Origin of the sequence: Gilliamella sp. CG25, assembly GCF_046635705.1 — a bacterium.
Taxonomy (GTDB): domain Bacteria; phylum Pseudomonadota; class Gammaproteobacteria; order Enterobacterales; family Orbaceae; genus Gilliamella; species Gilliamella apicola_I.
The window spans coordinates 115,343-173,013 of the sequence record NZ_JBIDFJ010000005.1 but is presented as its reverse complement, the minus strand read 5'-3'; the positions used below and the strand labels follow the sequence as shown (position 1 = coordinate 173,013).

Here is a 57,671-nt window from a genome sequence, read left to right as displayed (position 1 = left end):
AAAAATTTCAACTATTCGCCCCATTGGTAAGCCACCAATGCCTAATGCAATATCAAGTCCTAAAGAACCAGTTGAGACGGCATCAACATCTAACGTTTGGGTATCCCCTAAACGCATAATAGAACCTTTACCAAATTGTTTTTCGATTTGACTTAATGCTGCTGAAAGTGCACGTTGTTTGTTTTCGTTCATATAATAAAATTCCACTGAGTTAGCATATTGGGTGGTATTATACTGTATTGTTATACAGTATCAAGTTTTTTTTGCTTTAAATAAAATAGATAATAACTGATACATAATAAAATGTTTTTTTTCATGATGTCGACTAAATTCATGCGCTAATTTAGACTTAAGTGAGGGACTAAAAATAGAGATAGTTTAGTTCAATTCGAGATAAGTGTTAGCCAGCAATACATTGGGACAAATAAAAACCAATGAACTTGTTTATCAAAAAAATAATTGAAAAAATAGAAAGTAAATAAGGTAAAAATTGGATATTACTTGCTCGTTTTTCCTGCAAAATGGTATTTGTTACTGTGAGTTTAATGCGATTAATAAGTCATATACGGATTAAGTTAATCTTATTGAAGTCAATTTTTTGTCGATCAAATTGTTTAAAGCTTTAGACTTAAATGTTATGCTAAACTTAACTTTTTTTACATATCTCATTAGCGCTTACATAAAGGGAAATAATGACCATTGATAAACAATGTAATGAATATGAATTGTGCCCAAATTGCGATTTGGTTGTAGAGCTATCTGATATTCTTTTGAAACATAAGGCGGTATGTCCTCGTTGTAATACAACCTTAGCTAAAAATAATGCAGATATGAAGTTTAAAGCGATGATCTACGCCATATGTGCATTGATAATGGTTATCGCAGCAAGTCATTTTATATTTATTGATATTCGTCTGGTCGGTAATTTTAATGGCGTGAGTGTTATTGATATACCTAAAACACTATTTGATGATAATTACAGTTATATTTCGGCGCTTTTTGTCGTGTTTGTATTGCTTTTTCCCGTTATTAATTTAGCAATTATTGCGCTACTTTGCTCTAAAATAGAGCTTTCAAAATATCGCAAAAGAGATCTGTTAGTTGTATACGAAAGATTTCAACACTGGTGCATGCCAGAAATATTTCTAACAGGGGTACTGGTTAGCTTTGTTAAGTTGATGAGTTACGGTAATATCGGCGTAACCAGTTCATTTTGGGCTTTTTGTTTATTCGCCTTTTTTTATATAAAAGCGTTAGTTATTTTTTCTCCGGATGCAATTTGGAATGAGATTAAAACAAATAATTTTGCTAAAGGCGAATTAAAAACAGGTAAAACGGCAATCAGTCAAAAATTAAAGTTATGTAGCTGTTGTCAGGCTATTGTTCCTTTTGAGTATGCTAAATGTCCTCGATGTAAACAGAAAAGTCAGATTCGAAACCGTAATAAAATACAATGGACGATTGCATTACTAACAACTTCATTACTAATTTATATTCCAGCAAATTTATATGGCATTATGATAACGGTTGTATTTGGTTCATCATCGACTTCAACCATTATGGATGGGGTCATCTATATGTGGCAAGCGGGTGATGTTCCTGTTGCGTTAATTATTTTTACAGCGAGTGTTGTTATTCCAATTTTGAAAATTATTTCACTTAGCTGGCTTTGTTATTTTGCCTTAGCGGTTAAGCGAAAAAATAAACAAAATTGTTTGAGAATGAAAAAATTATATAGTGCTGTCGAATTTATCGGTAAATGGTCAATGATTGATATCTTTGTGGTTTCTGTCGTGTGTTCATTAGTTAGAAATCAACAAATGATGGGGGTATATCCAGATATTGGTGTTGTATTTTTTGCCACCGTCGTAATTGTGACAATGATTGCATCGCAAAAATTTGATCCTCGATTAATTTGGGATCGTAGACCAATTAGAAATTAGCGTTATAGGAAACATATGACAAATTCAAATAGATTAGCAAAAATTATCAAAATCAGAGCTATCTCAGCAATATGGATTATCCCTATTGTTACTGTAATTGTTGGGCTTTGGATAATTTACTCTCATTTTGCTGATAGAGGTACATCCTTCACTTTGCTGGCAAAAGATGCTAGTGGTATTGTTGCTGGAAAAACGGTGATTAAAAATCGTAGTGTTGATGTAGGCATAATAGATCAAGTGACGTTATCGGATGATTATAATCAAGTTGTCATCAAAGGACGAATCTATAAAAATATGGAGCCTTTGCTTAAAAATGACTCCATATTTTGGGTGGTTAAACCAGAAATAGGGCGTGATGGAGTTACGGGATTAGGTACGATTTTATCGGGTGTTTATATTGAATTAGTCGCAGGAAATGATAAACATAGCTTTAAAAACGATCCGTTTGAATTGTCCGATTCGCCACCCATATCCGATCCAAGTATTAAGGGCATTCGGTTAAATTTAGAAAGTGATCAAAGCGGAATGATACCGCGTGGTGCTTCAGTGATGTTTAGAGGCTATCGGGTAGGGAATGTAGAAACCTCGTTGTTTGATGTTGAAGCGCGTAAAATGAAATATCAAATTTTCATCAAAGAGCCTTATGATGCGCTAGTGACACAAAATGTTAGATTTTGGAAAGAAGGTGGAATTAATTTAACACTTTCTTCTATGGGTGCAAGTTTGAATTTTCCTTCTTTAGATGTTCTGTTATCTGGGGGAATCAGTTTTGATTTACCGGATGGATCTAAATTGGGGGCTCCAGCACAGCAGTATGCATTATATCAATTATACGATGATAAAAAGTCGATACAAGAATCTCAATACACTCAATATAAAGAGTTCCTGATCATGATTTCAGATTCCATATCGGGGCTAAATGTTGGCGCACCGGTTGAGTATCATGGAATAAGACTCGGTACGGTTAGCAAAGTGCCATTTTATACCATAGACATGTTAAATGAATCGTCAATACTGAATCAAAAAGTACCGGTCTTAATTAAGATTGAACCTGATCGTTTATCCGACTTAGTGGATGAAAAAATCGATATTGCAAAGCAGATCATGGAAGAACAAAAAAATGGTTTAAGAGCTTCGCTTAAAACATCAAATTTATTTACGGGTGCGCTGTATATTGATTTGGATTTTTACCCTGATTTAAAAAATGAATACAATGAAAAAACAGCTGTGCAATATGGTTATGATACCATCGACACTACTTCAACAGGCATAGCACAAATACAAGCTAAAATTTTACAATTATTAGATAACTTCAATAATTTACCACTGAATAAAACAATGGATCAGTTTAATCAATCATTGGCATCGAGTGAGCGTTTAATGAATTCGTTGAATAAGATCATGGCAAGCAAAGAGATGCAAACGATGCCAAAAGATCTGCAAAAAGCGTTACGCTCATTGAACGATACAATGAAAGAATTACAACCTGGTTCAGAAATGAATAATCAAATAAAAGAGAGTTTGCAAAAAATTCAACAAATGATGGATGAGTTGACGCCATTGTTAAGCACATTGAATGATAAAAGCAATGCTTTAATATTCTCTGCACCTGTTAAACAAGATTTGGAACCCAAAGCAAAAGGTAAAAAATAATGAAAAGCATAATAAATCGCATTTTTACAATTGGGATTATGGCATTATTAACGACATTAGTTGGCTGTTCTTCAGGAACCGCTGAAAAACATTACTTTCAATTAGAGAGTCATTTACAAAATCAACGTTCACAAACCTTGAATTCAGCGCATGGTTTTATATGGATTGAATCCATAGATGTAGCTAGTTTTTTAAACAAACAAGGGATTGTCTTGCAAACGGATAATATTCAGTTTGTTACGGCCTCAAACAATTTATGGGGATCATCGCTTTCACAACAACTTGGTGATCGTTTAGAACAAGATTTAGCGATTTTTTTACCTCATTATTTAGTTTCAACCAAAGCAATTACTACCCCAACAATGACCGTCAAACTATTTATTGATGGATTTCATGGCAGTTACACCGGCGATGCGATAATAAAAGGGCGTTGGGTTGTTAAAGATAGTAAAGATAATATTGAAACAAAATTTTTTGAACATCGTATAGCGTTAAAAAATAATGGCTATGCCGCATTAGTCAATGCATTATCGAAAGGTTGGCAGGATGAAGAGCGTGACTTTGTCACCTCGATAACACGTTAAGAGATTCGATAACATTTCGCCATTGAGTTGGCGAAATCGTTACCTTTATATCATTGCGTTTTTTAATTGTTGTTTGAAGTGGTTAAAAACTTTATCATCAATTTCCACCCATTTGCGAACACTATTAATGAATGCAATTTTTTCAGCGTATAATACATCTTTTTTAGTCAGTGTTTTTTCAACTAATTGTTTTGATTCCAAATAAAATTGCCGCATTGTCCCTGCCAGTAAACCAGAGGTGATTTTGGGGGTTACCCATTGATTATCAACCAATAACGCGATATTACCATTAACAAACTCTGTGATTTCGTCATGTTGATTAAAGTTAATATACTCTTTTGCAGGGAGTAGAGCCGGAAAATGATGCCGAATTGATGTTTTGTGGTATAAAAAGAGATTCTGGTTATTAACACAATTTGGAGCAAACCCAATTTCGGCGATTTGCAAAGGCGTGATAATACTATCATGATTAATCTCAAACTGCCCATTTTCTCTAAGTAAAATCCGTATTTTATACAAATTTTTAGAATAGGTGTTTGCCAGATTCATTAGGGCTAACTTAATGATACGGATATTGCACTTAAAATTAAAATAACTTGCAGAATCAGTTAATCTTGTTAAATGCTGATCCAATAAAAAAAACTGACCATTTTCAAGTAACAGTGATTCAATAATGTATTCTGGTATGGTAATTGTACGATTTAAAATTGCTGATTTAATTAAAATTTCGTTATATTCATCTTGCGAAGTGGAATCCCAGGTAATCCCTCCACCCACACCATAATGCATATATTGCTGATTTATCGTTAATGTGCGAATTGGCACGTTAAATACCATTTTATGCCCAAATGGTTCAATATATCCAATCGTGCCGCAATAGACCCCTCGAGCAGTGTTCTCAATTTGAGCGATAATTTGCATCGTACTAATTTTTGGCGCACCGGTGATTGAACCGCATGGAAATAATGCTCGAAAAATGTCGAATAAATGAATATCTTCAATTAATTGCCCCTCAATAGTTGAGGTTAATTGCCACACGGTTGGATATTTTTCAGCAGAAAAGAGCGTTGGTACAACAACCGTGCCTGGTTTGGAAATTTGACTTAAATCATTGCGAAGTAAATCAACAATCATCATATTTTCTGCTAGATTTTTTTCTGACATCAGCAAAAGGCGTTGTTGATTATCTTGTTGTGTAGTCAAACCTCGTCCTACCGTGCCTTTCATCGGTTTGGTGGTAATCGTTTTATTTTCAATCCTAAAAAATAACTCGGGTGAAATCGATAAAATATGATAATCATCATGTTCAAAATAAGCGCAATAATCTGCCTGATTATTTTTTTGAAGAAAATAGTAATAATCAATCGGATTTCCGTCAAAAGGCGCTTTAAATTGAATGGTATAATTGGTTTGATAAGTATTTCCTAATTCAATTTGAGAACGGATAAAATCAATTTTTTGATTATATTCTTCAATAGTTGTATCACAGCTTAATACTAATGGTTCTGCCTGATAATGAGGTATTGATTTAGGAGGGTGAGATGTGTATTTATCATAAATACCAAATAATAGTAGAGGTAAATCGGTATCTTGAGGCGGATTGGATTGGGTTTGATTAGCCTGATTAAAGCCCATTGCACTCTCATAGGCTAAATATCCTACTGCATAAAATCCTTGTGCAATAAATGATTCAATCTCTTCTAAGCATTTTTTTATGCATGACACTTTAGTTGTTGCTAATATTTTTATGGGATCGCAAAAATATTTATGTTGACCTTCAAAATCGATATGAACTTTCATGTAAATCCTATTGATGAACAAAATTTTTGATGATTTGCAAACCACAATCTGTTTTGATTGCTTCAGGATGAAATTGTACCGACTCAATAGGTAAATATTTATGGCGTAATCCCATAATCAATCCTTGTTTATTTCGTGCGGTGACAATGAGTGGTGATGATGTAGGTAATAAATTATCCCTTACCATTAAAGAGTGATAACGCACTACCGTCAGTGGATTGTCAATTCCAGTAAAGATTCCTTGACCATCATGATTAATATTATCGAGTTTACCGTGCATTGGTTGCGGAGATTTGACAATCTCATATCCAAAATACTGTGCTATTGCTTGATGTCCTAAACAGATCCCGAATATTGGGCAGCTACGATTGAATTCAGCTAGAACGGAAAGAGTTATTCCTGCATTGCTAGGACTCCCCGGTCCTGGTGAGAGAACAATTTTAGAAAAGTTTAATTTTTTCAATTGGTCAATTGTCATCTCATTATTTTTAATCACTTTAACTTTGGCTTTAGCTCGACAAAGATAATCATAAATATTAAACGTAAAAGAATCATAATTATCAATTAGTATAATCAAAATATTGCCTGCGAGATTTCAAACGATTTATTTCAAATTTTCATGCTGATATATCCTAATATATTTTCTTTTATTTAGAAAAGATTTTAACGATTGAACTGATTATTTTTAACGCATGTCTATTTTTTTATGGACTAAATTCGATTATCGAATTAACATTAGCGCAAACTAAAATACAATAATAGGAAAAATGATGAAAATCAGAGTATTGTTAATTGTAGTAATAAGTTTTATCTTTTCAAATAACGTATTTGCTGAGCAGTTACCGACAGCACAAGAACGAAAGATCAGTGATCAGCAGCTGATCTACCAACAAGAAAGACAAAAAGCAACAGAAGAGGCATTGTCAACTAAAACACCTAATGTAAGTTTAATGTCACCTTTACAAAAAATTCAGACGATCAATTTTCCTGAAGAGGAATTTTGTTTTCCGATTCAACATGTTGAATTGTTAGAACGTGATGCCTTTCCAATTACCATACCGTTAAATACGTTAGCCAAACAAGCGGAAGGTCGTTGTTTGGGTGGCAAAGGTTTAAATTTACTGATGACGGAATTACAAAATCAGCTTATTAGTTATGGCTATATCACAACACGGGTTTTGGCGCCTCAACAAGATCTTAATTCAGGAACATTTACTTTATTGTTGCTGAAAGGAACGGTAAGAAATATTTTTTATTCATCAGATAGTGACACCAGAGCCAATTTAACAAGTAATATGCCATTAAAAAAAGGGGATTTACTTAACTTACGCGCTATCGAACAAGGACTTGAAAATTTTCAGCGAATCCCAACTGCCAGTGCTCAAATCCAATTATTACCAGGAGAAGAGGCCGGTGAAACAGATATTGTTATCCAACGTCAACAATCGAAATATTGGCGAATAGGATTATCGTTAGATAATTCGGGATCAAAAAGTACGGGTCGCTATCAAGGTGGGCTCACACTTTATTTGGATAATCCACTTGGTCTTAGTGACAGTTTTTATGTTTCTGGTGGACATAATTTAGAGGGCGTGGACGATTATGGCTCAAAAAATTATCTATTCGCCTATTCTGTCCCATTTGGTTATTGGCTTTTTGATGCCTCGATGTATGCAAATACCTATAATCAAAAAATTTCGGATGTGGTCGATTATCAATATAAAGGACGGAGTAAATATTATAATTTTCAAATAAGCCGAGTATTGCACCGTAATGAAGCGCAAAAAACAATATTAAGTTATGGCATCAATTTAAGAGAGTCTCACAATTTCATCAATGATACCGAAATCGAAATTCAGCGGCGCAAAACAAGCAATTGGCGAATTGGCTTACAGCATAGTCACTACTTCGATAATATCGTTGTTTATGCAGGTGCATCTTATCAAAAAGGCGTACGTTGGTTTGGCGCACAAAAAGCATTTGAAGAAAAATCTGAAATCGGTAGTGCTCTAACCGATATCATTAATGCTAATTTTTCGGTTTATGTGCCTTTTAAACTCGGTAATCAAAATTTTGGATACAGCCTTGATTCACAAGGACAATACACTCGACGTAATAAATTAACTGCACCGGATCGATTTTCGATTGGTAGTCGTTGGACGGTACGAGGATTTGATGGTGAAGAGATGTTAAGTGCCGATAATGGCTGGTTTATTCGCAATGATTTAATATGGTATACGCCACTAAACCAGCAATTATATTTAGGATTAGATGCCGGTGGTGTATTTGGGGGAAATTCCGAAAATCTGACGGGTAAAAAATTAGTCGGTTCGGCTATCGGAATTAGAGGACGTCACTTTGGTCTTTATTATGATATGTTTGCTGGCGTGCCCCTACATAAACCTGACAAATTTAATACTAATCATTTAACACTCGGATTCTATTTAAATTGGACTTATTAGTGTTACCTATCATTTAGCCAACAATAAATTAGTACTTATTATTGTTTTCAATAAACAATAATAAGTACTAAATAAAATCAATTAAATAACTCCATAATAATTAATGCATTAGTTAATGAAGAAAAATTAAAAAAATTTTTTGTAAAGCTAATGAAGATATTTTAAATAAACCTTTGACTGAAAGTTTATTTAAAGATTATTATATATAAGTTATCTTATCTAAACCGCATAATCATGGGTTTTATCATTACTTTGTAAACTGATGATAAAACGATCAAATATTAATAAATTGATTACAGTTTTTTTAAGTGTTTATTAATCGCGGAAAAGTCTTAACTCTTACCACCAAGATAAGATACATAACATTAAAAAGGTCACTATTTTTGTTGATTGTAAGCATTCAGTCAGCCATAAAAGAATAGCCATCTAATTTCGCTATACAGGTTGTTAGATTCTATTAAATTTCCTTTTTATAACTTGAATTAACCTTATTTGAATAGTCCTATTTTATGAAAGTTAACTATCGATAACTTATATAAAACGATGACTAATGGATATGAGCTTAATTTCACATTACATTTTGCAGTAAAAAGTTATATTAACTATTGATATTAATTGGATTTGATTCAATTCAATTAACAGATTGTTAATTACACTGTAGTCATTTTTTCATTGTAGTAACTAATTGATATTAGTCATTTTGTAAACCAGTAATCTTAATTTATGCCTTGATTATAGAATAAATTGATTTTTATAAAATGACTGGTTTTTAAGAAAATTCCGATTCTTTTTGAGTAAAAAAGAGTAGATCTATGAAAGGTGAGACATACTATGAATAAAAATTTTTATCGCATTGTTTTTAATAAAACTCGTGGATTGTTCGTTGTGGTATCTGAAATTGTAAAATCACATCAGGCGATATCACGTTGCAGCCGAAAAGCTAAAAAAACGGATATTAAACAGAATTCAAATAACGATACAAAATATTGCACATTAAAACCACTTGCATTTTTATCCTATATTGCATTAGGTATGGTAAGTATTGTTGGTACAACTTATGCAAAAGGTATTGTGGTTGATCCCTTAGCCAATCAAAATCAACGTCCTGTCGTTAAGGAATTACAAAATGGTACAACACAAATCAATATTGTTGCACCGAGTAGAAACGGTGTGTCTCATAATAAATATACTCAATTTGATGTGTCAAAAAAGGGTGTGATTCTTAATAATGCTACTGGTGGCACGAATACACAACTAGCAGGAAATATCAATGGTAATCCACTATTACAAAACAGCGCAAAAGTCATTTTAAATGAAGTTAATTCTAACAATATCAGCCAATTAAATGGTTATATTGAAGTCGCCGGACAAAAAGCACAGGTGATAATCGCTAATCCAGCTGGGATTACCTGTGATAATTGTGGCTTTATCAATGCAGATAGAGCCACGTTAACAACCGGTAAACCGATAGTAACAAATGGTAACCTAGAAGGCTATTTGGTCGAAAAAGGTCATATTCAAATTACAGGTAATGGTCTAAATGATACCGGACAAGATTATAGTGATCTGATCGCTCGAAGTGTCAATATCAATGCTAAATTATGGGCAAATAAAGAAATCAATGTCATAACGGGTAAAGCAAAAGTTAGCGCGGATTTAAAACATATTGATACACAAGGCTTTGATAATCACGTTGGACAACCCGAGTTTGGCATAGATGTCTCAAGATTAGGGGGCATGTATGCGGATAAAATTAGAATGGTTGGGACAGAACATGGCGTTGGTGTACGAAATAATGGGACGTTATTGGCAAATGCAGGAACATTAACTGTAACCAACGATGGCAAAGTAATTAATGCTGGTTATATCAGTTCAGCGCAAAACCTTGAATTCAAAACGACTTATGGTGGAATTGAAAACCATTCAACAATTGAAAGTTCAAAAAACATTGTATTATCCAGTAAAGCAGAAATAAAAAATGTTGATAGATTAAATGCGCAAGGTGATATCACGCTTAATGCAGAAAGTTGGGTTGGTAACCAAGGATTAATATCTTCGGGTAAACAGATTACAACAACGAGTAAAGAGTTTGATAATAGTTATTCAGCAAATATAAAAGCGCAAAATCTAAAAATTAATGCGAATATGGCAAAAAATACAGGCAATATTAACGTAAATGACACAATTAATCTGCTCGCAAATCAGTTTGAAAATAATAAAAAATTAGCTGCTAAAAAAGAAGTCACTATAAACAGTAGAAAATTCAAAAATGATTGGAAAGGCAAAATTGAATCAAATAATATCAAAATTTTTGGTGACGAATTTGTCAATTATGGTCAACTTGTTGCCGACAATAGATTAACTATGAATGTTAAAAGTATCACGAATCTTAATGAATTAGTGGGAAGAAACGAAATCAGGATTAATAGTATAGAATTTTCTAACAAAAAAGACGGAATAATAAACGCTTATGATGCGGAAGTTATAACACAAAATTTCGATTCTGATGGTACAATTTTAACTGGCGCATTGGATATATCTGCTGAAATAAACTATAACAATGGCATCAATGGCAAAATAATAGCTGATTATTTCAAGTTAATAAATCCACATAAAAGTGTTAACGAAGGTCTTATCGATGTAGGCTATTTTTATGAAGTGGGTAGTGACTTTATTAATACCGCTTTTGGCAAAATAAAAGTCGGTGAATTATATGCCAATAATGATTATTTTGAAAATAAAGGTTCGGTATACTCATCCAGTAAAATAATCGTTGAAAGTAATGATTTTTACAATAATGGTCAATTTGATGCAATAAAAACTCTAAAAGTAAATCAGAATAAGAATTTTAAAAATGATTGGCAAGGAACAATCAACGCTAATTTAATTGAATTCGACCAACAGATCGTCAATGAAAGTTTTTCTAACTTTGGTTCGATACAGTCAAAAGATCAAATTAAAATTAAATCTAAGGATTTTTATAACCAAGGGAAGATATTGGCGAAACATGAATTAAGCATTCAGGGTGACAAACTAAAAAATGAGATGAATGCTTCAATAAGCGCTGACAAAATTGATCTATCCGGTACAACATTAGAAAATAAAGGTTTGATAACTGCTCAAGATTCCCTAAAAATCGATGTTAAACAGTTATATAACAAATTTAAGTTATTATCTGATGAAAATTTAGATATTAATACCTCATATTTTTCAAATGAAGGAAATGAAAGTCTTGTTAAAGCTGATTTAGTGACAATATTTGCTAATAAACTGGACAATCATAGTACCTTTAATGCGACTAATGATCTACAAATCATTGTTAACAACATCTACAATCAAGGTCGGTTCACATCTAATAATCATATTGGTATATATAGTGCAGACTTTAAAAATGATTGGGCAGGTCATGTTGATGCCGATAAACTGGATATCGCCGGTGGAAAAATGAACAACATGAACGAAATAAAAGCTAATCGATATATAACTATCAACGTTAATGATTTCTACAATAACAAGACTTTATTTACATTTGGAGATCTAGAAATAGGCGGCACCAATTTTAAAAATGATTGGTATGGTTTGATTAAAGCTGAAAACCTAGATATTCTTTCGACTCAGTTATCGAATTATGGAAAATTTGAAACAAGTAATTTAATGAATATTGTGACAAAGAATTTTTATAATTACGGACGAGTTGATTCTGATATGCACATCTGGTTATATGCTGATTATTTTAGAAATGATTGGAAAGCTGTGATGAATGCAAAATACATTAAAACGAAAGTGAATCACATTGAGAATTATGGATTAATAACAGGAATTATAAATGATGAAAATCAACTATAACTTATGGATTGCTAATGTTTTTTAACTTGAACAGTTGTTTATAACTTAAGATTCTGGTTTTCTATGTATAAAAAATTAGAAAACCAGGGTCTATTTTTCGAAATTTAAATAATCATATACTGAAAATAGAAACCGATTTAACCTGCTCTTTAATGTTAGCTATCTTAAAAAAATTGTGACCAAATGGAATTCTTCTTTTCTCTAACATTGCTGTTTTTAGATGCTGTTCATATAAATTTTTACCCCTAAAACCACCACTATTCTTTAAAAAGCAATAAATGTCGAAAAAACGTAGTAAAGTAAAAATAATGGTTAATTAGAAACTAATTTTTTCATCTTATTAAAAAAATAAACATTAAAATCGCAAAACATTGATATAAAAATTTACTAAAGTTAAATTTTTTTGATTTAAATTAAAATTGAATTAAATTCTTTCAATAATATATAAAATAATTTAATAAAGTCTTTGACCGAACCTCAAATAAATGTTTATATAGTACACTTTATTTATCCAATGAATGCCTTGTGGTATAGGCACAATTTCACATCAATCAATAAAAGACACACCATTGTGAAATCAATCAGTTCCAGTATTATTTGTTTTTTTGATATTTATTAGTCATGTTAAATAAGATTAACTTACATTTATATATCAAATAAAAACAATATTTAACTAATAGCTATTTGTTAATAAGATCCAATGAGTGATTTGAAATACTGTTCTTTTTTTCGTCAATTTTTAAATATTGAGTCAGTGGTCAAACTATTCATGTTAACGACATGAAATTGATGATAATCAAAACTAATTAATCTTCTGTTGGTTAATAGAAAATCCCCATAAATACCCGAATGACAGAATTTGTATATTTTTTTCAAGTTGTAGTAACCCATTAATATCTTTGCTTGTTAATAAAAGGATATTAATTTTTTTTATAAATTTAATTAATTTTTAATAACTTAATATGCTTTTGTTTTCAGACATCAGCATTAGATACAAGGTGAAAAATACTATGAATAAAAATTTTTATCGCATCGTTTTTAATAAAGTTCGTGGATTATTTGTTGTGGTTTCTGAAATAGTTAAATCTCATCAAGTCATGGCTAGTCATAATCAAACCACAAAAAAAATGGAAGGGTATTGTAAGCAAAAAGATCAATCCTGTACGTTAAAACCCTTAGTATTTTTATCCTATATTGCATTTGGTATGGTTAGTATTGTTGAATCTAGTTACGCAAATAATATCGCTGTTGATCAAAATGTCAGCCAAGAACAACGTCCAACCGTTCAAGGTTTACCAAACGGTGTAACACAAATTGATATCGCAGCACCAAGCAATAATGGCGTATCCCATAATAAATATACCCAATTTGACGTATCAAAAAATGGTGTCATTTTAAATAACTCTCGTGATGGTAGCCAAACACAATTAGCTGGTAATATTAATGGTAATGCATCACTACAAAATAGCGCCAAGGTAATATTAAACGAAGTGAATTCGCAAAATATCAGCCAATTAAATGGTTATATCGAGGTGGCTGGACAAAAAGCCCAAGTGATTATCGCTAATCCGGCCGGCATAACCTGTAATGGTTGTGGTTTTATTAATGCAGACCGGGCAACCTTAACCACCGGTAAACCGATAATGAATGATGGAAAATTGATTGGTTATCAAGTGGAAAAAGGTGAGATAGCCATTACAGGGGATGGGTTAAAAAATTCAGGGCAAGATTATACTGATTTAATCGCACGCAGTGTTAATGTCAATGCCAAGTTATGGGCTAATAAAGAAATCAATATTGTGACAGGTAAAGCGAAGGTGAGTACAGACCTGACAAAGATTGAAAAAGTCGCCTCAGCCACCAATACTGAACAACCTGAATTTGCGCTGGATGTTTCAGCCTTAGGTGGAATGTATGCCGGAAAAATTAAGATGGTCGGTACTGAAGCAGGGGTAGGTGTTCGTAATAATGGGATACTTATGGCCAGTGCGGGAACGATAGATATATCAACAAATGGCAAAATTTTAAATACCGTAAGTGGTAATCTTAATTCTGCGACAGACACCTTATTGAAGAGTGACAATATTGAAAATCATGGCACAATCATTAGTCAGAAAAATGTCATTTTAACGGGAAAAACAGAAGTAAAAAATTATGGTATTGTTAATGCTAAAGAAGACATTAATCTAAAAGCTGAAAAATTGGTTGCCAACGAAAATAGATTATTAGCAGGCAATAATCTTAGTGCAGAAAGTGAGGAATTTCTGAGTACCTGGACAGGGAATGTGAGTGCTAATAATATTACATTAAACGCAGCGCAAACCAAAAATGTGGGGAAAATTAATGCGGCTGAAAGTGTGAAAATTAAAGCATCAAGTGTTGAAAATGCTGGGAATTTATCAGCAGGAGAAAGTATTACTGTATCAAGTGAAAAAATCAAAAATGATTGGTTTGGTGTGATTCAGTCAAAACATATTGAACTTGTAGGAAAAAATCTAGAAAATTATAAAGAAATTAACGCAACTGACAACTTGATCATTGACGTTGTAGATATAAATAATATTAATACGTTAACCTCAGATAATAAATTAATGCTAGCAAGTCAGAACATTCAAAATCATTCAACAGGTCTGATTCGATCGCAAAAAGAATTATCCATAAATTCCAAAATGTTATCCAATAACGGTGTGTTAGCATCAATAGAAAATATGAATGTTATTAGTGATGATGTCTTTAATCATTGGAATGGTACAATGCAATCGAAAATCGTTGATTTAAAAGGCAATAACTTTAGAAATTATGGTGCTGTTAATGGTGTACAATCCATCGATATCGCCGTAAAAGGAATACTTTATAATCAAGGAATTTTATCATCAATTTCACCCGAACCTTCACCACATTCTGAAAGTTCAGAAACACCAAGTTTCAAAATTAATCTATCTTTTGATTCATTTAAAAATGATTGGAACGGTAAAGTTAATGCTGATCAAATAAATCTTGTGAACATTAAAACCAACAATGATCAAGTTAACGAAACGGGTGAATTTATTAATTATAACGAAATGAATGCCAATGACTTACTCAATATTGATGTTAAGAATGTTTACAATCAAGGTAAATTATTGGCAAAAAATGATTTATCTATAACGAGTGACAACTTCAAAAATGATTGGAAAGGCGAAGTACAAGCTAATAATATTACGTTGGTAGGTGCAAAATTTGACAATTACAATCAAGTTTTTGCTAATTCTGAGCTGAATGTCAATGTCGAAAACGCTTACAATCAAGCTAAGCTCTTAACTGAAGGCAAGTTATTAATTAATAGCAATAATTTCAAAAATGATTGGCTTGGTGAAATAAATTCAAATAACATTGAAATCACAGGTAATAGATTTGATAACCGTAATAAATTAATAGCGAATGATACAATGAATATTAACCTGAATGATTTTAATAACAATGGTGAATTATTGGCTAACCAACAAGTAAAAGTAGTCAGTCACAACCTAAAAAATGATTGGTTTGGTTCAATTAAAGCTGAAAATATTGATCTGAATGTTATAACAAATATGGAAAACTTTGGTGAGGTTGAAGCTGGTGATCAGTTAACTATTAATTCTAATTATACATACAACCAAGGCAATGTGATTTCGAAAAGAGAGATTAAATTAGCGGGTAATCATTTTCTCAATGATTGGCATGGTGTGATTAATGCTGAAATTATTACTGACAATTTATCTGATAAAATCGTTAATCGTGGTCTAATTAATGGAAAGTCCACTAATGCAAAAGATGAATAGATTAATTTGATCAATTAATTCTTTTTTGTTGTAAAGATAAGATCCTAGTTTACTGAAATATATCATCAATAGGTAAGCTAGGATCTTAAAAATTAATTTTTTCAATCTTTGTCAACTTATGAGCTTTCTACTCATTCACTTTAATCCCCAAAAAACATAAAAAATTTCTATAACTTACCTAATTAATATCAATAAAATTACTGGTAATAGAAATATCTAGACCGAATAAAATTAAAACATCATCAAGTGCCCAAATATTAAAACCGATTTGATCACACCAACTATCTGCTTAATAGAAATACTTTTTAAACAAAACAGAAAATAAATTAAGTGATAAATTAATAAATTAGAAAAATCTTGTTATCAAAAGTCTTAGCTAACCCTAAAAATTGTTTGGATTAACAAAGAAATGTAAATTACGGATGCACAAATAAAACTTTGACTAAATATAAATTTAATGTTTATTATACATGAATCAAATTATCTAAATGATGTTAATTTGGTGTGTCTGTTTCTTTCTGTTCTACCAAGGATGATGGTTAATTAGTGGATAACTAGCTAATGTTAACGTAATTTATCATCCTATCGATTTCCTTTTGTTGCATTAAATTCAAAATATTATTTGTATTGCCGTATTTAACTATTTTTGTAGATTTATTGAAATAATCATTTGTTTAATATGATGATTTTATTTTTTACGTTTTAACAAAATAATAGGTGAAAGGTGTAAATACTATGAATAAGAATTTTTATCGCATTATTTTCAATAAAGTCCGTGGATTGTTTGTTGTGGTATCTGAAATGACTAAATCGCATCAAGTCGTAACCAATAATGCTAAACAAATCAAAACAGTTCATGTTAACCCTAATCCAATCCAGCATGTTCAGTTTTGCAGATTAAAACCTTTAGTCTTTATGTCATATATTGCATTGGGTTTGGTTAGTGTGGTTAATGTCAGTTATGCCAATAATATCGTTGTCGATCCAACGGCTAACCAAGCACAACGCCCTAATGTGCACAACTTGCAAAATGGCGTAACACAAATTGATATTGCAGCGCCAAGTAATAGTGGTGTCTCTCACAACAAATATAACCAATTTGATGTATCCAAAAATGGTGTCGTACTCAATAATGCGACAGGAAGAACTAATACCCAATTAGCTGGCGACATTAATGGTAATAGATTATTACAAAATCGTGCAAAAGTGATTTTAAATGAAGTTAACTCTCCAAATATTAGTCAGTTAAATGGTTATGTTGAAGTTGCAGGTCAAGAAGCGCAGGTCATTATCGCCAATCCTGCCGGTATAACTTGTAATGGTTGCGGTTTTATTAATGCTGATAGAGTCACGTTAACGACGGGTAAACCCATTATGGATAATGGTAAATTGCAAAGTTACCAAGTTGATGGCGGACGTATTGAAATTAATGGCTATGGTTTAAAAAACTCAGGTCAAGACTACACCGATTTAATTGCACGTAGTGTCCATGTTAATGCGGAATTATGGGCAAATAATGAAATTAATGTTATCACAGGACAAGCTAAAGTAAGTGCTGATTTGAATACCATTGAAAAGCAAGGATTTAATAATCAAGTTGATCAGCCTGAGTTTGGATTGGACGTTTCTGCGCTAGGCGGAATGTATGCAGGTAAAATTAAAATGGTCGGTACCGAAAATGGTGTAGGGGTACGAAATGAAGGAAAACTGATGGCGAGTGCCGGTTCATTGAATCTTTCTGCTGATGGCAAAATTATTAATAAAGGAACGATGCAATCCTCTGAAGGAACTGTCTTAAAAAGTCAATCTGAAATTAAAAATTTAGGCACAATCACAGCCAAAAATGACCTTAAACTTCAATCCCATACGTTAATTACCAATGAAGGAAAACTGTCTGCAAAAAATTCTCTTTCAATAACCAGTGATGATTTTATTAGTATTTGGTCAGGGGATGTAAAAGCGAATAACATTGTGATTAATGCTAAGCAAGCTAAAAATGTGGGTAAAATGAAAGCCTATGAAACTGTCACCATTAATGCTTCAACTGCAGAAAATAATGGGAACTTAACGGCAGGAAAACAAATTACCCTAACAAGCGACAATATCAAAAATGATTGGCAAGGGATTATTAACGCTAAAAATATTAACTTGAATGGGAAAAATTTTGAAAATTATGGCGAAGTTAATTCTGCTGAAAACTTAGTGATATCGATAGAAAATATAAATAATATCAATAAATTAATATCAGATGAGCAATTATTGTTAAAAGGAACCAACATTACAAATAGCGATACAGGATTGATCAAAGCTGAGGACAAAGTTTCAATAGTTGCAAATAACATCATCAATGATGGCACAATCAATAGTGACTCAGTATTTTTAGGGGAAGGAGAGGTTGGGAAAATTGTGAATACTTGGCGAGCAAAAATCAATGCTAAGCAATTATTTGATATTCATGCTAATCAATTTGAGAATTCTGGACAGATAAATGCGGATAATGGATCAATGGAATTACAAGATTATATGTATAACCAAGGTCAAATTACGCTAAATAACAATTTGAATTTATACATTAAAGATTTTAAAAATGATTGGAATGGCAAATTAGCCAGTAATTATATGCATATCAACAAAACGAAATCGGATGCTACTATCACTAATTATGGCGTCATCAATGCTGATAATTTAAATATTTTGAATAATAATGTTTATAATTATGGTCAACTTTTAGTTAATCATACTTTATCTGTAGTAAACAATGCATTTGTAAATAGTTGGCAAGGTATTATCAAATCTGATGAGGTGGATATAAATACGCGTAATTTTGAAAATCATAATGAACTCAAGGCGGGTCAATTACTGTCAATTAATGGGGGTAACCAGTTTTATAATCAAGGAAAATTATTTGCCAATAAACAAATCATTTTAAAAGGCAATGAAGTTAAAAATGACTGGAAAGGTGAAATCAAAGCCGATTTAATTACAATGGATACCAATAAGTTGGATAATTATAATGAAATTAGTGCATTAAATTCATCGGTGATCAAAGTGAAAGACGGCTATAACCAAGGGAAGATTTTTGCATCCGATAAATTGGCAATAAAAACTGATAACTTTAAAAATGATTGGAAAGGCGAAATCAATGCTAACCAAATCGAAATCAAAGGCGGAAATTTTGATAACCGAAATTTTGCAAAAGCCAATGATGATTTCAAATTAAACGTAAGTAGTTTATACAATAATGGTCAGTTACTAGCTAAAAATAAAATACAGTTACACGGTAGAAATTTTCATAATGATTGGTTTGGTTGGATAGCATCAGACACTATTGATTTAGATATTGACTATAATTTTAATAATTATGGAACGCTATCTGTCAATAAATCAATTAGTATACTCGCTAACCTCATCTATAACGAAGGAAAAATAACTTCAGATGATTATATTAAATTAACAGCTAGGACATTGACCAACGACAGCCATGGAATAATTAATGCAAAATATATTGAATCTAAAATAGCCTATATTAACAACATTGGCGTGATCAATGGTATTTTCGTTAATCAATAAAATGCATGACAGTAAGTTATAATTGATAAAATTACTCACCTGGTTTACCAAACGTTATTTCTCGTTTGCTAAATCAGGTTATTAAGATTCTATTATGTTAAATGTTATCTACAGTTATCTCTCACCTTTAATCATTATAAAAAAAAGATATCAATACAAGTCTTCGTTTTTAACCATTTTGAAATTTGAAAATAAAATTTGCTTACAATTCATTAGGTAAAATTCTTTGACTAAATGAAAATTTAAAGTTTAATATATAAACATTAAGTTATCTAAACAATATAAAAATTTTGTTTGCACCGTTAGCTTAATAAAAGTCATTAAGTGTTCTGTAAGTCATTTGCGTGCTTTTTAAAGCATTAATCATAACGCAGCCGTTATAGTTGAATTCGTATTAAATTTTTTAATAGTCTTATCTGATTCTGAAGTCATTTTAGAAAATTTGCTGTCCATAATTTAATATTAATATGATTTATTACGGCTATTAACAAAAAGATGAAAGGTAAAATATTATGAATAAACGTTTTTATCGTATTGTTTTTAATCGGATTCGTGGATTATTTGTTGTTGTGTCTGATATTGCACAATCACATCACGTTGTGGTTAGTAAGGGTCAGCAAGGCAAGCGTATTCACGTCAACAATAACTCGATCGATAATCCCCGATCTTATTTATTAAAGCCGTTAGTTTTTTTATCCTATGTTGCGTTAGGACTGGTCAGTATGACTGGCGTCAGTTACGCAAATAATATCGTTGTCGATCAAAGTGCCAATCAAGCGCAACGCCCAACGATTCAAGGTTTACCAAACGGTGTAACGCAAATTGATATCACAGCACCAAACAATGATGGCGTATCCCATAATAAATATACCCAATTTGACGTATCAAAAAATGGTGTCATTTTAAATAACTCTTCAAACGGTAGTAAAACGCAATTAGCCGGTAATATCAATGGTAATGCATCACTACAAAATAGCGCCAAGGTAATATTGAACGAAGTAAATTCGCAAAATATCAGTCAATTAAATGGTTATATCGAGGTAGCCGGTCAAAAAGCCCAAGTAGTTATCGCCAATCCGGCAGGCATAACCTGTAACGGTTGTGGTTTTATTAATGCAGACAGGGCAACTTTAACCACCGGTAAACCGCTAATGGAAAATGGAAAATTGGCGGGTTATCACGTGGAACAGGGGCAAATAGCCATAACAGGGGATGGATTAAAAAATTCAGGGCAAGATTATACCGATTTAATTGCACGTAGTGTAAAGGTTAATGCGGAATTGTGGGCGAATAAAGAAATCATTATTCTGACAGGTCAAAACAAAGTGAGTGCAGATCTGGCAACAATTAAAAATGTGGTATCAGACACGAATACTGTAAAACCTGAGTTTGCTCTAGATGTATCAGCGTTAGGCGGAATGTATGCCGGAAAAATTCAGATGGTGGGTACTGACGCAGGGGTAGGTGTTCGTAATAATGGGACACTCATGGCAAGTGCGGGAATGTTGAATCTATTGGTTAGTGGTAAAATTTTAAATAATGTGGGGGGTAATATTAAGGCAACACAAGATATCTTGCTAGACAGTCAACAATTAGAAAATCATGGCACAATTGCCAGTCAAAAAAATGTCGACGTGTTGGGTAGAACAGAGATAAAAAATTATGGGATTATTGAAGCGAAAGAAGATATCAAAATCAAAACTAATACATTGATTGCCAACGAAAATAGATTGTCTGCAGGCAATAATCTTAGCGCAGAAAGTGAGGGCTTTCTTAGTACATGGACAGGGAATGTGAGCGCTAACACAATTGTATTAAAATCAGGGCACACTAAAAATGTGGGCAAAATGAATGCGGTTGAAAAGGTGGAAATTAAAGCATCATATGCCGAAAATGCGGGTGATTTATCAGCAGGAGAAAGCGTTACTGTATCGAGTGATAAAATCAAAAATGATTGGTTTGGTGTAATTCAGTCGAAAAATATTACCTTAGAAGGGAAAGATTTTGAGAATTATAGCGAAGTAAATGCCAAGGCTAAATTAAGCATTGTTGCTGATGTTATGAACGTAAATAAACTAACATCTGGAAAGGAAATATCGGTCGTTAGTGAAAAAAATATTATCAATAAAGATACAGGTTTAATTCAAGCTGGAGAAGTTGTTTCATTATCTGGAACAAATATAGTTAATGAAGGTAATATTAAAAGTTCATTTGTAGTTTTAAGTGCCGGACATGTTGGAACCGTGGTTAATACTTGGCGTGGAAAAATAGAAGCCGATAAAGCTGTTTCCATAACGATGAAACATTTTGATAATTGGGGATTGGTAAGTGGTGATGCTGGAGATATTGAATCGATGGGAAAAGTGTATAATCAAGGTCAAATTGCGATAAAATCAAATTTACATTTTAACTATCATGAATTTAAAAATGATTGGAACGGTAAACTATCTTCCAATTACGCTATGATTGAGCCTAGTTCTGTTAATTTTGATAATGATATTACCAACTATGGTCTAATAGAGGTTGGTTCGATGAATGTGATTACTAATAATTTATATAATTATGGGAAAATTTTAGCGACTTATTTTTATTTATCAGGCAGTAATTTTGTAAATAATTGGCAAAGCCTAATAAAGGCTAATGAAATATTTACTCAGTTTGAAAATTTTAGAAATTACAATGAAATCACTGCTGCTAAAAAGTTAACGATTAAAGTTACAGATGGCTATAACCAAGGAAAAATTCATTCATCAAAAGAATTAGATATAGTCAGTAACAACTTTAAAAATGATTGGCAAGGTGAAATCAGTGCCAACACGATTAAAATAGAAGGACAAATAAATGAAGAAGGAATAATTGAAGGACGATTTGATAATCGAAAATCAATCCGTGCTAATGATACATTGAAGATTAACGTAACAGAGTTTTACAATAATGGAGAGTTATTTGCCCAAAATAAAATAGACGGTGTCAGTAAACATTTCAAAAATGATTGGTTTGGCGTTATCGATACTAATCTTCTTGTATTAAAAGTTGAAAATGGGATAGAAAATTTTGGACAGATAAATGCAAAAGAATTACAAGAAATCAGTGATTAGTATTTATCCAACATTTAAAAGTTTTAATCATGATAAATAAAATTTTATCTCGGTAAAATATCATATTGGTTTATCAGTTGTGTTTAAATGACTGATAAGCCAATAATGCCACATTTCGTTCCTTTGATAATCCTTTCGTTCAATTTCCTTCCCTCTATTGACAGATTATTTTGAAATAAAATTTTGTTTTTCATCGATAATTTTGTGATGAAGGTTTATTAACAACATTGATCATTTAACTGTTCAAAAAACATCAATGATTTGTTAATCGGATTAATAAAAGCATCTGATTTGACCTGAACTCCTTAATACGTGGACTATTAAACCAAATATTAAAATTTTATTGTGTGGCATAAACTTCAAAAGAATTAAAGTCTAACTTAGTTAAACTCGAAAATTGACAAAAAAATAAATAAAATCTTTGACTAAATATGAAGTTAAAGTTTATTATAAAAAAATTAAGTTATCTAAATCATATAAAATTTTCCGTTGCTATTAGCCTGTTTATTTTAGGGGCAATCAAATTGTGGTAATGGTTCCAAATATATAAATCTTATCGTTGTCATTTTTAGTTGTATCAATTTCAATAATTATTTGTTTGGTTAATTATAAAAAAAATATGGATTTATTGAGCATGACCCATTGTTTAATAGATAAATATGATTTGTCTTAGCATGTTAGAAAATAGATGAAAGGTGAGAAATACTATGAACAAGAATTTTTTTCGTATTGTTTTTAATAAGACTCGTGGATTGTATGTTGTGGTATCCGAAATGGTTAGTTCCCATCAAGTCATGACAAGTCATAATCAGACTACAAAAAAAATTGAAGTGATTTCTAAAAATAAAAATCAATCCTTTATGTTAAAACCCTTAGTATTTTTATCCTATATCGCATTAGGTATGGTTGGCATTGTTGAATCTAGTTACGCAAATAATATCGTTGTCGATCAAAATGCCAATCAAGCGCAACGTCCAGCCATTCAAGGCTTACCAAACGGCGTAACACAAATTGATATCGCAACGCCAACAAAAGGGGGCGTTTCACATAATAAATATACGCAATTTGATGTTTCAAAAAATGGCGTCATTTTAAATAACTCTCGTGACGGTAGTAAAACACAATTAGCCGGTGATATTAATGGTAATGCATCACTGCAAAATAGCGCCAAAGTCATACTAAACGAAGTGAATTCGCAAAATATCAGCCAATTAAATGGTTATATCGAGGTGGCCGGTCAAAAAGCCCAAGTGATCATCGCCAATCCGGCCGGTATAACCTGTAATGGTTGTGGTTTTATTAATGCAGATAGGACAACCTTGACGACCGGTAAAGCATTAATGAAAGATGGACAATTGATTGGTTATCATGTTGAAAAAGGGCAAATAGCCATTACAGGGGATGGATTAAAAAATTCAGGACAAGATTACACCGATTTAATCGCACGTAGTGTGAATGTCAATGCCAAGTTATGGGCAAATAAAGAAATCACTATTGTGACCGGTCAAGGCAAAGTGAAAGCAGATCTGACAAAGATTGAAAAAATTGTATCAGACACCAATACTGCACAACCAGAATTTGCGCTGGATGTTTCAGCGTTAGGTGGAATGTATGCTGGAAAAATTAAGATGATAGGTACCGAAACAGGGGTAGGTGTACGTAATAATGGAATACTTATGGCTAATGCGGGGACGTTAAATTTATCGGTGGATGGTAAAATTTTAAATAATGTCGGTGGTAATCTTAAAGCAACAAAAGACATCTTATTAAACAGTCAACAAATAGAAAATCATGGCACAATTGCCGCTCAAAAAAATGTCAGTTTAATGGCAAAAACAGAAGTAAAAAATTATGGAACCGTTGAAGCGAAAGAAGATATCAATCTAAAAGCATCTAAATTGGTTGCGAATGAGGGTAAATTGTCAGCAGGAAAAAATATTACTTCATTTAGTCAAGAATTTATTAGTACATGGACAGGTAATATAAATGCTGTAGCTATTACAATAACAGCCAAACGTACCAAAAATGTTGGAAGATTAAGAGCACAAATGATAAAAATTTCTGCTAATTATACTGAAAATGCGGGAAATGTATCAACCACCGATAAAATTAGTGTATCGGGTGATAATATAAAAAATGATTGGGAAGGGAAAATTGAATCAGCAGATGTAGATTTAGAGGGGAAAAACGTTGAAAATTACGGTGAAGTTGAAGCTAAGGATAAATTAAACATAGTTGCAGATGACGTGACAAATGAGAACAAATTAACCTCAGAAAAAGATTTAATCGTACATAGTGATAATATCACCAATAAGGATAAAGGCTCAATTCAAGCTGGAGAAAATGTTTCATTAGAAGGAAATAATATCGTTAATGAAGGTGAAGTAAAATCACCAACGGTAAACTTAGGAAACACATCTGAATCGAAAATAACCAATACATCGCAAGGTAAAATCATTGCAGAGGATCGAATCAATGTAAACGGTATGCAATTTGATAACCATGGTTGGATTACCGGTAATTGGGCTAATATAAGATTAACTAACGGAATGTACAATAATGGTAATATCGCTTTTAAAGATAAGATGGAATTAAATATTAAAAATTTAAAAAATGATTGGCAAGGTATTTTAAAAAGTTCAAAAATACGTATCAAAAATGATGACTCAGGGACAGATTTAACTAACTTTGGTGTTATTGATGCAGATAACATGAATTTACAACTTGAAGAAGTATCCAACTTTGGTCAATTGTTAGCAAAGGAGTCGCTATCTTTAAACGCTAGCAAATTGGAAAATGGTAGGGAAGGCATCATAAAATCGAATAAAGTTAAATTATCTTCATCAAAAATCTATAATTACAATCAAATTATTGCTAAAGAACAACTTGAAATCAATTCTACTGAAATATTATATAATCAAGGAAAATTATTGGCTCAGGATAAAATAGCAATATCCAGTAATTATTTTAAAAATGATCGGTTAGGAGAGGTAAATGCCGATGAAATAAGTCTAAATGGTATTACTGTTAATGATTTGGTTTCATTTGAAGATAGTAGGTTTGATAACTACAATAAAGTTACTGCCAATAAAAATTTAAAACTTGATACAGCTGATATTTATAATCAAGCGAAATTAATAGCAGTTGAGCGATTAACGACTAAAAGCACTAATTTTAAAAACGATTGGCAAGCGGAAATCAGCGCTAATAAAATTGAAATAAACAGTGAAAATTTTGACAATCGAAAAATCGTAAACGCAAAGGATAAACTCGTTATTAAAGCTGGACAAATTTATAATAATGGCGAGATATTTGCCAAAAATGAGATATATACAGAAACTAAGCAATTTAAGAATGATTGGTTAGGAATTATCAAAACTAATAATATCAATGTAGCAGGTGGAAATAATATCAACAATTTAGGTACAATTAATGTTGATAAATTAGATAACACTCAACATAATCAGCGATATAAAATCGAAAATTCGGCTTCAGAGATATTTTTCACTTTAGATAATAATACTTTTTCCAATGACAAACAAAATACAATAAAAACGGAAACTATCATATCTAATATTACGGATATGATTATTTTCCATATAATGCATCGCGATTATAACAATCAGAAAAATCAATAAAATCTTATCTTTATACTAAGGTTTGATGAGGTATCCTATTGTTATTATTCAATAAAAAAATCGATATCACAGGGAATTTATCATAATTCCCTCAATGAGTTGTAATTAACTTAAATTGTTTCGCTGATCCTCCTTATCTAATTTAAATGTTCTTGATGTAACATTAGACTAAAAAAATTAATAGATCTTATTGATGATATTAATAAACGATAAAACTTCTTAAGTTTTAATTACTGTGTCAAATTTTTTCAATGTTCACTGAACTTTTATTTATCTAAAAATTAGCTGTATATAACTTAATGCATTAACAATTGATGAAAGGTGGAAATAATATGAATAGAAATTTATATCGAATTATTTTTAATAAAGCTCGAAATGTATTTATTGTTGTATCCGAACTGGTTAAATCGCATCAAATGGTGGCAAGTAATAAAAATAAAGTTGGAATAATTCATCAAAAACACGGCTCAATTTACCCAGCAAAATCCTTCAAAATAAAACCTTTAATATTTATATCGTATATCGCATTGGGAATGGTTAGTCTGATTGATAGCTGTTATGCTACCAATATTGTCGCAGACAAAACAGCCGATCGTAGTCAACGCCCCGATATTTATCAACATTCTGACGGCATCAAAATAATTAATATTACTAATCCATCGAGTAGTGGGGTTTCACATAATAAATATACTCAATTTGATGTATCCAAAAAAGGAGTGATATTAAATAATGGAACAGATCGATATGCAACGCAATTAGTGGAGTTTGTTAACGGTAATATATCACTCACACAAAGCGCTAAAGTCATTTTGAATGAAGTCAATTCACCTAATATTAGTCAGTTGAATGGATACATTGAAGTGGCCGGTCCAAAAGCACAAGTGATCATTGCCAACCCAGCGGGTATAACCTGTAATGGATGTGGTTTTATCAATGCTGACCGAGCAACTTTAACAACCGGTAAACCGCTAGTAGAAAACGGAAAATTGACTGGGTATCAAGTTGAACGTGGACATATTTATGTTACGGGTCAAGGCTTAAAAAATACCGGGCAAGATTATACGGATATCATTGCTCGAAGTGTGAAAATTAATGCTGAATTATGGGCTAATAAAGAAATTAATGTGATAGCAGGTCAAAATAATGTCGGTACAGATTTAAGCTTTACTGAGAATAAAAAAGATGAAATCTATCAAGATAGATTTAATTATGGTATTGATGTATCTGCTTTAGGTGGCATGTACGCAGGTAAAATTACATTGAGTGCAAATGAACAAGGTGTCGGTGTGCGTAATTCAGGAACGTTGGGCGTAAGTGCTGGAGACCTTAACATCAATGCCAATGGTATCATTATTAATAACAATTATATGATGGCAAAGGACTCAATCAATTTTAATAGTTCTGAAATAAGAAACAATACGACTATAGAAAGTGGAAAAAATCTTAATATACAAAGTCAATATGTAGAAAATTTCGGTAAGATTTCCGCTGGAGAACAATTTACTGCTGATAGCGGTTATATATTAAATACAAATGATATCAAATCAAAAAATGTTCAACTTAAAGCTCAATATGTTAAAAATTATGGTGTTATTGAAGCAAGTAATGATATAACTATGAAAGCTAACAACACGTATAATGCAAACAAAATATTGGCGGAAAATAATATTGCCCTATCTGGTTACACTATTTTTAACGACAAACAAAGTTTGATTCAATCACAGAACCAAAACATCCAACTAAATTCTAGTATTTTTGAAAATCAAGGCACGATAAAATCATATCATCTTTATGTAAATAGTGATGACTTTATAAATAACAGCACTGGAAATATTGAAATTGGTAAATATATTAATATAAAGGGGTCGTCATTTAAAAATTATGGTTTAGTTAAGTCTTCAGTTGATTTAGATAGTTCGGTAATTCATTTGAATAACTATGGAAAACTTTTATCCGATCGCATTAATATAAACGCTTTTTACTTTATAAATGCAGGGAAAGGTGAGTTAACAGCTAATTCAATATCTTTAACTGGTTCAAATTTAGAAAACTACAATGTAATATATGGAGGTGAAAATTTATCTATTTCTGAAAAAGAATATCTTTACAATCAAGGAGAACTGAATTCAAAAGGGGATCTGTCCATTTACGGCAAAATTTTCAAAAATGACTGGAATGGTAGGATTACTTCTTACAATATATCACTATCAAGTGAAAAACTTGAAAATCATAATTTAATTGAAGGGTATAATAACTTAACAATTAACGCTACTGATTTATATAACCAAGGCGAATTATCATCTTTTAAATCAGCGTTGATAAGTCAAGGCTATTTCAAAAATGATTGGAATGGATTCGTTAAAGGTAGCAATATCACGATTACTGGAAAAAATTTTGAAAACCATAACCAAGTTACTGCAGAAAAGTTATTAAGTATAGATTCAACAAAAGTTTATAATCAAGGAACATTAGCTTCTGAACAAACCTTAAATACCAATTCAGATTATTTAATAAATGATTGGAAAGGTCAAATGCAAGGATATGATATCAATATTTCAGGAGAAAAGTTTGAAAATAATAATATTGTTGATGTATACAAAACAATGTCTATAAAATCTAAGGATGTTTATAATCAAGGAAAACTTATTTCTGAACATACGATAGATTTAACACCAACTAAACTGTTCAATGATTGGAACGGTGTAATTATTGCTGGATTAGGATTATCAATATCAGGTAACGAATTTGAAAATCACAATCTAGTTAGATCTAACACTGTACAGAAAATTGATGTTGATAAAGTTTATAATCAAGGTCAACTAATTGGGGATAAAGAGCTTTATATAAAAGCAAAAAAAGTTAATAATGATTGGCACGGTAAAATTTATGGTATTAATATTTATGTTGATGTTCCTGAACTAATCAATAATGGATTGATTATTGGAGATATCAAAAGTAAAGAGTTATAAGTAAATTATTGAACTGCTTTTTTACAAGAAACAATAACGATCCTAGTTTATTGATGGAAAAAACTGGGATCGTAATTAACTATTTATATAAATTATAAATAGTTTTTAAATTTATATTCTCTTAATAATGATTAATTTAACATTAATTTTTACGCAGATAGCCTAAAACCCGAAATGAATCAATCTTCCATAGACCGTCTTTATAAATTAAAGGAATCGTTTCACGAGAGCTAGCATTAGGACCAGGGTTTTGCTGGACAATTTCTATCTCATTATCGCTGACTTTACTGATAATAGCGACATGACCATATCTGCTCCATCCCATGACAATGATATCCTCAACTTGAGGTTTTGACCCTAAACCATTGTGATATTGCAGTAGATTACGTTTGGGATTGATTTTTCCGTCGGCGATAGAATCATCAAAAAAATCTTTCGCATGACCATAACTATCTGGCATCTTATGATCAAAGCGCTCATAGTAATAACGCTTAATAAATTCGACGCATTGGTATTTCAAACCGAGATTATATCCATCTTTAGACGTATTGCGTCCACTCACATTACCTACATGACCATTATAGTAAACTTTGACACCATTAAATTCATCGACAACAACGCCTACTTTATCTGTATCAACCAGAAAATACGCATAAATTTGTTGACAAAAAAGGTAGCTACTTAATGACAAAATCAACATAATTAAAAACAAACTTTTTTTATATTTGAAGAGTCGTTTCATTGTTATTCCTTATTTAATCATTTGAGTATTTAGGTTTTGTTTTTTATTCATCATAGCTTTTTATCAATAAAAGTAAAATATATAAAATATGAATATATTGATTCAAATATCAATATAACTTCATTATTATGGACTAAGAAAATAGTCGTATAAGGTTGTGACATGATAAGACTAATTAAAATTATAGTAAGTGGTTCGGTGCAAGGTGTCGGTTTTCGTTTTTTTACTTATCAACAAGCAGTAAAAATAGGCTTAGTGGGTTATGTTAAGAATTTAGAAAATGGTGCCGTTGAAATAATTGCACAAGGTAATAATCAACAGATTTCACAGCTAATACTGTGGTTAGAGCATGGTGGACCGCGATCTGCTCGCATTACCCAAATTAATATGAGTGAATTACCACTCCAAGAAAATTTAACTTCTTTTAATGTCAGATATTAATTTAATGAAAAATGCAGTAAAATATCTTAAATTTCTGGCTTAATTAAATAATATTTTTTCCTAACTTGTGATTAACTTTATGAGCGTAATTGACTTCTGTTATGAATAAAAAAAACTTAATCTGTATTTTACTTCTCATTATTGTGATTGGCGTTTACTATAATTATCAGAAAGATAATGATGTTGTCACTCAACCTATTACAGATTTATCTAATACGCCTATTTATCAAAGTGATGAAATGATAACTAAAATTTATGATTTATCAGGAGAAATTATTTATAAAATTGAATCAGCACATGTCCGTTATTTTGATGATACGGATAATACCGAATTTGATTTACCTAATTTTACCCTTTATGATGCCGATCATGTTGCCACTTGGCATATTAAAGCAAAAAAAGCAACCTTGACTGATGATAAATTGATTTATCTTTATCAGGATGTTCAGTTAGATAATCTTGTGCCAGATGCTCAATTGCAACAAGTAAAAACGGATAAAGCGGTGGTTGATTTAAATACACAACATGTCACATCTAAAGACCCTGTAATACTCAAAGGCATTGGATTTTACTCTACAGGCATTGGGTTAGATGGTGATTTACAAGCCAAAACGGCTAATATCCTTGAAAATATAAAAACGTATTATAATACTGAGGCAAAATAAAAAATGAGTTCGCAAAAAAAAGTTATTCTTCCATTATTTTTACTATTATCTGTGTCATTTTGTTGTTTTGCGGATCAATCCAATATTCAAATTTCAAATGAAAATCAAGAACAAACGCCAAAAACAACAATTAACAATAAACCGATTGCTATTGATGCCGATAATCAACAAATTGATATTGAAAAAAATACCATTACTTTTAGTGGTAATGTGAATATTGTTCAAGATGAATTAACTATTATTGCAGATAAAGTTGTTATTACAGATATGCAAGATTCATCAAAACAAAAAATCACTGCTTATGGCAAACCAGTAAAGTTTAAGCAAATCTTACCTGAAAAAAATAAAATTGTAACAGGTCACGCTTCACAAGTAATCTACAGCGTTAAAGACAATAAGGTAACATTGCAAGGTAATGCCCACATGTATCAACAAGATAATCATGTTAGCAGTGAACTCATTACTTATGATGTCAAAAAACAATACATTACTGCACATTCAAATAATAACGCACGAGTTAAGAGCACTATCTTACCTAATCAAGTTAAAGAGATGAATAAATAAAATGTCAATATTAAAGGCAGAAAATTTAGCCAAAGTTTATAAAAAACGGCGCGTTGTGGAAGATGTGAGCTTAACAGTCAATTCGGGCGAAATAGTCGGATTGCTAGGGCCTAATGGCGCAGGTAAAACAACCACATTTTATATGGTCGTTGGTATAGTGGCGTTAGATGCGGGTAAAATCTATCTGGATGACGATGATATTAGTATTTTACCATTACATGAACGTGCTCAAAAAGGAATAGGTTACTTACCTCAAGAAGCCTCAATTTTCAGAAAACTATCTGTTATTGATAATATCATGTCGATTTTAGAAACTCGCCGAGACATAGATAAAAATGAAAAATTAGAAAGAGCAGAAGAACTGCTTGAAGAATTTCATATTACGCATATTCGGGATAGTATTGGTCAATCTTTATCGGGTGGTGAACGGCGACGAGTTGAAATTGCCAGAGCTTTAGCGGCTAATCCAAAATTTATTTTGTTGGATGAACCTTTTGCTGGCGTTGACCCGATTTCAGTAATTGATATTAAAAATATAATAAAACATCTACGTGATCGTGGACTTGGTGTTTTAATCACTGATCACAATGTACGTGAAACTTTAGATGTCTGCGAAAGAGCTTATATCGTCAATAAAGGTCATTTGATTGCCGATGGAACACCAAGTAGTATCTTAAGTAACGAATATGTCAAACGCGTTTACTTAGGAAATGAATTTAGACTATGATAAAACCTAGTTTTCAGCTGAAAGTATCCCAACAATTATCGATGACGCCACAATTACAACTTGCTATTCGATTACTTCAGTTGTCAACTTTGGAATTACAACAAGAAATTCAAACCGCACTTGAAAATAATCCTTTATTAGAAATTGCTGAACACTATGACGAAATTAACGTTGACGAAAGTGCGGTGACTGAAAATTTAGATACCCGTGACGCATTAGATAGCCCAGAAATACCTGAGGATATACCATTAGATGCATCCTTAGATGATATTTATTCAGCTGGGACGCCGTCTGGTACTTATTCGGATTATTGTAACGATGAATTACCTATCTATCAGGGTGAAACTCATGAAACGCTATACGATTATTTGAAATGGCAACTTGATCTTACCCCTTTTAGCGAGACTGATCGCGCCATTGCAATTTCAATCATTCAAGCCATTGATGATCGCGGTTATTTAACGGCGACAACTCAAGAACTGCTTGAAGCGCAAGGTAATGCTGAAATAGAGCTTGATGAAATTGAGGCTGTTTTAAAGCGGATTTGGCATTTTGACCCAATTGGCGTGGGAGCCAGAACGCTACAAGAGTGTCTGTCAATTCAAATTCAATATTTAGATGCCCCAAAATTAGTTAAACAGATAATTGATAATCATTTGGAATTATTGGCAAGCCGTGATTATCGAACATTGAAAAAATTACTCAATGTGAGTGAGGAACAACTTAAAGCATCGATTGAATTTATCAAGCATTTACATCCTTATCCTGGTGACCTGCTGAATACGACGCAACCTGATTATGTTGTTCCCGATGTACTAGTTAAAAAAGTGGCTGGTAAATGGCAGGTTGAGTTGAATACTGATACCATACCCAACCTACGCATTAATCAACACTATGCGAAAATGGCAAAATCGGCTAATGATAGCGATAGTCAATATATTCGTGCAAATTTGCAAGAAGCGAATTGGTTTATAAAAAGTATTGAAAGTCGCAATGAAACTTTATTCAAAGTGAGTCAATTTATTGTTGAACATCAACAAGCTTTTTTTGAGCATGGAACAGAGCAGATGAAACCGTTGATTTTATCTGATGTTGCCACGGCAATTGATATGCATGAATCCACTGTTTCGAGAGTAACATCGCAAAAATATTTGCAATGTCCGAGGGGAATATTTGAACTCAAGTTCTTTTTCTCCAGCCATGTTAATACGGAATCAGGTGGTGAAGCCTCATCTACTGCAATTCGAGCTTTAATCAAAAAATATATTTCAGCAGAAGACCGAAAAAAACCGTTAAGTGATAGTAAGTTAGTCTCAATATTTGAAGATCAGGGTATTATTATTGCACGCCGTACCGTCGCCAAATATCGAGAAGCGTTATCTATTCCACCGTCAAATCAACGCAAACAACTTTAGTTATACCGTTAATTTTATTCAATCATCATTTATGGGTGATAACTTTACTGACTGGTGATGAAGCACAATCTATCAACCATTGAAAATGATCGCTAGATTGTTTAATTGAATTCACTCATCTTGATGATTTATTGTCGTATTCTTTGTTACTTTTTATTCCTTATGAACAATTTATAGTCATAATTTTCTGATGTAAAAATAAGTTGCGGAAGTATATATTATATTGGTCATCTAAGTGAAATGTTCTTGGGTAACTTATTTTAAAAAAAGGTGATATATCATCGCTTAAATAGTAATAAGCGATGATATCTTCATTAAGAGTTTATGCTAAAAAAGAAGGGATTTTATGTTCAAATGCACTGATTGCATCTTCATGTTGTAGCGTTAAACCAATATTATCTAATCCATTTAATAAACAATGGCGTTTAAAAGCATCAATTTTAAAAGGATATTGCTTATCGCCTGCAATCACGACTTCGTTAACCAGATCGATAGTAAATTCGATTCCTTCATTGGCTTCAACAATTTTGAAAAGTTCATCAATGTCTTCTTCTGACAGATTCACTAACAATAGTTGATTGTTAAACGAGTTGTTATAAAAAATATCGGCAAAACTCGAACCGATAATCGTTTTAAACCCATAATCTGCTAATGCCCATGGTGCATGCTCACGGGATGAACCGCAGCCAAAATTTTCACGTGTTAATAAAATACTGGCGCCTTTATAACGAGGTTTATTTAAAACGAAATCAGGATTAGGTTGTTCGCCAATATCATCTAAAAAACGCCATTCATGAAAAGCATGTTTACCAAATCCAGTGCGAGTCACTTTTTGTAAAAATTGTTTTGGAATAATCGCATCGGTATCAACATTAGCCGCATCTAAAGGAACGACTAGTCCTGTGTGTGTTGTAAATTTTGCCATGACCGTCTCCTTAAAATGGTTTGCGAATATCTGTAAAATAGCCAGTGATTGCTGCTGCGGCTGCCATAGCAGGACTGACTAAATGCGTTCTGGCGTCTCGACCTTGTCGTCCTTCAAAATTACGATTACTGGTCGATGCACAGCGATCCCCCGGCGCTAATTTATCATCATTCATGGCTAAACACATTGAACACCCAGGTAGACGCCACTCAAAACCCGCATCGATAAAAATCTTATCTAAACCTTCGGCTTCAGCTTGTTGCTTCACAGGCCCCGAACCAGGCACCACTAAAGCTTGCACGCCGTTAGCGACTTTACGTCCTTGAGCAATTTTTGCCGCGGCACGGAGATCTTCAATTCGAGAATTAGTACAGGATCCAATAAAGACTTTATTAATCTTGATATCACTCATTTTTGTCCCTGCGGTTAATCCCATATAGGTTAATGCACGCTGAGCAGACTGTTTTTCAATGGGATCGGCAAAATCATTTGGGTTTGGCACGGCGGCATCAATGGATGTGACCTGTCCGGGATTGGTTCCCCAAGTGACTTGTGGGGCAATATCTTTGGCTTCAAGAGTAACAACACGATCAAAATGTGCACCGTCATCGGTTTTTAAGGTTTTCCAATAATCTACCGCTTTGTCAAAATCGTCCCCTTTTGGTGAAAATTGGCGACCTTTTAAGTATGCAAAGGTGACTTCATCGGGTGCTATCAGACCAGCCTTAGCTCCCATTTCAATTGCCATATTACATAGTGTCATACGGCCTTCCATTGATAAGGCTTTAATGGCCTCACCGCAAAACTCAACGACATGCCCTGTGCCACCAGCACTGGTTGTCTTACCGATAATGGCTAAAATAATATCTTTAGCGGTAATGCCGTCGGCCACTTGACCTTTCACTTCTATTCTCATGGTTTTAGCACGACCTTGTTTTAAGGTTTGCGTTGCTAATACATGTTCAACTTCTGATGTGCCAATACCAAAAGCGAGTGCGCCAAATGCGCCATGTGTTGCGGTATGTGAATCCCCACAAACTATAGTCATACCGGGTAATGTCATCCCTTGTTCTGGGCCGACAACATGGACGATACCTCGCAATGGGCTGTGTAGCCCATAAAGTGAAACACCAAATTCTTCAGCATTTTTGGCAAGTTCAGTTAATTGAATTTGAGCCATTTCGCTACATGCATTTAAATCATTACTTTTGGTTGAGGTATTATGATCCATGGTTGCAAAGGTTTTATGGGGTTGTCTCACTTTTCGATTCATCGCCCGTAAACCATCAAAAGCTTGAGGTGAGGTCACTTCATGAACTAAGTGACGGTCGATATATAAAATAGGTGTTTCATTTGGCGCTTCATACACAACATGCGCATCATATAATTTTTGATACAATGTTTTTGGGTTTGTTGACATTGCTTTATTCCTTTATTGTTATCCTGAAGATTAACCGAATTTTTTCAACTTAAGCATATTAAATTTTGTTAGATAAAACGGCAGATAGCATCGCCCATTTCATCGGTTGAAACATACTGACCGCCTCGAGCTAAATCAATTGTTCTGATGCCTTGTTCCAGCGCTTGATTAACTGCATTTTCAATTGCTTTAGCAATATCATCACGTTTTAAGCTATAACGGACTAATAATGCTAAAGAGAGTATTTGGGCGGCTGGATTGGCAATATTTTTTCCTGCTATATCGGGCGCACTACCACCAGCAGGTTCATATAACCCAAAACCTTGCTCATTTAGACTCGCAGAAGGTAGCATTCCCATTGAACCGGTTATCATGGCACATTCATCCGATAAAATGTCGCCAAATAGGTTTGAACATAAAATCACGTCAAATTGTGAAGGGTCTTTCACCAGTTGCATAGTGGCATTATCAATATACATATGTTCAAGCGTGACATCGGGATAATCTTTAGCAATTTCAGTGACAACTTCTCGCCATAATATTGATGTTTGTAAAACATTGGCTTTATCTACCGAGGTGACTTTTTTACGTCTAATTTTAGCTGCTTCAAAAGCCATTTTTGCGATACGTTCAATTTCAAATCGATGATAGACTTCGGTATCATAAGCTCTTTCTTGGGCACCTGTGCCTTCACGTCCTTTGGGTAAACCAAAATAGATTCCGCCAGTTAATTCCCGCATACATAAAATATCAAAGCCACGTTTAGCAATGTCTTCACGTAAAGGACAAAGTTCTTCTAAACCTTGATAAAGACTTGCTGGTCGCATATTAGCAAATAATTTGAAATGTTTACGTAGTGGTAATAATGCACCACGTTCTGGCTGTTGATCAGGGGGTAAATGTGTCCATTTAGGCCCGCCAACAGATCCAAACAATATGGCATCGGCTTTTTCACAACCTTCAAGTGTGTCATTAGGTAGTGGACAGCCATGAATATCAATCGCTGCGCCACCCACATCGTATTCACTTGTGGTAATAGAAAGTTGATATTTTTGACGGATAATATCAAGCACTTTATAGGCTTGTTTCATGACTTCTGGCCCAATTCCATCCCCGGGTAATACTGCAATATGGTAATTTTGTGACATGTTTTTATTCCTTAACAATCTCATTAAAATTGGTTATTTTGTTCCTGATGAACAAAACAAGATTCGTTCTCAATCATGATGTAATTTTTGTTTTTCCTCGGCAACTTGGTTTGCTCGATAAACATTATTCAAGACATTTATCAATGCTAAAGCTGACGAATGCACAATATCGGTAGCTAGCCCAACGCCGTGAAATTTTCGACCTTTATATTCAGCAACAATATCAACCTGACCTAGCGCATTTTCGCCTTGACCTTTTGATGCCAATTGATATTTAACAATTGAAATAGGTTCGCCAGTAATACGATTTATTGCTTGATAAACGGCATCGACGGGGCCATTACCAGTTGCTGCATCAGAGAATTTTTGATCACCAATAATTAAGCTTACTGATGCAGTCGATACGACCGTGGAACCAGATTGAACATTAAAGTAATCTAATTTGTAATGATCTTGTTCATCTTTCAATTGATTAATGAATATTAATGCTTCAAGATCATAATCAAAAACTTGTCCTTTTTTGTCTGCCAATTCAAGAAAAGCTTCATAAACTTGATCTAAATTATAGTCTGTATCATGGTAGCCTAATTCTTCTAAGCGATGCTTAACTGCTGCACGCCCTGAACGTGAAGTAAGATTCAATTGAATTTGGTTTAACCCAATTGATTCTGGGGTCATGATTTCGTAGGTTTCTCGGTTTTTTAGAATACCATCTTGATGAATACCGGATGAGTGCGCAAAAGCATTACTGCCAATAACGGCTTTATTCGCCGGTATTGGCATATTGGTAATTTGACTGACAATTTGACTGGTACGATAAATTTCTTGATGATTGATATTAGTATGAACATTTAGGATATTTTGACGAACTTTGATCGCCATAATCACTTCTTCTAAAGCGGTGTTTCCTGCTCGTTCACCTAAACCATTCATCGCCCCTTCAATTTGCCGAGCACCTTCTTGAATCGCGCTAATCGAGTTAGCCACCGACATACCCAAGTCATCATGACAATGAACAGAGATAATCGCTTTATCAATGTTCGGGACACGTTCAAATAAGGTACGAATAATGCCACCAAATTGATAAGGAACAGTATAACCGACAGTATCTGGGATATTGATCGTCGTTGCCCCGGCTTTAATTGCCGCTTCAACGATCCGACATAAGTTATCAATTGGGGTACGACCTGCATCTTCACAAGAAAACTCCACATCATTAGTATAATTACGTGCACGCTTAATGCAGTGCACAGCCCTGTCAACGACATCATCAAATGTCATTTTTAATTTATCTTGTACATGTAACGTCGATGTTGCCATAAACGTATGAATGCGAAACTGATCCGCAACTTTCAATGCTTCAGCTGCAACATCAATATCCTTATCAATACAGCGTGATAGCGCACAAACCCGGCTATCTTTAATGGTTTTTGCAATGGTTTGTACCGATTCAAAATCACCGGGAGATGAAACAGGAAAACCAACCTCCATAACATCAACTCGCATTCGTTCTAAAGCTAATGCAATTTGCAATTTTTCTTTTACACTTAGACTTGCTTGTAATGCCTGTTCGCCATCACGTAATGTTGTATCAAAAATAATGACTTGGTTGCTCATTGTTTTTTCCTTTTCTTATTTAGCGCTATCTCGGTGTTTAGCGTTATAAAACAAAAAACCCGCACTTTAGCGCGGGTTCTTGTTAATTTGTCGAGTATTTTATATTTAAAACTTTTACTCCAAACACAAGCTATCCGCGCAAGACAATGCGAGGAGGAGGCTGAGGTTGTGAGTTAAAAAGTTAATAAACATAAAAATCTCTAAATTCAACAGTTATACAAAATAAATTGGTGTTATTTTTATCAAATGCTGATGAATGTGTCAACGATTATTTGTCAATGAATAAAAAATATTCTAAACTAAAATTGTCTATGCCTTATTCTAACTATTATTCTCGACTAATTTTCAAAGTTCGTCCTATCAAAATAATATATTGAGCGTCTTATCATTCTGGTTATACTATTTCTTATGGTATTAATTATTTAAATCATTAATTAAGGACATTAAAATGAACATAGTTGAAATTTCAGAAAAACGTTATACCACAAAACATTATGATCCAACTAAAAAAATTCCGGCTGAGGTGATTGAACAACTTTTAACAGTATTAAGAAACAGTCCATCTTCGGTTAACTCTCAACCGTGGCATTTTTATATTATTGACAACGAAGCCGCTAAAAATAAAATTTTGCCAGCAATAGCTGATTTTAATCAACCACGTGTCACCGGCTCATCACATACTATTGTTTTTTGCATTAAAACCCCGTTGGATGAAGCCCATTTAGTCAATCTCCTTAATCAAGAAGAGAAAGACGGACGTTTGCCTTCGGCGGAATTAAAGGCGTCTCAAGATCAGGGTCGACGTTATTTTGTAAATTTAAACAGCAAGACACCCGAATCACAACAGTGTTGGGAAGGTAAACAAGCCTATATTGCGTTAGGGCAATTGCTTTTTGCCGCTGCGGCAATTGGTGTGGATTCTACTGCAATAGAGGGTTACGATTCTGCAAAAATGGATGAAATTTTAGATCTTAAAAGCAAAGGATTGAAAAGCATTGTGGTTGTAACATTAGGTTACCGTGCTAAAGATGATGGCAATGCGCATCGTCCTAAATCACGTCTGCCGAAAGATCAAATCTTCACCTTCTTATAATCTGATTAACATCCCACCTCTTATTAGGTGGGATGAGTAAAAAGGGTATGGTATTACTTCTCTGAATAATTGCTATAGTGTTTCAGTTTCTCTTCCAGCACTTGTTGTTGTTTTAAAGAAAACTCTTCATAAAAAAAGAAATAACCCATATCTTGCTGTATAAAAAACGCATAACCTTTTGGTGTTTTCTCGATTTTGAAAAATTCAGCATAGTTAATATTAAAATAATTTTCTACTCTTTTTTGGTAATTGAATGCTATATGATCATTATAAAAAATACAGGTCATACTGCGAAAGCGTTCATTTAATGTTAAAACCTGTTTTCTTGCTTGCTGTTTAAGACTAAAATTAAGTATCGTAGGTAATAAAATAATAGCTAATATGAAAGCTAATACAGACAGTGGCAAATTTTTTATAATTGCCGCCAACAAACCTAAAACGGAAAAGAAAATAGATAAAGTCAACGTAGTTTTGTAATGATTGCGAGATATATGACGAAATAAAACATATAATCGTTGATAGTCAAATTGATAATTTATCGTTGCTATTTCGGGTTGTTGATTTTTGCTTAAATAAGGAGCCAGATAATCTTTTAGCAGCAGTAACTCATCCTGTTGAAACAGATCATAACGAACAAATTCAGAAATTATCTTATTACTAAAAAAAAATAACCCAGTTGTGGTTTCTTTTATTTGATATAGATCAGAGTAATAGAAAGTACTGAATTCGTTTTTATCGTTATTTAGCCTCACTATTTTTTCATTATCGAAGGTGAAGGTAAAATTACGCATATTATCAGCAATTGAATCATCTAATTTTTGTGTAAACTCATCATCCAAACAATCTTGCAGCGCGTAATAAGTATCGACAATATATTGTCGATCAATATGGCAATTAACTGTGATGTTACTCATTCTTGCTCCTAAAATGGTCTTTATCACTCATACTGTCAATTTAATAGGTTATTAATTATATATAAAACCAATTATATTGCATGTTAAACATAAAAGAGAGTGAATAAATCTAATCAATTCGACAAATAACCCTAGACCCCATTGACAGAATCGTTACAATATACGGCATGACTTTTATAGCAAGTAAAATTAACTTGGCTATGATTAATTTAACAAACGGATGATGTTTTATGGCGCAATATGTTTATACCATGAATCGTGTTGGGAAGATTGTTCCTCCTAAACGTTATATTTTAAAAGATATCTCTTTAAGTTTTTTCCCTGGTGCTAAAATTGGTGTTCTTGGCTTAAATGGGGCAGGTAAATCGACATTACTACGAATTATGGCAGGAGTGGATACCGAAATTGAAGGTGAAGCTCGTCCACAGCCGGACATAAAAATAGGTTATTTACCGCAAGAACCTAAACTTGATCCTAAGCAAACTGTACGTGAATCAATTGAACAAGCTGTTGGTGATGCCAAAAAAGCATTGGCTCGTTTAGATGAAGTTTATGCGGCTTATGCTGATCCAGATGCTGATTTTGACAAATTAGCCAAAGAACAAGCTGAACTTGAAGCAATTATTCAATCGCAAGATGCGCATAATCTGGATAATCAATTAGAACGAGCTGCCGATGCGCTACGCCTGCCTGATTGGGATGCAAAAATCGAAAATTTATCGGGTGGTGAGCGTCGCCGTGTTGCTATTTGCCAGTTATTGCTGGAAAAACCGGACATGTTATTAATTGACGAACCGACTAACCATTTAGATGCTGAATCTGTGGCATGGTTAGAACGCTTTTTACATGACTATGAAGGCACTGTGGTCGCTGTAACCCATGACCGTTATTTCTTAGACAATGTTGCTGGTTGGATTTTAGAGCTAGACCGAGGCGAAGGTATTCCATGGGAAGGTAATTACTCATCTTGGCTTGAACAGAAAGATCAGCGATTAGCGCAAGAAGCGGCAACCGAATCTGCTCGCCGTAAATCGATTGAAAAAGAGCTTGAATGGGTACGCCAAAATCCAAAAGGTCGCCAAGCAAAAAGTAAAGCCCGTCTAGCCCGTTTTGAAGAGCTTAATAGCAACGATTACCAAAAACGTAATGAAACTAATGAACTCTTTATTCCGCCTGGGCAACGTTTAGGTGATAAAGTTATCGAAGTGCAAAACTTAACTAAATCCTATGGTGATCGAGTATTAATCGATAATCTGTCATTTAGTATTCCTAAAGGGGCGATTGTTGGGATCATTGGTCCAAATGGTGCGGGTAAATCGACGCTATTTAGAATGCTATCGGGTAAAGAACAACCAGATTCAGGAACTATCACATTAGGTGATACCGTACAACTTGCCTCTGTCGATCAATTCCGTGACAGTATGGATGATAATAAGACTGTTTGGGATGAAATTTCAAATGGGCAGGATATTATGCGTATTGGTAACTTCGAAATTCCAAGCCGTGCCTATGTTGGTCGCTTTAATTTTAAAGGCGTTGATCAGCAAAAAAGAGTTGGTGAGTTGTCTGGTGGTGAACGTGGTCGGGTGCATTTAGCTAAGTTATTACAAGTTGGTGGTAATGTACTATTACTCGATGAGCCAACCAATGACCTAGATGTTGAAACACTGCGAGCGCTTGAAAATGCGTTATTAGAGTTTCCGGGCTGTGCATTAGTTATTTCGCATGACCGTTGGTTCTTAGATCGTATTGCAACCCATATTTTAGACTACCAAGATGAAGGGCATGTGGAGTTCTTTGAAGGTAACTTTACCGAATATGAAGAGTGGAAAAAACGGACTTTAGGGGCAGAAGCCTTAGAGCCGAAACGTGCCAAATACAAACGTATAGCAAAATAGGTTGTATCGACTTCCGCCGATAACCACGGCGGAATATGATAGGGACTTAACTGGCTATAATGTTGGATCGAGATTATTTGAGGCTTTAATTATTTTCGAAAAAGCGTCAATTAAAAGAGGAGGAATCGATTTTACTCCTCTTGATTTTGCATCATCACAAACTGCAATCGCTAAATCAGGTTTTGAGCTATTATGGATCGCTTTTTGAATAATTTTATGGACGGGCAAATCAATATATTCAACAGTATGATAGGCCGCTAATTTATACACATGGCTAAAACCATTTTTAAAAAGAAAATTCTCGATGTCTCGAGCGGGCAAAATAGTTAAATACTCATTCGGGTCTTTATCCGAAGGACACAAAGATTTTAACGTTTCAGCATATTTTTTACCTGCCATATCGCCGTCGGTAATGACATACCAGTGAATCCCCATTTTATTGGCATACTTAATTAATGGTTTTAAACCACATTGAGCAAATTCCAGTAACTGCACGCCTTCAGAACTAAGATGATATCCGCTTTGTTCTGCGAGTTCTCGTAGTAACCAGACTTCCGTTTCACCCTCCACTAATAGCCAGCAACGTGCAAAGATAGCACTTGCCCGTCGATAGAGAACATGAAATAAGATTCGACGGTTATCATCAACACTTAATGAATTTGGTGCAATATATTTTGTCACTATCTGATCAGGTAGACGAATCAACCGATAAATATTTTCTAATGGAAAGAGAGAAACGAGATCACTTGAATTGGAGGTGATGATTTTTTGTGTAGGTAGATTTTTAAGTAATCGGAAACCAATTGATAGAATAATTGGATGAAGTTGGCTTTCTGGCTCTTCTAAAATTAAAATTGGTACTGCGTTTTGCGTTAAAGGATTATCACTTTTGGCAATCATAATAGAGCCGAAAATATCTAACAAAGCTGTCCGTAAATAGCGATTATCAAGCTCATCTAAAATATTATTAATGCGTTCAAGTGAATTCCAATCTTCACTACGAGGGCTATTTTTCTTTGCGACATTTTGATAACGTTGTTCAGGATTGCCAAAATAGTATTCTAATAAAGCACGTCCAGCTTTTATGCCTTGTTGCAATTCATCTTGACTTAACTGTGCTGAGTGTTCGTGTAACTGTTTAGAAAGTTGATCTATAAAATATTCTGATAAAGGTTGATTGGTGACAGGTAGGTTAGGCGTATTCGTTGCATTTTTAAGGGCGACTACTGGATTAAGTTCAATAAGGGTTGCAATGAATGAATCTGGATCGGAAAGCGTATAGCGCTTGTTGTGATAATCAACTAAATTATGTTGGCTAATAATATTTGTATTGTGTTTATTAGCCGTGAGTTGATAAGTAATTCGTCTAAAATTATCTTGTTCTATTTGATAAGCAACAGCTTGTAAAGGTTGATGACTTTGGTTATTCAGCTCATTTTCATAAGATTCGCAATAAGTTGCAGTAATACTAATTTTATTGCCATAATTTTCATGTTTATCGTGATAAAAATCGGAATCAACAAATTGATAAAATTTTTTATCCAGTGATAAAAGGGTTAGTGCACGGATTAAGCTTGAACGTCCCCAACGGTTTTCACCAATCAGAACACTGGCTTGTGAATTTAATTTTAATGATAATCGGCTTATTCCTTGAAATCCTTCAATATCGATTTGTTCAATAAACATAGTATCTCCTTATTGCTAAAGATGATATTTTTCCGTACGTTTACGAATTCTTTCTGCTTTTTGTTGAGTGTGACTAATCAACTTGTGTTCATCTCGTAAAATTGTTTTTAACGGCTTATTAAAATAAACTTTTAAAAATAGCCAAATATCTCGCGTTGTTAAGCCAATATTGCGGGATGAAAAATAGAGTCCAATCAGATCCTTATCACGCCAGCGGGTGGGTACTTGCTGACGAATTTGTGCTCGATGTAAGTCAATAACCGACAATTTTATTTGTTGATGATTTTCAAACAGTGGTAAATCAAGTAAAAAATGGCACAGATAACAATCACGATGATTAACACCTGCTGCATGCATATTGGCGATCATTTTTGCCAGATAAATAATTAATGAACGCTTTAAGTGATAACTAGGCGGTGTTGTCGCCCATGATTGTGTGAAATCTTCTAAACTAATAGCAGGATTAAGATCATGGGTAATAATAAAGGAGTGACGGGTAAGAGGATTGAAACCTTTACGCCCAAAAGCGCGTCCATCCATCGTATTGACACCCACTTGCTCTAAACGATGTATTGCATCCCATTCTTGTTTGGCATCTAAAACGGGCAATCTGAATGATAACAGATTTTTTAAGATCTCTTTTATTGTTGTACCACGATGAATTTTAATAAAATATGATTGTCCATCTTGTTCAAAATTTAATGTTTTTCGTTGATTAACTGCTCGATAGAAAGTGCCCGAAATCAATTCAACTTCAGTAAACGGATCTTTATTTTTCCATATCTGATCGAACGGTGATTTAAGTTTGATTTCATTCATAATGTCTACAACCTAAAATAATGTCTGTGGCACGTTCAGCCAAATGATATAAATCCGCTGTTTCGCCATAGTGGATGGCATTATTATGCCAAGTTAACAATTGTTGTTTATTCGTGATGGCATGATAGACGGCTTGATTGAGTTCAGATTGAACAAATGGTTCGTTAAGTACAACGCCAGCATTAGCATCGTGGATATGATAGGCATAACCTGAAATACCAGATACAATGACCGGAACACCTGCTGCTAATGCTTCAACTAATACCATACCTGCGGCTTCTTGTCTTGCAGGATGCAGCAGTAAATCGGCTGAAAATAGAAAATCAGGAATATCATCACGACCCGAAAAAAAGCGAACTCGCGGTAAAATACCAAGCTGTTTAGCTAATTTTTGATAATCATCAGCTTTGTCTTGTCCTACAACTAAGTAAACCAATTTTTGTTTTAAGTCTTCAGGCAATGCAGCAATTGCATATAATGTACGGTCAACCCCTTTACGTTTAAAGTCTGAACCAATTTGTACTATGACAAAATCATCCTGATTTATCTGATTGGTTTGTCTAAATAGTTGACGTTTTATTGGTGAATCAGAATTATATTGACGATTTTGTGCAATACCAGGTGGTAGTAATGAAAAACGTGAAGGTTGGGTGTGATAATACTTTTCAAAGTCATGTATTTGCTGTTTAGTAAGAGCCATTATTTGTGTGTGGTGATGTGGATTAAATACCGCATCTTCAAATGCCAAGTAATGCTTACAGCGTGGTAATAATTGATAAAAAAAGCCCTTATGTGACACTTTTTCTGCAAAACAAGTATCGCCTGCAAAATAGACATCCAAATTAGGCATTTTATTAAAACCAACAACACAATCAGCAGGATGCGTTTGTAAATGTGTTTTTACCCAATAATAATAATTTTGGTTTCGATGATGATTTGAAAGCCCTTTTTTGGGTACTAAGATGATATCAAAATTGCCAGGCTTATCGCCTTGCCAATCCATGACATAGACACGAATTTTATGCCCACGAGCCAGACAAGCATTAGCAATCTGCAAAAAATCACGTTGCAGACCACCAAAAGGAAAATATTTATAGATACAAAAAGCGAGTTGCATGCACATTGCCTCAAGTGTGAAAGGCATATTATATACTTGTTGCTAGACAAGGTACAAAAAATAGATTTTATCGTTAGTTTTTAGCGAAAAAATAGGTCGTTTTTTGCTTGCGCTTTTAATTTAAAAATATGATGAATTTTATTGTTTGAATGATTTTTAAATGATAATATTCTGCGCCCATAAAGTTAACTCTTTATTTTTATCTAAAAATTATAACAAGGAAAAAAATGGTCGTACATCAATTCAAACAATCACTGCTAACGCCTTGGCAGAAAACTAAAATTGAAATTAATGATGATGTTGTCAACATTGATGAATTAACTAATTCTTTTAGCAAGAATCCTTTATCCAATCTTGCCGGTAAAAAAAGAGAAATTCCAATAAAAAGTATTCATTCTCTTTCCATTACTCGTACATATAATCTTAAAGGCGGATTGATCGGCGCAATAATAGTCTGTTTAGGAATAAAAGAAATTATCGATTTGTTTTCACATTTTGGGGATATTGGGCAAATCATTCTATCTATTTTACTACTGCCATTAGGATTATTAGTATTATTTTGTAGTGTTAATGAAACATTATGCATTAAGTATGATAACAAAGAGTGTGAAATTGATATTTCTCTTTTAGAGCGTGAAACATTATCTAAAATTGTCAGCGATATAAATGAACGTTTAGACAATCATTCAAAAGTTTAGATTTGAATCATTTTTATTGAAAATCCCCCTAAATCTTAATGAACCAAAGCGATGTTAAATGATTTTAAATCGGTAATTTCGCTTTGGTTATTCTTTATTTCGGTTCCACAATCTAACGATCTTTACACTTTTTATTTTAATTCATACTAATACGTTAACATGCATTGTTGTGGGCAATTCTATCAACGTTGATATTGATTCTTAATGCCGTTTTAGATCCTTTTTAATAGCATAAAGGATCTAATTTTCACAAAATTGTACTCCAAAGCTTTATTAGCAAAATTAAACCTTAATGGGGCTGTTAAAAACAAATTATCTAAACAGACTTTTTAATTTTACCTTTAGCACCAATTGAAACGCAAATAAAAAGACCACAAAAGATAGATAAGCACAATTAACATATATGTGTATCGGATCATTTTATTTTTGAGTAAAAATAAAATAAGAAAGCAGGGAATTAAAACAATGATGGGTTCAGTTGTTAATCGTCCACCTACTGGTAATTGACATAGATTATTGAACACGCCTGAATCGACCAACCATTCATATTTATCTGCTGAAAAAATCTTTATTAAAAAAAATAAAAAAATACAGTATATAAATGGAAGAATATTAACTTTAACAACGCTTGCAAATCTTTTAGATGCAATGTTAACTCTTGATGTTTTCATCCTTAAAAAATAGAATCCTTAAATTATGTTGTTTTTTTAAAATCTTTGTTAGGAATTAAACCGCTAACTGCCTAAATTGTCAATTGAATCTTTAGATTGTTTACAATGATATGTGTCATTAATCGCGCTACCTTGAGCACCAAATTGCCTTAAATTGTGGTCTACAGAATTCATTGATTGCCAGTGATTTTCGCACCAATCAGGAGCAAGTAAGGTAGGTTTACGAGCATTGGCAGAGATGCGGTGATACAAAATATGGGCTGGTGTTTGCCTAATAATATCGCCAGCAATATCGACATACTGCTCTAAAGAGAGTATGTCGAGCCGACCTGCACGCCACACTTTAGCCATAATACTGCCTTCTACGATATGTAACGGATGCAGTTTTAAACCATCTACACCACTATTTAACACTTTATCAAGCGTCATTAAATTATCCTGCTTGGTTTCTTTAGGCAGACCAATGATTAAGTGAGTACAAACTTTTATACCAAGACGACGAGCCTTTTGCACCGTTTGATGATAGACATCAAATGTATGTCCACGATTAATATTGTGTAACGTTTTATCGTGAGCCGTTTGTAAGCCAAGCTCAAGCCAAACTTCGAAGCCTTTTGCCTGATAACTGGCAAGTAAATTCAGCGCTTCATCTGGCACACAATCTGGGCGAGTACCGACACAAAGACCGACAATATCCGCACTATTGAGTGCTTCTTCATACATATTTTTGAGTATTTCAACTTCGGCATAAGTGCTGGTATAGGCTTGAAAATAGGCAAGATAGCGCTTGGATTTTTTCATCTGATGCGCTTGTTGGGCAAGCTGCTGTGAAATCGTTTTTACTTGAATGGACTCATCAATGATCGAGGCGACATTACAAAAGGTACAACCACCAACACCGATAGTTCCGTCACGATTAGGACAGCTAAAACCACCATGTAAAGTCAGTTTATAAATTTTTTCGCCGTAACGGCGTTGCAGGTCAGAACCAAATGTATTAACGACTAAATGAAGTTGCATAATCAGCCAAAAATAAAATTTTGGCTATTTTACGAAGCAAATGAATTAAATTCAACTTGTGGCAAATTTTTTCTATTCTTGTACGCTTTTGCTAATAAAAATCTACCTTCCAAAAGGACTTTTATCAATGTCCCTATCCTGCAAACAAAGATTTCGAGAAGAAGCATTTAATTTTGAATTAAAAATTGTGTTAATGATAACAACGTGTCTATAACATTTCAGTAATCAATAAGATAAAAGTTAGTTATAAAAAATTTAAGTAAAGGTAATTTAATCGGATTAAAGGTATTAACGTTTTTTTAAAAAATAGGTGATTACAAATCAATACGTTAAAAAATTATCGCTAATTTTCTTATTACTTTAATGATAAAAATGATAGTTTGTATTGATAATTGGAATTATTAGCAATAAGATAGCACCTCCATTAGATTACAAAAATGTCAGAGGTAATTATGCAGTATATTGTGCGAAAAATAGTTGTCATTTTATTCTCATCATTATTTTCTATCTCTCTATGTTATGCCGATATTACTTTACCTGCTCCTCAAACAAAAGATGGCATGAGTTTATTTGAAAGTTTAACAAAACGGTCATCAACACCTGGTCCTGGTTTTCCTAATGGACAAATTTCGGATGAAGAACTTTCTACTGTGCTTTGGGCTGCAAGTGGTTTGAATCGAGGAACAACAGGATGGACTGTTCCAATGGGTACGGGTAAACAACCTTATGTAAGAATCTATGTTGCAAGTGAAAAGGGAACCTTTTTGTATGAATGGGAAGGGCACTATCTAAAAGAAATAAACAATAAAGATATTCGTGCCGATGTTGGTTTACAAAATTTTGTAAAACGAGCTAATTATGTGCTGATTTTCGTTACTGATTCAGCCGCATTTAATAATATCAAAGAAGAAAAAGCTAATAATTTTGGCAATATTGCTGTAGGTGCGATGAGTCAAAACGTCTACTTGGCTTCAGCGGCTTTGGATTTAAGTGCACGTTATATTCATGCCATCAAACCAGACGTTATTAGTCAAGAATTGCAGTTACCTTCAGACAATAAACCAATAGGTTTAATGTTATTAGGAAAATAAGAGATTATGGCTGTGAAAAAATATTTAACGCTAACATTGCTATTTTTTGTTAGCGTAGTTGCTTTTGTTTCTTCATCTTATGCAGCTGAAAAAAAATATGAAACATGGAATGCGATTATTGACGAAATGGATGTCATTCTTAATGATGCCTATGATCTCTATTTTATGAAAGATCCTGAAAAGGCTAAAGTACGTGTTAATAATGCTTATTTTGGTTTTTATGAAAAACACGGTGTTGAACGCGCAGTTATGTCTTATATTTCGGGTAAGCGTGGAACCGATACTGAATATCAATTCGCAAAAATTAAGCGTTTAATGTCAGATGGTGCTTCAAATAAAACTGTTCGTGCCGAGATCGATGTCATTTTGAAAATGCTTCATGAAGATGCTAACGAATTAGACGGCAAAAAAGAGAGCGGTTGGAGTGTGTTGTTAGCTTCATTTATCATTATCTTCCGGGAAGGTTTAGAAGCAATATTAGTGATAGCTGCTATCTCGGCCTACTTAGTGCGTTCAGGAAATATTCAAATGGTGAAAGTTGTCTATATGAGTTCACTTTTCGCCGTTTTTGCTAGTGTCCTTGCTGCAATTGCACTTAATTCCATTGTCAATCTTAGCGGGGCAAATCAAGAGATTATTGAAGGTGTCGCAATGTTATTAGCGACAGTGGTCTTATTTTTCATAAGTAATTGGATGTTTTCAAAAGCTGAAGCAGAAGCTTGGAAAAATTATGTAGAAGGTAAGGTTAAAAGTGCTATATCTTCAGGCAGTAGTATTGCATTAGGATTTGCTGCCTTTTTAGCGGTTTTCCGCGAAGGTGCAGAAACAATCTTATTCTATCAAGCTATGTTGAGTGAAAGTAGAGAACACATGGACATGGTTTGGTATGGGCTAGCAATCGGAACGCTAGTATTAGCCATAATCTTTATTATCATTCGTTTTGGAACAATGAGACTGCCTCTTAAACCATTTTTTATTGGCACGAGTATATTAATGTATATCATGGCTATTGCTTTTGCCGGTGGTGGTGTCAAAGAGTTACAAGAAGCTGATATTATCCATGTAACCCCCGTTGATTTTGTACGCTCAATTGAAGTGCTTGGAATATATCCAACTGTTGAAACATTACTCCCACAAATATTCATGGTGATAGTCGTTGCATTTTCCATTTCGTACTATAAAACAAAGTATCTCAAAAGACGGAAAAAATAGAAAAAAAGCAAGTATTGGTAGCGATAGCAATTTAGTTATTTCGTAATAAAGAGTAGTTAAAATTAGAGGAGTTTGAAATGAAAAAAATATTATTAACCGCAGGAATTTCGTCAATACTTGCAATATCTTCGTTTGCGTATGCTGCATCAGCGCCAGCACCTGGTGAAGAAAAAGGGTTTGAAGAGTTTCCTATTGGTGATGAAGTGACGGTAGGGCCTTTGCATATCGGTGCCGTATATTTCCAACCAGTGGATATGGAACCCGCTGGAATGGGAGGACTACCTGCATCAAAATCGGATATGCACCTTGAAGCTGACATTTCAGCTACAGCTGATAATAATTTAGGATATGGTGTCGGTGATTTTGTTCCTTACTTAACCGTAAAATATAAAATTCAAAAACAAGGTAGTGATAAAACAATCGAAGGTAATTTCATGCCGATGAATGCTTCTGACGGTCCTCACTATGGTAATAATGTTAAACTTGATGGAGCTGGAAAATATAAAGTTACCTTCACTATTGAAAATCCAGAAAAACAAGGTTACTTATTACATGTAGATCAAGAAACTGGCGTAGAAGGTCGTTTCTGGAGCAAACCTATTGAAGTATCTTGGGACTTTGATTATATCCCACGAGCTTGGTAACTTTCGTTTTGTAACAATAAGAAAATTTTAAAAAGTACTCCATTATTGACGAGATTTAAACTCGTCAATAATAAATTGTAATGGCTAGGCAATTATTATGCTTCAATACCTTATCAACGTCACTGATAATACTTTTGTTCCCGCAATTATGATAGCGTTGCTTTTTGCGCTACTGACTAAATTCAATCCCCGTCCTATCAAAACATTTATCGTTGTCGGTTTTATTTTAGGCTCAATTGTTGCATTAACTTATACCATTTTAAAACGTAACACGGCATTTGCAGTGCGTGAATATTATGATCTTGGTGTCATTATTTGTTGGTTAGTTATTACTATCCCGTTGTTAATTATTATACTTATTCAAGTCCGCTCGTCAGCGCTATTTTTTAACCGCATATTTAATGGTTTATTCATATTGGCAATTGGTTTAATAATGGCACAGTGCTTACCTAATCTAATGCTTTATCCTTTCCAATTTGATGTAGGAATGGAGTCGATTTTTAATAATGATTATTTGTTTAAATGGATTGGTTATGGTTTTGCGTTGCTATTAGCGGTATTAATTGGTCAATTGACTTGTCGAATATGTGAACGGTTATCAACTAAATGGGTTATTACCATTTCTGTTTTATCCTTGCTGATATATACGATTGCAAACAGCATTAATTTACTTCAAATTTTAATTGTCCGACGTCTTATCTCCACACAAAAATGGATGATGGATTTAGTTATTTTTATTCTGGCACATGTCAATTTATTTACATTTATTTTTATGGCAATTGTGCTGTTATTCACGGTTATTTTATATATAAAATCTAAAACGGCTTCGTTAGTAGGAAGTAATCCGGCTCAGATTCGTAAACTTAAAGCACAGCTACGCACAGATAGAAGAACCTCGTTATTACTCATGGCTGGCATGGCAATGACCGCTTATACCGTTACACGTGCGCGTTATATCTTTGAAAAAGGGGTAGAGTTAACGCCAGCTGAACCGGTTTCAGCAAATAAAGAGGGTTTAGTTGTTATCCCACTTACTCAAGTCAATGACGGCAATTTGCATCGGTATGGTTTTCAAGCAAGCGATGGAACGCTAGTACGTTTTATCGTTATCAAGAAGAGTGAAAATGCTTATGGAGTAGGCTTTGATGCTTGTGATATTTGTGGTGCAAGTGGTTATTATCAGCGTGGCAATCAAGTCGTTTGTATTTTATGTGATGTCGTTATGAATATTGCCACTATCGGATTTTCAGGTGGTTGTAATCCGGTTCCACTTAAATATGAAATTATTGACGGAAACATGGTAATTCGTACAGCTCACCTTGAAGCAGAAAAAAGCCGCTTTAAGTAAATGGTTTCCCAAAGGAAGAAGATATGTTTCGCACAATGTTACTAAGCGTATTAGTTCGTCAAAAAAAGAAGCTGTTTTTGATAGCATTAACCGTTGCTTTAGGAGTATCGTTAGCAACCGCCATGTTGAATGTCATGTTTGATGTAGGTGATAAAGTGAATCAAGAACTTAAAGCCTATGGCGCTAATTTAAACATTGTGCCACGTGGAACGGCTTTGGTTAGTGAACTGTATCAAATTGATAATGATGAAAATCAAGCCACTATTCAATATATCAAGCAAGATGATTTAGTCAAAATTAAAATGATTTTCTGGGCATATAATATTGTTGATTTTGCCCCATATTTCACCACACAAGCAACCTTTAATGATAAACCAATTACTCTGGTCGGAACATGGTTTAATAAGCATCTTAATATTCCAACGGGCGATGAAGTGGATACGGGGATGTTAGCGATGAAGTCATGGTGGACGATTGAAGGAAGCGCCATGCAAGATGATAACTTGCAAGGAGTGATGGTTGGCGAGACAGTCGCTAAACAGTGGAATTTAAAAATCGGCGATACGATTGAACTGATTTCGCCACACACTAAAAATACGATTACATTGACCATAAATAACATTTTTCATAGTGGCGGAATTGAGGATTCTCAACTGTATGTTTCTCTCCCTGTTGCGCAACACTTAGCCAATAAAGAAGGGCTTGTTGAACGGGTTGAAGTGAGTGCATTAACAACGCCAGAGAATGAATTGGCTCGTAAAGCAGCGCAAGATCCCAATAGCTTATCAAGAGCTGAATGGGATACTTGGTATTGTACAGCATATATCAGTTCGATCGCCTATCAAATAGAAGAGTTGATGCCAGATGTGCGAGTAAAAGCCATTATGCAAGTCGCCGAATCAGAGGGATCTATTTTACAAAAAACGCAGTTATTAATGCTTTTATTAACGGTTCTATCGTTAATTTGTTCAGCACTTGCTATTTCAAATTTAGTGACTGCTAATGTCATTGAGCGGAGTACTGAAATCGGACTTTTAAAGGCACTTGGCGCAACCAATAAAGCTGTTGCAATGCTAGTATTAACCGAGATTTTTATTATTGCATTATTAGGCGGAATTTTCGGCTATTTTATCGGTCTTGGCTTTGCACAGATTATTGGTCACACGGTATTTGGTTCTTTTATTGAGCCTAAAATGCTCATCATCCCATTGGTATTGATTATGGTGAGTTTTATTACGTTTATGGGAAGTTTACCGGCATTGCGTTTTATGATGTTTTTACGCCCAACTGATGTTTTACATGGACGGTAATTGAAAGGTCAAAATCATGATTAATAAAAATCAGCGCTTTATCATCAAAACAATATTTAGCTCTCTTATTCGTCGCCGTTCACGTATTCTTATTGCTTTACTTGGTGTGGCAATAGGGGCAACAGTTTTACTTGGTATGATAACACTTTGTTATGATATTCCTCGCCAAATGGGAAAAGAGTTTCGCTCCTATGGCGCCAATATGTTGTTCTTGCCTGCTGATAATCAATCAATGATGACAATGGCAGATGTCTCACAAGCGGTAAGTTTATTACCCAAAGAAAAACTACTTGGCGTAACCCCGTTTCGTTATGAATCTATTCGCAGTAACCAACAGCCTTATATTATGGTCGGTACGGATTTTGAACAAGTGATTAAAACAAGTCCTTACTGGAAAATTGAAGGCGAACTACCTAAACGTTCCCATGAAATTTTAATCGGTACCGATATTGCAAACTTTGCCAAATTAACCATTGGTAGCACAATGCCGGTTTTAGGAAAAACCAAACAAGATTCTCGCTATAACGAAGAGTTAACAATTACGGGTATTGTTAAAACAGGACGCACTGAAGACGGTTATATTTTTATTGGTTTACATGATTTAGATAACTTTTTGAAAGATAGCGATAAAGCCGAAGTGGTAGAAGTGAGTATTACAGCCACACAAGATGAGTTAAAACACTATATTGATAAAATAAAAGCAAACTCTTTAACGGTCGATCCTCATTTAATTAAATGGGTAACTCAATCTGAATCCTCCGTATTGGGTAAACTGTCTTCCTTACTTTATTTAGTCACTTTGGTGGTGCTAATACTGACCATGATCTGTGTTGCGACGACTATGATGACGGTTGTCATGGAGCGTCGAAAAGAAATTGGACTGAAAAAAGCCATTGGTGCAAATAACAAAAGTATCGCTAAAGAGTTTTTGGCAGAAGGGTTAATCTTAGGCATAACCGGTGGAATGATAGGCGTGGTGTGTGGACTGATTTTTGCACAGGTGATAAGTACTAATGTATTTGGTCGATCTATTGTAATTGAGTTTTATCTTATCCCAATAACAATTGTTATTTCAGCTATTGTGACAGTCATTGCGTGTTTAATTCCCGTAAAACGTGCGCTTGAAGTTGAGCCAGCGCTTGTGTTACGTGGCGAATAGGAAATAAGTATGAATATACTCGAAGTTAATAATGTCTCTAAAATTTATGGTTCACTGCATGCATTATCGGAAGTGAATTTAGCCGTGGAAGAAGGAAAATGGTTGTCCATAATGGGACCGTCAGGGAGTGGTAAAACCACATTGATGAACATTATCGGTTGTATGGATAAACCTTCAATTGGATCAGTAATACTTGATGGGCAAGATATTACTCAACTCTCATTACCACAATTAACCGAAATTCGCCGAGATAAAATTGGATTAATATTTCAGCAGTTTCATTTAGTCTCTTATTTAACGGCACTCGAAAACGTGATGGTAGCGCAATATTATCATAGTATGGTTGACGAAAACGAAGCTTTGCAAGCATTAGAGCGGGTAGGGCTGGCAGCAAGAGCTAAGCATTTACCTCGCCAGTTGTCAGGTGGTGAACAACAACGTGTATGTATCGCTCGAGCCTTAATTAACTATCCAAAATTAATATTAGCTGACGAACCTACTGGCAATTTAGATGAAAGTAATGAAGCAATGGTAATGAACTTACTTCATCAACTACATGAAGAGGGCAGTACTATTATTGTCGTAACACATTCGGTTGAAGTTTCAAAACATGCACAAACCACGGTTGTTTTAGAGCATGGCAAAGTTGCCCGTGTGATTAATAATTAATAAGGCTTCAATGATATGAAAAATCGAATAATTTTATCACTATTTATTATGTTTCTTGGATTGATGATTATCCTATTTCCGTTGTATATTTTACCTGTCTGTCCACATCCCGATACCCTAATAAATACGGCTAACGACATACATAATCAGGTTGCTAATACCGGACATAGTCATACAGGAGCTGGTAAAATTATGAAGTGCTTTTGGACAGCCCGAGCCGAATTAGGTATCGGTGCTTTGATTATCGCCATTGGCACATTAATGTTACTAAGTCGGACAATGTTTGTTCGTCTTGGTTTAAGTATGGCGTTAGCTTGTATCTCACTTTTGGCTATCGCCATTCCGACTGTTTTAATTGGGGTATGCTCAAACGAGATGATGCGTTGTAATATGGGCGCTAAACCAGCTTTAGTTTTACTATCTGGTGTTTTATTTTTGGTGTCTTTAATTAATGTATTCTATTTGAATAAAATCGTTAAAAAAATTTGAGTGTGAATTATAAGAATATTAAAAAATAGTAGATAGATGGATTTAAAACATGCAAGAAACCCCAATAACTATTGCTAATTTAGCATGGCGAAATATACAGCGTAGACCTTTTCGTAGTTGTAGTTTAATTATCATTATCATGCTATTTTCGGCGACGTTGTTTGGTGGTAGTGTCTTAATGAAAAACCTGAGTTTAGGGATTTCGGGTATGGCCGATCGTCTAGGTGCGGATATCCTGATTGTCCCTTATGGCTATGAAAAAAATCTTGAAGTTGCATTATTGCGTGGAGAACCGAGTAGCTTTTATTTGAAAGTTGATTTAATGGAAAAAATCAAAAATATTAAAGGAATACAGTCCATTTCACCGCAACTTTTTATTGCTTCGCTAAACGCTGGATGTTGCAGTTCTAAAGTGCAATTAATTGGTTTTGATCAACATAGCGATTTTGTTATAAAACCTTGGTTGCAAACCCAGCTAACTAAACCATTAAACGATAATGAAGTCGTGGTCGGCGCAAAAATTACATCAAATATTGGGGATGAAATTATGTTTTATAATCATCCCTATAAAGTGGCAGCAAAAATGGATTCAACAGGTATGGGGTTTGACACCTCGGTATTTATGACCATGTCAGCGGCACAGTCTTTAATGAAAGAAGCAAAATTAATTGAAGGTGATGTCGATCATTTTGCCAATTATGCCTCGTCGATTTTTATCAAGGTTGATCCCGATTCTCAACCTAAAGATGTCGTCAATCAAATCATGCCCAAATATGCTATAGATTATAATATTGACTTTGTTATGA

General features: G+C 33.7%; 41 protein-coding genes (2 of these 41 running past the window's edge). 27 read left to right on the top strand and 14 right to left on the bottom strand.

The window, feature by feature from the left end; all coding sequences use genetic code 11:
- Positions 1–192, bottom strand: partial view of a recombinase RecA gene (gene recA, locus ACGH6P_RS05890; RefSeq protein ID WP_267351741.1) — the 5' portion only. Its footprint begins 849 nt before the window's first position; 192 of the gene's 1,041 nt are visible here — the first part of the coding sequence; the start codon lies at positions 190–192; the stop codon falls past the left edge of the window.
- 500 nt (positions 193–692) lie between these two features.
- On the opposite strand from recA, the gene ACGH6P_RS05885 reads away from it, so the two are divergent.
- Genes ACGH6P_RS05885 through ACGH6P_RS05875 form a run of 3 tightly spaced genes read left to right on the top strand, consistent with a single transcriptional unit; the run spans position 693 to position 4,180 of the window.
- The gene (locus tag ACGH6P_RS05885; protein ID WP_267351739.1) at positions 693–1,943 is read left to right on the top strand and encodes a PqiA/YebS family transporter subunit; all 1,251 of its coding nucleotides are present in this window, start codon (positions 693–695) and stop codon (positions 1,941–1,943) included.
- A gap of 15 nt (positions 1,944–1,958) precedes the next feature.
- The gene (gene pqiB, locus ACGH6P_RS05880; protein WP_065559049.1) at positions 1,959–3,596 is read left to right on the top strand and encodes an intermembrane transport protein PqiB; all 1,638 of its coding nucleotides are present in this window, start codon (positions 1,959–1,961) and stop codon (positions 3,594–3,596) included.
- Positions 3,596–4,180, top strand: a complete 585-nt coding sequence (locus ACGH6P_RS05875; protein ID WP_411596962.1) for a membrane integrity-associated transporter subunit PqiC — start codon at positions 3,596–3,598, stop codon at positions 4,178–4,180. The genes pqiB and ACGH6P_RS05875 overlap by 1 nt, the downstream gene beginning before the upstream one ends.
- Positions 4,181–4,225: 45 nt before the next feature.
- Here the strand turns inward: ACGH6P_RS05875 and pabB are convergent, their stop codons facing one another.
- Entirely contained in the window at positions 4,226–5,980 is a 1,755-nt protein-coding gene (gene pabB / locus ACGH6P_RS05870; RefSeq protein ID WP_411596961.1) for an aminodeoxychorismate synthase component I, read from the bottom strand.
- 7 nt (positions 5,981–5,987) lie between these two features.
- Positions 5,988–6,557, bottom strand: coding sequence for an anthranilate synthase component II (locus ACGH6P_RS05865; protein WP_411596960.1), 570 nt, complete (start codon positions 6,555–6,557; stop codon positions 5,988–5,990).
- 193 nt (positions 6,558–6,750) lie between these two features.
- Here ACGH6P_RS05865 and ACGH6P_RS05860 point away from each other — a divergent pair, with 193 nt between their 5' ends.
- The 7 genes from ACGH6P_RS05860 (at position 6,751) to ACGH6P_RS05830 (ending at position 29,363) form a co-directional block, all read left to right on the top strand.
- Positions 6,751–8,442, top strand: a complete 1,692-nt coding sequence (locus tag ACGH6P_RS05860; RefSeq protein ID WP_411596958.1) for a ShlB/FhaC/HecB family hemolysin secretion/activation protein — start codon at positions 6,751–6,753, stop codon at positions 8,440–8,442.
- Positions 8,443–9,273: 831 nt separating this feature from the next.
- Positions 9,274–12,288, top strand: a complete 3,015-nt coding sequence (locus tag ACGH6P_RS05855; protein ID WP_411596957.1) for a filamentous hemagglutinin N-terminal domain-containing protein — start codon at positions 9,274–9,276, stop codon at positions 12,286–12,288.
- Between the two features lie 1,010 nt (positions 12,289–13,298).
- A complete protein-coding gene (locus ACGH6P_RS05850; protein WP_411596956.1) occupies positions 13,299–16,088 on the top strand; it encodes a filamentous hemagglutinin N-terminal domain-containing protein in 2,790 nt (929 codons plus the stop codon).
- 735 nt (positions 16,089–16,823) lie between these two features.
- Entirely contained in the window at positions 16,824–19,658 is a 2,835-nt protein-coding gene (locus ACGH6P_RS05845) for a filamentous hemagglutinin N-terminal domain-containing protein (RefSeq protein WP_411596955.1), read from the top strand.
- Between the two features lie 512 nt (positions 19,659–20,170).
- Positions 20,171–22,756, top strand: a complete 2,586-nt coding sequence (locus ACGH6P_RS05840; protein ID WP_411596954.1) for a filamentous hemagglutinin N-terminal domain-containing protein — start codon at positions 20,171–20,173, stop codon at positions 22,754–22,756.
- A 707-nt stretch (positions 22,757–23,463) separates the two neighbouring features.
- Positions 23,464–26,394: a filamentous hemagglutinin N-terminal domain-containing protein gene (locus ACGH6P_RS05835; RefSeq protein ID WP_411596953.1), complete on the top strand. Its 2,931-nt coding sequence runs from the start codon at positions 23,464–23,466 to the stop codon at positions 26,392–26,394.
- A gap of 332 nt (positions 26,395–26,726) precedes the next feature.
- Positions 26,727–29,363: a filamentous hemagglutinin N-terminal domain-containing protein gene (locus ACGH6P_RS05830; RefSeq protein WP_411596952.1), complete on the top strand. Its 2,637-nt coding sequence runs from the start codon at positions 26,727–26,729 to the stop codon at positions 29,361–29,363.
- Positions 29,364–29,505: 142 nt separating this feature from the next.
- On the opposite strand, the gene ACGH6P_RS05825 is transcribed toward ACGH6P_RS05830, so the two are convergent.
- Entirely contained in the window at positions 29,506–30,105 is a 600-nt protein-coding gene (locus tag ACGH6P_RS05825) for a CHAP domain-containing protein (RefSeq protein ID WP_267377890.1), read from the bottom strand.
- 162 nt (positions 30,106–30,267) lie between these two features.
- On the opposite strand from ACGH6P_RS05825, the gene yccX reads away from it, so the two are divergent.
- The 5 genes from yccX (at position 30,268) to ACGH6P_RS05800 (ending at position 33,917) form a co-directional block, all read left to right on the top strand.
- Positions 30,268–30,546 (top strand): acylphosphatase, encoded by a 279-nt coding sequence (yccX, locus tag ACGH6P_RS05820; RefSeq protein WP_267351719.1) that lies wholly within the window; start codon positions 30,268–30,270, stop codon positions 30,544–30,546.
- 101 nt (positions 30,547–30,647) lie between these two features.
- Entirely contained in the window at positions 30,648–31,211 is a 564-nt protein-coding gene (gene lptC / locus ACGH6P_RS05815; protein ID WP_065559062.1) for an LPS export ABC transporter periplasmic protein LptC, read from the top strand.
- Between the two features lie 3 nt (positions 31,212–31,214).
- Positions 31,215–31,775, top strand: a complete 561-nt coding sequence (gene lptA, locus ACGH6P_RS05810; protein WP_065559063.1) for a lipopolysaccharide transport periplasmic protein LptA — start codon at positions 31,215–31,217, stop codon at positions 31,773–31,775.
- Between the two features lies 1 nt (position 31,776).
- Positions 31,777–32,502, top strand: coding sequence for an LPS export ABC transporter ATP-binding protein (lptB, locus tag ACGH6P_RS05805; protein WP_065559064.1), 726 nt, complete (start codon positions 31,777–31,779; stop codon positions 32,500–32,502).
- Positions 32,502–33,917, top strand: coding sequence for an RNA polymerase factor sigma-54 (locus ACGH6P_RS05800; protein WP_411596973.1), 1,416 nt, complete (start codon positions 32,502–32,504; stop codon positions 33,915–33,917). Before lptB ends, ACGH6P_RS05800 begins: the two co-directional genes overlap by 1 nt.
- Before the next feature lie 322 nt (positions 33,918–34,239).
- Here the strand turns inward: ACGH6P_RS05800 and leuD are convergent, their stop codons facing one another.
- From leuD to leuA, 4 genes are all read right to left on the bottom strand, one after another.
- Positions 34,240–34,842 carry a 3-isopropylmalate dehydratase small subunit gene (gene leuD, locus ACGH6P_RS05795; protein WP_267351714.1) on the bottom strand — a complete coding sequence of 201 codons (603 nt, stop codon included), beginning with the start codon at positions 34,840–34,842 and terminating at the stop codon, positions 34,240–34,242.
- Positions 34,843–34,852: 10 nt separating this feature from the next.
- The gene (gene leuC / locus ACGH6P_RS05790; RefSeq protein ID WP_267351713.1) at positions 34,853–36,262 is read right to left on the bottom strand and encodes a 3-isopropylmalate dehydratase large subunit; all 1,410 of its coding nucleotides are present in this window, start codon (positions 36,260–36,262) and stop codon (positions 34,853–34,855) included.
- Positions 36,263–36,330: 68 nt separating this feature from the next.
- The gene (gene leuB / locus ACGH6P_RS05785; protein WP_267351712.1) at positions 36,331–37,410 is read right to left on the bottom strand and encodes a 3-isopropylmalate dehydrogenase; all 1,080 of its coding nucleotides are present in this window, start codon (positions 37,408–37,410) and stop codon (positions 36,331–36,333) included.
- Between the two features lie 69 nt (positions 37,411–37,479).
- Positions 37,480–39,027: a 2-isopropylmalate synthase gene (gene leuA, locus ACGH6P_RS05780; RefSeq protein WP_411596951.1), complete on the bottom strand. Its 1,548-nt coding sequence runs from the start codon at positions 39,025–39,027 to the stop codon at positions 37,480–37,482.
- A 448-nt stretch (positions 39,028–39,475) separates the two neighbouring features.
- On the opposite strand from leuA, the gene nfsB reads away from it, so the two are divergent.
- Positions 39,476–40,120, top strand: coding sequence for an oxygen-insensitive NAD(P)H nitroreductase (nfsB, locus tag ACGH6P_RS05775; RefSeq protein WP_411596950.1), 645 nt, complete (start codon positions 39,476–39,478; stop codon positions 40,118–40,120).
- Between the two features lie 53 nt (positions 40,121–40,173).
- On the opposite strand, the gene ACGH6P_RS05770 is transcribed toward nfsB, so the two are convergent.
- A complete protein-coding gene (locus tag ACGH6P_RS05770; RefSeq protein ID WP_411596949.1) occupies positions 40,174–41,034 on the bottom strand; it encodes a hypothetical protein in 861 nt (286 codons plus the stop codon).
- Between the two features lie 230 nt (positions 41,035–41,264).
- Here ACGH6P_RS05770 and ettA point away from each other — a divergent pair, with 230 nt between their 5' ends.
- On the top strand, positions 41,265–42,932 hold the full coding sequence (ettA, locus tag ACGH6P_RS05765; protein ID WP_411596948.1) for an energy-dependent translational throttle protein EttA: 1,668 nt from the start codon (positions 41,265–41,267) through the stop codon (positions 42,930–42,932).
- A 54-nt stretch (positions 42,933–42,986) separates the two neighbouring features.
- Here the strand turns inward: ettA and ACGH6P_RS05760 are convergent, their stop codons facing one another.
- The 3 genes from ACGH6P_RS05760 to ACGH6P_RS05750 are packed head-to-tail and all read right to left on the bottom strand — an operon-like array spanning position 42,987 to position 46,554.
- Positions 42,987–44,618 (bottom strand): DUF2813 domain-containing protein, encoded by a 1,632-nt coding sequence (locus ACGH6P_RS05760; RefSeq protein ID WP_411596947.1) that lies wholly within the window; start codon positions 44,616–44,618, stop codon positions 42,987–42,989.
- Positions 44,619–44,633: 15 nt separating this feature from the next.
- Complete coding sequence (rfaP, locus tag ACGH6P_RS05755) at positions 44,634–45,437, bottom strand: lipopolysaccharide core heptose(I) kinase RfaP (protein ID WP_411596946.1); 804 nt, start codon at positions 45,435–45,437, stop codon at positions 44,634–44,636.
- Positions 45,430–46,554 carry a glycosyltransferase family 4 protein gene (locus tag ACGH6P_RS05750; RefSeq protein ID WP_411596945.1) on the bottom strand — a complete coding sequence of 375 codons (1,125 nt, stop codon included), beginning with the start codon at positions 46,552–46,554 and terminating at the stop codon, positions 45,430–45,432. The genes rfaP and ACGH6P_RS05750 overlap by 8 nt, the downstream gene beginning before the upstream one ends.
- A 227-nt stretch (positions 46,555–46,781) precedes the next feature.
- Here ACGH6P_RS05750 and ACGH6P_RS05745 point away from each other — a divergent pair, with 227 nt between their 5' ends.
- Entirely contained in the window at positions 46,782–47,252 is a 471-nt protein-coding gene (locus ACGH6P_RS05745) for a hypothetical protein (RefSeq protein ID WP_267351697.1), read from the top strand.
- 341 nt (positions 47,253–47,593) lie between these two features.
- Here ACGH6P_RS05745 and ACGH6P_RS05740 read toward each other — a convergent pair whose 3' ends face one another.
- Together ACGH6P_RS05740 and ACGH6P_RS05735 are read right to left on the bottom strand one after the other, a co-directional pair.
- Positions 47,594–47,923, bottom strand: a complete 330-nt coding sequence (locus ACGH6P_RS05740) for a DUF2645 family protein (RefSeq protein WP_411596944.1) — start codon at positions 47,921–47,923, stop codon at positions 47,594–47,596.
- Positions 47,924–47,986: 63 nt separating this feature from the next.
- Positions 47,987–48,943, bottom strand: coding sequence for a TIGR01212 family radical SAM protein (locus tag ACGH6P_RS05735; RefSeq protein ID WP_411596943.1), 957 nt, complete (start codon positions 48,941–48,943; stop codon positions 47,987–47,989).
- 452 nt (positions 48,944–49,395) lie between these two features.
- Here ACGH6P_RS05735 and ACGH6P_RS05730 point away from each other — a divergent pair, with 452 nt between their 5' ends.
- The 9 genes from ACGH6P_RS05730 to ACGH6P_RS05690 all read left to right on the top strand — a co-directional run.
- A complete protein-coding gene (locus ACGH6P_RS05730) occupies positions 49,396–50,034 on the top strand; it encodes a nitroreductase family protein (protein ID WP_065559077.1) in 639 nt (212 codons plus the stop codon).
- A 6-nt stretch (positions 50,035–50,040) separates the two neighbouring features.
- Positions 50,041–51,246: an FTR1 family protein gene (locus tag ACGH6P_RS05725; RefSeq protein ID WP_267359086.1), complete on the top strand. Its 1,206-nt coding sequence runs from the start codon at positions 50,041–50,043 to the stop codon at positions 51,244–51,246.
- A gap of 77 nt (positions 51,247–51,323) precedes the next feature.
- Positions 51,324–51,890 (top strand): iron transporter, encoded by a 567-nt coding sequence (locus ACGH6P_RS05720; protein ID WP_267351689.1) that lies wholly within the window; start codon positions 51,324–51,326, stop codon positions 51,888–51,890.
- 97 nt (positions 51,891–51,987) lie between these two features.
- Complete coding sequence (locus ACGH6P_RS05715; RefSeq protein WP_411596942.1) at positions 51,988–53,238, top strand: Fe-S-containing protein; 1,251 nt, start codon at positions 51,988–51,990, stop codon at positions 53,236–53,238.
- 23 nt (positions 53,239–53,261) lie between these two features.
- Entirely contained in the window at positions 53,262–54,548 is a 1,287-nt protein-coding gene (locus ACGH6P_RS05710; RefSeq protein ID WP_267351686.1) for an ABC transporter permease, read from the top strand.
- Between the two features lie 16 nt (positions 54,549–54,564).
- Positions 54,565–55,707 (top strand): ABC transporter permease, encoded by a 1,143-nt coding sequence (locus ACGH6P_RS05705; protein ID WP_411596941.1) that lies wholly within the window; start codon positions 54,565–54,567, stop codon positions 55,705–55,707.
- A 9-nt stretch (positions 55,708–55,716) separates the two neighbouring features.
- The gene (locus ACGH6P_RS05700; protein WP_411596940.1) at positions 55,717–56,376 is read left to right on the top strand and encodes an ABC transporter ATP-binding protein; all 660 of its coding nucleotides are present in this window, start codon (positions 55,717–55,719) and stop codon (positions 56,374–56,376) included.
- 15 nt (positions 56,377–56,391) lie between these two features.
- Entirely contained in the window at positions 56,392–56,865 is a 474-nt protein-coding gene (locus ACGH6P_RS05695; protein ID WP_267377917.1) for a DUF4418 family protein, read from the top strand.
- A gap of 49 nt (positions 56,866–56,914) precedes the next feature.
- A protein-coding gene (locus ACGH6P_RS05690) for an ABC transporter permease (protein ID WP_411596939.1) crosses the window boundary here: on the top strand, positions 56,915–57,671 show its 5' portion. 455 nt of this gene lie beyond the right edge of the window; the window shows 757 of its 1,212 coding nt (coding positions 1–757); its start codon is at positions 56,915–56,917; the stop codon falls past the right edge of the window.

What these genes read in the sequence shown, in the direction of transcription:
- ACGH6P_RS05885 (WP_267351739.1), top strand. Translation starts at nt 693, where the DNA reads ATGACCATTGATAAACAATGTAATGAATATGAATTGTGCCCAAATTGC.
- pqiB (WP_065559049.1), top strand. Translation starts at nt 1,959, where the DNA reads ATGACAAATTCAAATAGATTAGCAAAAATTATCAAAATCAGAGCTATC.
- ACGH6P_RS05875 (WP_411596962.1), top strand. Translation starts at nt 3,596, where the DNA reads ATGAAAAGCATAATAAATCGCATTTTTACAATTGGGATTATGGCATTA.
- pabB (WP_411596961.1), bottom strand. Translation starts at nt 5,980, where the DNA reads ATGAAAGTTCATATCGATTTTGAAGGTCAACATAAATATTTTTGCGAT.
- ACGH6P_RS05860 (WP_411596958.1), top strand. Translation starts at nt 6,751, where the DNA reads ATGAAAATCAGAGTATTGTTAATTGTAGTAATAAGTTTTATCTTTTCA.
- ACGH6P_RS05855 (WP_411596957.1), top strand. Translation starts at nt 9,274, where the DNA reads ATGAATAAAAATTTTTATCGCATTGTTTTTAATAAAACTCGTGGATTG.
- ACGH6P_RS05850 (WP_411596956.1), top strand. Translation starts at nt 13,299, where the DNA reads ATGAATAAAAATTTTTATCGCATCGTTTTTAATAAAGTTCGTGGATTA.
- ACGH6P_RS05845 (WP_411596955.1), top strand. Translation starts at nt 16,824, where the DNA reads ATGAATAAGAATTTTTATCGCATTATTTTCAATAAAGTCCGTGGATTG.
- ACGH6P_RS05840 (WP_411596954.1), top strand. Translation starts at nt 20,171, where the DNA reads ATGAATAAACGTTTTTATCGTATTGTTTTTAATCGGATTCGTGGATTA.
- ACGH6P_RS05835 (WP_411596953.1), top strand. Translation starts at nt 23,464, where the DNA reads ATGAACAAGAATTTTTTTCGTATTGTTTTTAATAAGACTCGTGGATTG.
- ACGH6P_RS05830 (WP_411596952.1), top strand. Translation starts at nt 26,727, where the DNA reads ATGAATAGAAATTTATATCGAATTATTTTTAATAAAGCTCGAAATGTA.
- ACGH6P_RS05825 (WP_267377890.1), bottom strand. Translation starts at nt 30,105, where the DNA reads ATGAAACGACTCTTCAAATATAAAAAAAGTTTGTTTTTAATTATGTTG.
- yccX (WP_267351719.1), top strand. Translation starts at nt 30,268, where the DNA reads ATGATAAGACTAATTAAAATTATAGTAAGTGGTTCGGTGCAAGGTGTC.
- lptC (WP_065559062.1), top strand. Translation starts at nt 30,648, where the DNA reads ATGAATAAAAAAAACTTAATCTGTATTTTACTTCTCATTATTGTGATT.
- lptA (WP_065559063.1), top strand. Translation starts at nt 31,215, where the DNA reads ATGAGTTCGCAAAAAAAAGTTATTCTTCCATTATTTTTACTATTATCT.
- lptB (WP_065559064.1), top strand. Translation starts at nt 31,777, where the DNA reads ATGTCAATATTAAAGGCAGAAAATTTAGCCAAAGTTTATAAAAAACGG.
- leuD (WP_267351714.1), bottom strand. Translation starts at nt 34,842, where the DNA reads ATGGCAAAATTTACAACACACACAGGACTAGTCGTTCCTTTAGATGCG.
- leuC (WP_267351713.1), bottom strand. Translation starts at nt 36,262, where the DNA reads ATGTCAACAAACCCAAAAACATTGTATCAAAAATTATATGATGCGCAT.
- leuB (WP_267351712.1), bottom strand. Translation starts at nt 37,410, where the DNA reads ATGTCACAAAATTACCATATTGCAGTATTACCCGGGGATGGAATTGGG.
- leuA (WP_411596951.1), bottom strand. Translation starts at nt 39,027, where the DNA reads ATGAGCAACCAAGTCATTATTTTTGATACAACATTACGTGATGGCGAA.
- nfsB (WP_411596950.1), top strand. Translation starts at nt 39,476, where the DNA reads ATGAACATAGTTGAAATTTCAGAAAAACGTTATACCACAAAACATTAT.
- ACGH6P_RS05770 (WP_411596949.1), bottom strand. Translation starts at nt 41,034, where the DNA reads ATGAGTAACATCACAGTTAATTGCCATATTGATCGACAATATATTGTC.
- ettA (WP_411596948.1), top strand. Translation starts at nt 41,265, where the DNA reads ATGGCGCAATATGTTTATACCATGAATCGTGTTGGGAAGATTGTTCCT.
- ACGH6P_RS05760 (WP_411596947.1), bottom strand. Translation starts at nt 44,618, where the DNA reads ATGTTTATTGAACAAATCGATATTGAAGGATTTCAAGGAATAAGCCGA.
- rfaP (WP_411596946.1), bottom strand. Translation starts at nt 45,437, where the DNA reads ATGAATGAAATCAAACTTAAATCACCGTTCGATCAGATATGGAAAAAT.
- ACGH6P_RS05750 (WP_411596945.1), bottom strand. Translation starts at nt 46,554, where the DNA reads ATGCAACTCGCTTTTTGTATCTATAAATATTTTCCTTTTGGTGGTCTG.
- ACGH6P_RS05745 (WP_267351697.1), top strand. Translation starts at nt 46,782, where the DNA reads ATGGTCGTACATCAATTCAAACAATCACTGCTAACGCCTTGGCAGAAA.
- ACGH6P_RS05740 (WP_411596944.1), bottom strand. Translation starts at nt 47,923, where the DNA reads ATGAAAACATCAAGAGTTAACATTGCATCTAAAAGATTTGCAAGCGTT.
- ACGH6P_RS05735 (WP_411596943.1), bottom strand. Translation starts at nt 48,943, where the DNA reads ATGCAACTTCATTTAGTCGTTAATACATTTGGTTCTGACCTGCAACGC.
- ACGH6P_RS05730 (WP_065559077.1), top strand. Translation starts at nt 49,396, where the DNA reads ATGCAGTATATTGTGCGAAAAATAGTTGTCATTTTATTCTCATCATTA.
- ACGH6P_RS05725 (WP_267359086.1), top strand. Translation starts at nt 50,041, where the DNA reads ATGGCTGTGAAAAAATATTTAACGCTAACATTGCTATTTTTTGTTAGC.
- ACGH6P_RS05720 (WP_267351689.1), top strand. Translation starts at nt 51,324, where the DNA reads ATGAAAAAAATATTATTAACCGCAGGAATTTCGTCAATACTTGCAATA.
- ACGH6P_RS05715 (WP_411596942.1), top strand. Translation starts at nt 51,988, where the DNA reads ATGCTTCAATACCTTATCAACGTCACTGATAATACTTTTGTTCCCGCA.
- ACGH6P_RS05710 (WP_267351686.1), top strand. Translation starts at nt 53,262, where the DNA reads ATGTTTCGCACAATGTTACTAAGCGTATTAGTTCGTCAAAAAAAGAAG.
- ACGH6P_RS05705 (WP_411596941.1), top strand. Translation starts at nt 54,565, where the DNA reads ATGATTAATAAAAATCAGCGCTTTATCATCAAAACAATATTTAGCTCT.
- ACGH6P_RS05700 (WP_411596940.1), top strand. Translation starts at nt 55,717, where the DNA reads ATGAATATACTCGAAGTTAATAATGTCTCTAAAATTTATGGTTCACTG.
- ACGH6P_RS05695 (WP_267377917.1), top strand. Translation starts at nt 56,392, where the DNA reads ATGAAAAATCGAATAATTTTATCACTATTTATTATGTTTCTTGGATTG.